Annotated in this window: 49 protein-coding genes and 1 riboswitch (2 of these 50 only partly in view); of the genes, 24 read left to right on the top strand and 25 right to left on the bottom strand. The window is 69.5% G+C overall.

Features of this window, described 5'->3' with window-relative positions; all coding sequences use genetic code 11:
* A protein-coding gene (locus AC3IRM_RS01315; protein ID WP_489204533.1) for a PepSY domain-containing protein crosses the window boundary here: on the top strand, positions 1–401 show its 3' portion. Its footprint begins 31 nt before the window's first position; the window shows 401 of its 432 coding nt (coding positions 32–432); the start codon falls outside the window, past its left edge; its stop codon occupies positions 399–401.
* A gap of 73 nt (positions 402–474) precedes the next feature.
* On the opposite strand, the gene AC3IRM_RS01320 is transcribed toward AC3IRM_RS01315, so the two are convergent.
* The 4 genes from AC3IRM_RS01320 to AC3IRM_RS01335 form a co-directional block, all read right to left on the bottom strand.
* The gene (locus AC3IRM_RS01320; RefSeq protein ID WP_489204534.1) at positions 475–978 is read right to left on the bottom strand and encodes a hypothetical protein; all 504 of its coding nucleotides are present in this window, start codon (positions 976–978) and stop codon (positions 475–477) included.
* Positions 979–1,064: 86 nt separating this feature from the next.
* Complete coding sequence (locus AC3IRM_RS01325) at positions 1,065–1,439, bottom strand: EF-hand domain-containing protein (RefSeq protein WP_489204535.1); 375 nt, start codon at positions 1,437–1,439, stop codon at positions 1,065–1,067.
* A gap of 77 nt (positions 1,440–1,516) precedes the next feature.
* On the bottom strand, positions 1,517–2,251 hold the full coding sequence (locus AC3IRM_RS01330; RefSeq protein WP_489204536.1) for a hypothetical protein: 735 nt from the start codon (positions 2,249–2,251) through the stop codon (positions 1,517–1,519).
* 312 nt (positions 2,252–2,563) lie between these two features.
* Positions 2,564–4,582, bottom strand: a complete 2,019-nt coding sequence (locus AC3IRM_RS01335) for a M3 family metallopeptidase (protein ID WP_489205794.1) — start codon at positions 4,580–4,582, stop codon at positions 2,564–2,566.
* Between the two features lie 127 nt (positions 4,583–4,709).
* Here AC3IRM_RS01335 and AC3IRM_RS01340 point away from each other — a divergent pair, with 127 nt between their 5' ends.
* A complete protein-coding gene (locus tag AC3IRM_RS01340) occupies positions 4,710–6,341 on the top strand; it encodes a Na+/H+ antiporter (protein ID WP_489204537.1) in 1,632 nt (543 codons plus the stop codon).
* Between the two features lie 158 nt (positions 6,342–6,499).
* Here the strand turns inward: AC3IRM_RS01340 and AC3IRM_RS01345 are convergent, their stop codons facing one another.
* A complete protein-coding gene (locus AC3IRM_RS01345; RefSeq protein WP_489204538.1) occupies positions 6,500–6,799 on the bottom strand; it encodes a DUF2218 domain-containing protein in 300 nt (99 codons plus the stop codon).
* Positions 6,800–6,937: 138 nt separating this feature from the next.
* Between AC3IRM_RS01345 and gph the strand changes: the two genes are divergently transcribed.
* Positions 6,938–7,612 carry a phosphoglycolate phosphatase gene (gph, locus tag AC3IRM_RS01350; protein ID WP_489204539.1) on the top strand — a complete coding sequence of 225 codons (675 nt, stop codon included), beginning with the start codon at positions 6,938–6,940 and terminating at the stop codon, positions 7,610–7,612.
* Positions 7,613–7,724: 112 nt separating this feature from the next.
* Here gph and AC3IRM_RS01355 read toward each other — a convergent pair whose 3' ends face one another.
* Positions 7,725–8,708, bottom strand: coding sequence for a mitochondrial fission ELM1 family protein (locus AC3IRM_RS01355; protein WP_489204540.1), 984 nt, complete (start codon positions 8,706–8,708; stop codon positions 7,725–7,727).
* A gap of 84 nt (positions 8,709–8,792) precedes the next feature.
* Here AC3IRM_RS01355 and AC3IRM_RS01360 point away from each other — a divergent pair, with 84 nt between their 5' ends.
* The 6 genes from AC3IRM_RS01360 (at position 8,793) to AC3IRM_RS01385 (ending at position 13,639) form a co-directional block, all read left to right on the top strand.
* Positions 8,793–9,380: a malonic semialdehyde reductase gene (locus AC3IRM_RS01360; protein WP_489204541.1), complete on the top strand. Its 588-nt coding sequence runs from the start codon at positions 8,793–8,795 to the stop codon at positions 9,378–9,380.
* Positions 9,381–9,444: 64 nt separating this feature from the next.
* The gene (locus AC3IRM_RS01365; RefSeq protein ID WP_489204542.1) at positions 9,445–10,161 is read left to right on the top strand and encodes a YceI family protein; all 717 of its coding nucleotides are present in this window, start codon (positions 9,445–9,447) and stop codon (positions 10,159–10,161) included.
* Between the two features lie 75 nt (positions 10,162–10,236).
* On the top strand, positions 10,237–10,917 hold the full coding sequence (locus AC3IRM_RS01370; RefSeq protein WP_489204543.1) for a pirin family protein: 681 nt from the start codon (positions 10,237–10,239) through the stop codon (positions 10,915–10,917).
* Between the two features lie 59 nt (positions 10,918–10,976).
* Complete coding sequence (locus AC3IRM_RS01375; protein WP_489204544.1) at positions 10,977–11,168, top strand: zinc-finger domain-containing protein; 192 nt, start codon at positions 10,977–10,979, stop codon at positions 11,166–11,168.
* A gap of 22 nt (positions 11,169–11,190) precedes the next feature.
* Complete coding sequence (locus AC3IRM_RS01380) at positions 11,191–12,309, top strand: glycosyltransferase (RefSeq protein WP_489205795.1); 1,119 nt, start codon at positions 11,191–11,193, stop codon at positions 12,307–12,309.
* Positions 12,287–13,639, top strand: coding sequence for an O-antigen ligase family protein (locus tag AC3IRM_RS01385; RefSeq protein ID WP_489204545.1), 1,353 nt, complete (start codon positions 12,287–12,289; stop codon positions 13,637–13,639). The genes AC3IRM_RS01380 and AC3IRM_RS01385 overlap by 23 nt, the downstream gene beginning before the upstream one ends.
* Positions 13,640–13,848: 209 nt before the next feature.
* Here the strand turns inward: AC3IRM_RS01385 and lpxL are convergent, their stop codons facing one another.
* Positions 13,849–14,757 (bottom strand): LpxL/LpxP family Kdo(2)-lipid IV(A) lauroyl/palmitoleoyl acyltransferase, encoded by a 909-nt coding sequence (gene lpxL, locus AC3IRM_RS01390; RefSeq protein ID WP_489204546.1) that lies wholly within the window; start codon positions 14,755–14,757, stop codon positions 13,849–13,851.
* A gap of 50 nt (positions 14,758–14,807) precedes the next feature.
* On the opposite strand from lpxL, the gene waaA reads away from it, so the two are divergent.
* Positions 14,808–16,148, top strand: coding sequence for a lipid IV(A) 3-deoxy-D-manno-octulosonic acid transferase (gene waaA, locus AC3IRM_RS01395; RefSeq protein WP_489204547.1), 1,341 nt, complete (start codon positions 14,808–14,810; stop codon positions 16,146–16,148).
* A gap of 13 nt (positions 16,149–16,161) precedes the next feature.
* On the opposite strand, the gene AC3IRM_RS01400 is transcribed toward waaA, so the two are convergent.
* From AC3IRM_RS01400 to AC3IRM_RS01410, 3 genes are all read right to left on the bottom strand, one after another.
* A complete protein-coding gene (locus AC3IRM_RS01400) occupies positions 16,162–17,523 on the bottom strand; it encodes a TolC family outer membrane protein (RefSeq protein ID WP_489204548.1) in 1,362 nt (453 codons plus the stop codon).
* 17 nt (positions 17,524–17,540) lie between these two features.
* Positions 17,541–18,203: a protein-L-isoaspartate O-methyltransferase family protein gene (locus tag AC3IRM_RS01405; protein WP_489204549.1), complete on the bottom strand. Its 663-nt coding sequence runs from the start codon at positions 18,201–18,203 to the stop codon at positions 17,541–17,543.
* Between the two features lie 136 nt (positions 18,204–18,339).
* A complete protein-coding gene (locus AC3IRM_RS01410) occupies positions 18,340–19,017 on the bottom strand; it encodes a TetR/AcrR family transcriptional regulator (RefSeq protein WP_489204550.1) in 678 nt (225 codons plus the stop codon).
* A gap of 74 nt (positions 19,018–19,091) precedes the next feature.
* Here AC3IRM_RS01410 and AC3IRM_RS01415 point away from each other — a divergent pair, with 74 nt between their 5' ends.
* From AC3IRM_RS01415 to AC3IRM_RS01455, 9 genes are all read left to right on the top strand, one after another.
* Positions 19,092–20,240, top strand: a complete 1,149-nt coding sequence (locus tag AC3IRM_RS01415; protein ID WP_489204551.1) for an efflux RND transporter periplasmic adaptor subunit — start codon at positions 19,092–19,094, stop codon at positions 20,238–20,240.
* 178 nt (positions 20,241–20,418) lie between these two features.
* Positions 20,419–23,589, top strand: coding sequence for an efflux RND transporter permease subunit (locus tag AC3IRM_RS01420; RefSeq protein ID WP_489204552.1), 3,171 nt, complete (start codon positions 20,419–20,421; stop codon positions 23,587–23,589).
* A 97-nt stretch (positions 23,590–23,686) separates the two neighbouring features.
* Positions 23,687–24,352: a thermostable hemolysin gene (locus tag AC3IRM_RS01425; RefSeq protein ID WP_489204553.1), complete on the top strand. Its 666-nt coding sequence runs from the start codon at positions 23,687–23,689 to the stop codon at positions 24,350–24,352.
* The gene (locus AC3IRM_RS01430) at positions 24,349–25,836 is read left to right on the top strand and encodes an AMP-binding protein (protein ID WP_489204554.1); all 1,488 of its coding nucleotides are present in this window, start codon (positions 24,349–24,351) and stop codon (positions 25,834–25,836) included. The genes AC3IRM_RS01425 and AC3IRM_RS01430 overlap by 4 nt, the downstream gene beginning before the upstream one ends.
* The gene (locus AC3IRM_RS01435; protein ID WP_489204555.1) at positions 25,833–26,513 is read left to right on the top strand and encodes an iron-containing redox enzyme family protein; all 681 of its coding nucleotides are present in this window, start codon (positions 25,833–25,835) and stop codon (positions 26,511–26,513) included. The genes AC3IRM_RS01430 and AC3IRM_RS01435 overlap by 4 nt, the downstream gene beginning before the upstream one ends.
* A complete protein-coding gene (locus AC3IRM_RS01440; protein ID WP_489204556.1) occupies positions 26,513–27,352 on the top strand; it encodes an SDR family oxidoreductase in 840 nt (279 codons plus the stop codon). Before AC3IRM_RS01435 ends, AC3IRM_RS01440 begins: the two co-directional genes overlap by 1 nt.
* Positions 27,333–27,998, top strand: a complete 666-nt coding sequence (locus AC3IRM_RS01445; RefSeq protein ID WP_489204557.1) for a tetratricopeptide repeat protein — start codon at positions 27,333–27,335, stop codon at positions 27,996–27,998. Before AC3IRM_RS01440 ends, AC3IRM_RS01445 begins: the two co-directional genes overlap by 20 nt.
* Positions 27,999–28,019: 21 nt before the next feature.
* Positions 28,020–28,694, top strand: coding sequence for a response regulator transcription factor (locus AC3IRM_RS01450; protein ID WP_394002100.1), 675 nt, complete (start codon positions 28,020–28,022; stop codon positions 28,692–28,694).
* A gap of 17 nt (positions 28,695–28,711) precedes the next feature.
* Entirely contained in the window at positions 28,712–30,082 is a 1,371-nt protein-coding gene (locus AC3IRM_RS01455; protein WP_489205796.1) for an ATP-binding protein, read from the top strand.
* Positions 30,083–30,093: 11 nt separating this feature from the next.
* Here the strand turns inward: AC3IRM_RS01455 and ilvD are convergent, their stop codons facing one another.
* The 12 genes from ilvD to AC3IRM_RS01515 all read right to left on the bottom strand — a co-directional run bounded on the left by ilvD (position 30,094) and on the right by AC3IRM_RS01515 (position 43,552).
* Entirely contained in the window at positions 30,094–31,932 is a 1,839-nt protein-coding gene (ilvD, locus tag AC3IRM_RS01460; RefSeq protein WP_489204558.1) for a dihydroxy-acid dehydratase, read from the bottom strand.
* A 103-nt stretch (positions 31,933–32,035) separates the two neighbouring features.
* The gene (gene leuB / locus AC3IRM_RS01465) at positions 32,036–33,115 is read right to left on the bottom strand and encodes a 3-isopropylmalate dehydrogenase (RefSeq protein WP_489204559.1); all 1,080 of its coding nucleotides are present in this window, start codon (positions 33,113–33,115) and stop codon (positions 32,036–32,038) included.
* Entirely contained in the window at positions 33,105–33,698 is a 594-nt protein-coding gene (gene leuD, locus AC3IRM_RS01470) for a 3-isopropylmalate dehydratase small subunit (protein ID WP_489204560.1), read from the bottom strand. Before leuD ends, leuB begins: the two co-directional genes overlap by 11 nt.
* On the bottom strand, positions 33,698–35,125 hold the full coding sequence (gene leuC / locus AC3IRM_RS01475) for a 3-isopropylmalate dehydratase large subunit (RefSeq protein ID WP_489204561.1): 1,428 nt from the start codon (positions 35,123–35,125) through the stop codon (positions 33,698–33,700). The genes leuD and leuC overlap by 1 nt, the downstream gene beginning before the upstream one ends.
* Before the next feature lie 71 nt (positions 35,126–35,196).
* A complete protein-coding gene (locus AC3IRM_RS01480; RefSeq protein ID WP_489204562.1) occupies positions 35,197–36,738 on the bottom strand; it encodes a 2-isopropylmalate synthase in 1,542 nt (513 codons plus the stop codon).
* Entirely contained in the window at positions 36,735–37,901 is a 1,167-nt protein-coding gene (locus tag AC3IRM_RS01485; protein WP_489204563.1) for a threonine dehydratase, read from the bottom strand. The genes AC3IRM_RS01480 and AC3IRM_RS01485 overlap by 4 nt, the downstream gene beginning before the upstream one ends.
* A 2-nt stretch (positions 37,902–37,903) precedes the next feature.
* Positions 37,904–38,806 carry an aminotransferase class IV gene (locus tag AC3IRM_RS01490; RefSeq protein WP_489204564.1) on the bottom strand — a complete coding sequence of 301 codons (903 nt, stop codon included), beginning with the start codon at positions 38,804–38,806 and terminating at the stop codon, positions 37,904–37,906.
* A gap of 135 nt (positions 38,807–38,941) precedes the next feature.
* Positions 38,942–39,178: an ACT domain-containing protein gene (locus AC3IRM_RS01495; protein ID WP_310236147.1), complete on the bottom strand. Its 237-nt coding sequence runs from the start codon at positions 39,176–39,178 to the stop codon at positions 38,942–38,944.
* The gene (ilvG, locus tag AC3IRM_RS01500; RefSeq protein WP_489204565.1) at positions 39,162–40,934 is read right to left on the bottom strand and encodes an acetolactate synthase 2 catalytic subunit; all 1,773 of its coding nucleotides are present in this window, start codon (positions 40,932–40,934) and stop codon (positions 39,162–39,164) included. The genes AC3IRM_RS01495 and ilvG overlap by 17 nt, the downstream gene beginning before the upstream one ends.
* Positions 40,934–41,929: a ketol-acid reductoisomerase gene (gene ilvC / locus AC3IRM_RS01505; RefSeq protein ID WP_489204566.1), complete on the bottom strand. Its 996-nt coding sequence runs from the start codon at positions 41,927–41,929 to the stop codon at positions 40,934–40,936. The genes ilvG and ilvC overlap by 1 nt, the downstream gene beginning before the upstream one ends.
* A 353-nt stretch (positions 41,930–42,282) precedes the next feature.
* Positions 42,283–42,435: a hypothetical protein gene (locus tag AC3IRM_RS01510; RefSeq protein WP_232116076.1), complete on the bottom strand. Its 153-nt coding sequence runs from the start codon at positions 42,433–42,435 to the stop codon at positions 42,283–42,285.
* A gap of 40 nt (positions 42,436–42,475) precedes the next feature.
* A complete protein-coding gene (locus AC3IRM_RS01515) occupies positions 42,476–43,552 on the bottom strand; it encodes a DNA topoisomerase IB (RefSeq protein ID WP_489204567.1) in 1,077 nt (358 codons plus the stop codon).
* 141 nt (positions 43,553–43,693) lie between these two features.
* On the opposite strand from AC3IRM_RS01515, the gene AC3IRM_RS01520 reads away from it, so the two are divergent.
* Positions 43,694–44,047, top strand: a complete 354-nt coding sequence (locus tag AC3IRM_RS01520) for a BON domain-containing protein (RefSeq protein ID WP_489204568.1) — start codon at positions 43,694–43,696, stop codon at positions 44,045–44,047.
* A gap of 75 nt (positions 44,048–44,122) precedes the next feature.
* Here the strand turns inward: AC3IRM_RS01520 and thrC are convergent, their stop codons facing one another.
* The 3 genes from thrC to thrA are packed head-to-tail and all read right to left on the bottom strand — an operon-like array spanning position 44,123 to position 48,893.
* Positions 44,123–45,418 carry a threonine synthase gene (thrC, locus tag AC3IRM_RS01525; protein ID WP_489204569.1) on the bottom strand — a complete coding sequence of 432 codons (1,296 nt, stop codon included), beginning with the start codon at positions 45,416–45,418 and terminating at the stop codon, positions 44,123–44,125.
* Positions 45,415–46,380 carry a homoserine kinase gene (locus AC3IRM_RS01530; RefSeq protein ID WP_489204570.1) on the bottom strand — a complete coding sequence of 322 codons (966 nt, stop codon included), beginning with the start codon at positions 46,378–46,380 and terminating at the stop codon, positions 45,415–45,417. Before AC3IRM_RS01530 ends, thrC begins: the two co-directional genes overlap by 4 nt.
* On the bottom strand, positions 46,377–48,893 hold the full coding sequence (thrA, locus tag AC3IRM_RS01535) for a bifunctional aspartate kinase/homoserine dehydrogenase I (protein WP_489204571.1): 2,517 nt from the start codon (positions 48,891–48,893) through the stop codon (positions 46,377–46,379). Before thrA ends, AC3IRM_RS01530 begins: the two co-directional genes overlap by 4 nt.
* A 404-nt stretch (positions 48,894–49,297) precedes the next feature.
* On the opposite strand from thrA, the gene AC3IRM_RS01540 reads away from it, so the two are divergent.
* The 4 genes from AC3IRM_RS01540 to AC3IRM_RS01555 form a co-directional block, all read left to right on the top strand.
* The gene (locus AC3IRM_RS01540; protein WP_489205797.1) at positions 49,298–51,100 is read left to right on the top strand and encodes a methyl-accepting chemotaxis protein; all 1,803 of its coding nucleotides are present in this window, start codon (positions 49,298–49,300) and stop codon (positions 51,098–51,100) included.
* 43 nt (positions 51,101–51,143) lie between these two features.
* Positions 51,144–51,239: riboswitch (TPP riboswitch) on the top strand.
* Positions 51,240–51,354: 115 nt separating this feature from the next.
* Positions 51,355–53,232, top strand: a complete 1,878-nt coding sequence (thiC, locus tag AC3IRM_RS01545; protein WP_489204572.1) for a phosphomethylpyrimidine synthase ThiC — start codon at positions 51,355–51,357, stop codon at positions 53,230–53,232.
* A 124-nt stretch (positions 53,233–53,356) separates the two neighbouring features.
* The gene (locus AC3IRM_RS01550; protein WP_489204573.1) at positions 53,357–53,953 is read left to right on the top strand and encodes a DUF4136 domain-containing protein; all 597 of its coding nucleotides are present in this window, start codon (positions 53,357–53,359) and stop codon (positions 53,951–53,953) included.
* A gap of 569 nt (positions 53,954–54,522) precedes the next feature.
* On the top strand, positions 54,523–56,660 hold the 5' portion of the coding sequence (locus AC3IRM_RS01555) for a winged helix-turn-helix domain-containing protein (protein ID WP_489204574.1). It continues 184 nt past the right edge of the window; 2,138 of the gene's 2,322 nt are visible here — the first part of the coding sequence; its start codon is at positions 54,523–54,525; its stop codon lies off the right edge, out of view.

Consider the following 56,660-nt stretch of genomic DNA (forward strand, 5'->3'; position numbering starts at 1 on the left):
TGCTGGCCCTGTCCCTGGCCGCCGGCGCCGCCGTTGCGCAGGACGCGATGACCAGCACCCAGGTGCGCGCCGCGCTGACCGAGGGCGGGTACACCGACATCACCGATGTCGAGTTCAAGGACGGCATCTGGAAGGCCGACGTCAAGGACGCCACCGGCAGCAAGATCGATGTGCGCCTGGATCCGGCGACCGGCCGCATCTATCCGGACAATGCAGGTGCGACAAGCCTCGGCGAAGCGGATATCCGCGCCAAGCTGACGGCGGCGGGCTATACCCGCATCGATGACGTCAAGTTCGATGACGGCATGTGGGAGGCCGAGGCCGACAACGCCCAGGGCGTGCGTATGGATCTCAAGCTCGATCCGGAGGACGGCCGCGTCGTCAGCGAATCGCGCGACTGATCTCTGCGCACTTCGTGATATCGGAACGCCCGGCTGCGGCCGGGCGTTCTGCTGTCTGGCCGCTGCAGACGCGTCAGTCGCGCGCGTGTTCCGGAATCGGCACGTCGTGCGGCATTTCGTCGCGCACGCAGTTCGCCGCGTCCTTGGGCGCGTCCGCATTCGTGTCCACGCAGCGCGCGGCGATCATCGCCCATCGCGAAACCGCATCTTCGCGCGCCGTCAGCGCATCGGTTTCGACCATCCAGCGCGCGATCCCGACCAGCTGTGCGCGTTCGTCGAGCGAGGACACCGCATCGATCGCCGCGGTGCTGACGATGAAGCTGTGCGCGAAGGCCGCAGTCGTGCGTTCGGTCGACGTGTCCGATGCCGCGATGCCACCGGGCGCCTCGAGCAGCGCATGCAGGCGGATCGCCTCGCGCGCCTTGAGATCGCCGGCCGAGCCGATGCTCATGCGCAGCAACACGGTCGCGCCGAGCGCGCCGATGAAGATGCCGATCATCAACACGAACACCGCGCCGACCAGCAGCGGGCCGCGCGGACGCGGCGTATCGGTGTCGTCATGGGGAATCTGGTTCACGCGAACACTCCGTCGCCGACCGCTTGCCGGCGGCGGCATAGGCTAGCGCAGCGCGGTCGCGCTGCGGCGCCCGCGGGTGCGACCGATCAGCGCAGCCAGCCGGCGAGCTCCTCACGGCTCAGGCGGCTGTCGCGGTTGCTGTCGATCGCGTTGAACTCCGCGTCGAGCGCCGGATGCGCCTTGGCTTCGGTGCGGCTGATGTAGCCGTCGCCGTCCGCGTCGAGCGCGGTGAAGTCGACGCGGTACTGGTCGCCGAGCGCCGAACGCGGCTCGTAGGAGCGGACGATGATCTGCGGGCCGTCGTCGCGATCCATCGTGACCACGCCGGTCTGGCGGCCGGACTGCGACGACAGTTCGGGTTGCGCGTCTATCTGCTGCAGCGGCGAGGTCGTAACCTGGGCGAAGGCGGGCAGCGCCGCGGCGAGCGCGAGCAGGCCGACGGCCGTGGATGTGCGGATCATGGAACCCCCTGTGATGTGTCTGAGGCGACAGGGTCGCAACGCGCGGCCGCATGACGCATGAACGCGCCGCGCCGGCCTCAGCGCTGACGCAGGCGCAGCAGGACTGTCTGGATCGTCAGCACCAGTCCGATGCCGAGCGCGACCCAGGCGGACGTCACCGCGCCGGTCAGCGGCCACTCGGTCTGCTTGAACCACACCGCGAACAGACCCCACAGCGCGATCGCCAGATAGGCGATGTTGCCGCGCATGCGCCAGTTGAGCACCAGCAGCACGACGGCCGAGATCGCCCACAGCGCGAGGCTCCAGCCGAGCATGCGGCTGGTCGACAGCAGCTCGTAGGCGACGATCGTCTGCGCCACGTTGAGGAACGCCGCCAGCGACAGCCAGCCGGCGTGGATCGACAGCGCCAGCCACGCCAGCCGGTAGCGCTTTGCGTTGCCAGGGCGCGACAGCTGCACCGCGCACCAGGCCAGGCTCATCAACGCGCCGAAGATCACCACCACGCACGCCCAGAACAACCCGGCCGAGAACAGCGGCATCCAGATCGCGGTGAGGAAGAAGCCGAGCGCGGCGCCGGGCGCGATGCGGGCGAGTAGCGGATCATCGCGGCGTGTGCCCGTCGTCTGCCAGATCGCGTAGAGCAGATCGAGCAGGAAGATCAGGCCCCACACCGAGAACGCGTAGCCGGCTGCGACCAGCAGCGTGGGATAGCGGTCTGAAATCGTGCCCTGGTCGGGCCCGAACAGACCGGTCTGCGACAGCCAGGCGATGACCGGCATCGCGAGGGCACACAACAGGACGAGCAGGCGCATGGTGGCGTTTTCCGGCGGGAACCGGCGCGGATGCTCGCACCGCAGGTGTGAGGGTGTCGTGGGAAGGTGCATTCGAGCCCCTCTCCGCTAGGGAGAGGAGTTGGGGTGAGGGTGCTGTTCGCGAGGGCCAACACGCGTGCGCGGAAGCGCATACGTCATTCGTGAGGTCGAAAACTAGGATGAAAAAGCGATCCTTCGCCCAAGCTTGCCGCGAGCGTCGTTCTGTCACCCCACCACCTGCGCTGCAGGTGGTCCCCCCCTCTCCCGGAGGGAGAGGGACGTCGGTGTTTTCCGCCGAAGGCGGAAAGGAATTTACATTCCGCTATGCCGCAACAGGGCCGCGATATCCGGATCGCGCCCGCGGAACGCGCGGAAGTTCTCGATCGCATCGCGGCTGCCGCCGCGCGACAGCACTTCGTCGCGGAAGCGTCCGCCGGTCACCGACAGCTGATCGGTGGACTCCTCGAACGCCGCATACGCATCCGCGCTCAGCACTTCGGCCCACTTGTAGCTGTAGTAGCCGGCCGCGTAGCCGCCGGCGAAGATGTGGCTGAACTGGTTGGGGAAGCGGTGCCAGTCGGGGATGCGGGTCACCGCGACCTCGTCGCGTACGCGCGTGAGCAGGGCCTGCACGTCGTCCCGGCTGGCGTCGAAGTCCGAATGCAGCAGCATGTCGAACAGCGAGAACTCGATCTGCCGCAGCGTTTGCAGGCCGCTCTGGAAATTGCGCGCGGCCAGCATGCGGTCGAAGAGCTCGCGCGGCAGCGGCTCGCCGGTGTCGACATGCGCGGTCATCGCCTGCACACGCTCCCACTCCCAGCAGAAGTTCTCCATGAACTGGCTGGGCAGTTCGACCGCGTCCCATTCCACGCCGTTGATGCCGGCGATCGGCAAGGTGTCCACCTGGGTCAGCAGCTGGTGCAGGCCGTGGCCCATCTCGTGGAACAGCGTGGTGACTTCGCCGTGGGTGAACGTCGCCGGGCGGCCGCCGGTGCCGCGGCCGAAGTTGCAGACCAGATAGACCAGCGGCGTCTGCAAGCCGTCGGCGGTCGCGCGCCGGTTGCGGCAATCGTCCATCCACGCGCCGCCGCGCTTGCCCTCGCGGGCATACAGATCGAGATAGAACTGTCCGACCAGCGTGCCGTCGGCATCGGTCAGGCGGTAGAAGCGCGCGTCCTCGTGCCAGACCGGCGCCTGGTCGCGCTCGACACGCAGTCCGTACAGCGACTGGATGACGTCGAACAGGCCGGCCAGCACGCGTTCCTCGGTGAAGTAGCGCTTCACCGTCTGCGCGGAGTAGTCGTAGCGCGCCTGGCCCAGGCGGTCGCTGGCGAAGGACATGTCCCAGGGCTCGAGCATGGGGATGCCGAGCTGCTCGCGCGCGAATGTCGCCAGCGCTTCGCGATCCGCTTCGGCATGCGGGCGCGCACGGGCGGCGAGATCGCGCAGGAAGGTCAGCACCGCGTCGGGGGCGGTGGCCATCTTGGTCGCGAGCGACAGCTCGGCGTAGTTCGCGTGGCCCAGCAGGCGCGCCTGCTCGTCGCGCAGCGCCAGGATGCGGCCGATCAGCGGTCCGTTGTCGAGCGCTTCAGGGCCGGACTCCGACGCGCGCAGACCGTAGGCACGATAGAAACGCTCGCGCAACGCGCGGTTGGTCGCGTAGGTCTGGATCGGCAGGTAGGACGGCATCTGCAGGGTGAGCTTCCAGCCCGGCCGCTCGTCGCGTTCGGCCGCCGCGCGCGCAGCCGCAAGAGTTTCTTCGGGCAGCCCGTCGAGTTCGGCCAGGTCCTCCACGTACACCGCGAACGCGTCCGTCGCATCCAGCACGTGCTCGGAGAACTCGGACGACAGCTTCGCCAGTGCCTGCTGGATCTCCGAAAACCGCGCGCGCTCGGCATCTGCCAGCGCGGCGCCGCCGAGCCGGAAATCGCGCAACGCATGCGCGAGCACGCGGCGCTGCAGCGCATCCAGCCCCAGTGCGTCGGCCTGGTCGGACAGCGCCTGGTAGGCGGTGAACAACGCCTGGTCCTGTCCCAGCGCGCTGAAGAAGCCCGTCACCTTCGGCAGTGCGGCGTTGTAGGCCTCACGCATGGCCGACGTGTTGACCACGGCATTGAGATGGCCCACCTGGTTCCAGGCGCGGCCCAGGCGCTGGGTCGCGTCTTCCAGTGGTGCGATCACGTTGTCCCAGGTAACCGGCTGCGCCCGACCGGCCAGTGCCAGTGCGGTTTCGGCTTCGACGACCAGCGCGTCGATCGCCGGCTGCACGTGGGCCGGCTCGATCTCGTCGAAGCGCGGCAGGCCGGATTGATCCAGCAGCGGGTTGTCCATCGAAGGTTCCATCAGCATGCGAAGGGGGCCGATTCTAGGCGTGGGGCTGCATGGCCGGCGTCGATGCGCCACGCCGACGCTTCGGCGCTATCGTGGCCGCCTCGCTCCCGCGCCGCGCCGTTCCGCAATGCATTCGATCGAAGTCGTCCTGGTGATGCTGCTGGCCGTGGTGGCGAGCGGTTACCTGACCCGCGTGATGCCGCGTTGGCTACCGCTGCCGTTGCCCCTGGTGCAGATCGCGCTGGGCGCGACGATCGCCGGCGTGTTCGGCCGCGGCGTGACCCTCGATCCGCACCTGTTCTTCGTGCTGTTCCTGCCGCCGCTGCTGTTCCTCGACGGCTGGCGCATTCCCAAGAGCGGCCTGTTCCGCGACCGCGGGTTGATCCTGCAGCTGGCGCTCGGCCTGGTGGTGTTCACGGTCATCGGCGCGGGCCTGCTGATCCACTGGATGATTCCGGTGATGCCGCTGGCGGTTGCATTCGCACTGGCGGCGATCCTGTCGCCGACCGATCCGGTGGCGGTGTCGTCGATCGCTGCGCGCGCGCCGATTCCCAAGCGCGTGATGCACATCCTGGAAGGCGAATCGCTGCTCAATGACGCGTCCGGTCTGGTGTGTTTCCGCTTCGCCGTCGCCGCGGCGCTGACCGGCACGTTCTCGTTGATGTCGGCGTCGCTGACCTTCCTGTGGCTGGCGCTGGCGGGCGTCGCGGTCGGCGCGCTGCTGACGATCGGCGTCAACCGCGGCCACGCGCTGGTCTCGCGCGTGTTCGGCGAGGAGGCCGGCACACCGATCCTGATCAGCCTGCTGACCCCGTTCGGCGCCTATCTGCTGGCCGAGCAGATCGGCGCCTCGGGCATCCTCGCCGCAGTCGCGGCCGGCGTGACGATGAGCTACGTCGAACTCAGCGGTCGCGCGCTGGCGACCACGCGTGTGCAGCGCGCCGCGGTCTGGGACACGGTGCAGTTCTCGCTCAACGGCATCATCTTCGTGCTGCTGGGCGAACAGTTGCCGTGGATCGTCGAGCGCGCGGTGCAATCGGTGCGCGAGGCCGGGCATGTCGATCCGTGGTGGCTGGCGGTGTTCGTGTTCGTGATCTACGGCGGCCTGTTCGCGCTGCGCTTCGCCTGGGTCTGGGTGTCGCTGCGGATCGGGCTGTATCGCAGTGGCCGCCACGACACCCGACCGCGCATCCGGCTGGTCGCGGCGATGTCGCTGGCCGGCGTGCGCGGCGCGATCACCCTGGCCGGCGTGCTGACCCTGCCGCTGGTGCTCGACGACGGCACGCCGTTCCCGACCCGCGATCTGGCGATCTTCCTCGCCGCCGCGGTGATCATCCTGTCGCTGCTGCTGGGCAGCTTCGTGCTGCCGCGCCTGCTGCGCGGACTGGAAGTGCCCGAAGCAGACGAGGATGACCGCGAGCTCGATCGGGCCCGCCACGAAGCGGCGGTCGCGGCGGTGGCCGCGGTCGAACGCGCCCAGCACGCCCTGCCGGCGGCACAGGCCAATCCGGATCTCTACGCCAGTGCCGCGGTCCGGGTGATGGCGCTATACGAGGAGCGGCTGCGCCGTGACGGCGCGCTGGGCGTCGACGCCGCCGAACTGCGCCGCGCCGACGAAGCCGAGCGCGCGCTGCGCCTGGCCGGCGTGCACGCCGAGCGCGAACGCATCTATGCGCTCGCACGGCACCGCGAAATCTCCGACGAGGTCGCCCGCAAGCTGGTGCGTGATCTGGATCTGATGGAAGCGCGGTATCGCTAGGTCGAGTCCACACGTGTACCGGGGCGGGTTGGGTGGTGGCGAACCGTCAGATAGGAGCGTGCGCGGGCGCTGTCCTGCTTGAATCAGATGGTCCGGCGGTCCTGTGGTGCGCCCCATCCAGGCGTCCCCCGCATGCGGGGGAGGGCTTCAAAGCACACTCACCCCGGCTGCCAGTCGAACGCCAGCGTCTCGTCGCGTGCGAAGCGCTGCAGGTGGTTCTCGATGACCTGCTGGTAGCGCTCGGTGTCCTCGGCAGTGGGCTGGGTCAGCACGATCCGCAGCGTGTCGTCCTCGACGAAGAAGTCGGCGCCGTGTTCTTCGCCCTGGAAGGGGATGAACGCGTGACCGCCTTCTTCGTCGCGGGTGATCTCGAACTTGTGCCGCCAGTGATTGCACAACGTGCGCAGCAGGCGCGGGGCGTCGTTGGACGTGGTGGTCGCGGTGGTGGTGATCGACATGGGGGACTCCTGCGGGCGGCGCGTCGCCGCGGTCGCGAGCATAGGCGCGCGGCCGCGCGTCGTGAACCCCGCTGCGCCGATGCAGCCTTGCAGGCGCAATGTCGCACACTGGGCGGCCCCTTTTCCCGCAGGTGTTCCATGGCCGATTCCGCCACGCCGCGCGCATTCCCCTGGCCGGTCGTGCTGTTCGATCTAGACGGCACCCTGGTCGACAGCGCGTCCGATATCGCCGAGGCAGTCAACCGCTTGCTGGCCGAGCTCGGCCATGCGCAGGTCGACGAAGCCACGGTGCGCAGCTGGATCGGCGACGGCGCCCGCCAGCTGATCACCTCGGCGCTGCAGCACGCCGGCGAGACGCAGACGGTCGATGCGGTGATGCCGCGTTTCCTGCGGCATTACGAAGACTGCCTGCTGCTCGATCCGCAGGTGTATCCCGGGGTGGAATCGACGCTGCAGGCGCTGCAGGCCGCCGGCGTACGCATGGCCGTGTGCACCAACAAGCCCGCGCAGTTCGTACCGCCGCTGCTCGAGGCGCTGGGCATCGACGGCTATTTCGACGCGGTGCTCGGCGCCGGCGACCTGCCCGAGCGCAAGCCGCATCCGCTGCCGCTGTTGCATCTGGCCGAAGGCTTCGGCGCCGACATCGCGCAGTGCCTGATGGTTGGCGATTCGGCCGCCGATGCCGGCGCGGCGATCGCGGCCGGCGCCCCGCTGGTGCTGGTGAGCTATGGCTACCGGCGCGATTTCGATCTGCATGGCTGCGGTGCGCGTGCGGTGATCGAGCGGTTCGACCAGCTGCTCGAATTACGCTGAAGGCGCCTGCGCTTTTGTAGGCGCGCGCTTGCGCGCGATGGGTGGTTGCCTGATCGTCGCATCGCACCTAGGCGCGCTCCTACGCGAGCACCTGCCGCGATGGCGGCGGGTGTCAAAGCCCAAGCCGTGCCCGCACCTCGGCTGCGATCCGCGCGGTTTCGCGCAACGGCATGACGTCGAACACAGACAACGCGTCCTCGAGCACGCGCGCACGTCCATCCGCCAGCAGGCCATCGACGAAACGTTGCGGCGCGCCGTCGAGTGGCCCGGGCGCGAACACGAACACCGGCGCGTGCGTCGCGCAGGCCTCGGAGAGCATGTTGACCGAGTCCGACGAGCACACGATGCGGTCGGCCCAGCCGAGTATCCCGGCATACGGATTCGCGCCGTCGCCCTCGTCCGTCCACACGCAGCCGGCATGTCCCGCATAGCGCGCACGCAACGCATCACGCACGCCTGGCGATGTTCGCCGCGAACCGGTCAGCAGCAGGCTGCCGCCCTCGCGCGCGACGATCGCGTCGAGCCGATCGGCGAGCGCGTTGAACGCGGCGACGTCGAAATGCCCGTGCCGCGAATCGCCGCCGAGCAGCACCGCGATGCGCGGGCCGGGCAGGAGGCCGAGTGCCGGATGCGCCGCGCGCGCGGCGGCCAGCCACACGTCGTCGACCGGATGCAGGCTGCCGCGTGCGACCAGCACGTTGTCACCGCGCAGGGCGTCGTGTTCGGGGACGACGACTAGATCCCAGTGCCGCGGATCGATGCGCGGATCGAGAATCTGCACCGTGCGTGCGCCGCGTCGACCGGCCAGCCGGGTCGCGAGCGCCGCCTGTCGGCCGCAGCCGATCGCGATGTCCGGGGCCGTGTCGAGCCGCGCGGCGTAGGCGTCGCCGAAGGCTTGGCCTGCGCCGGGCAGACGCCGCGGCGCGGCCCATCGCCACGGCGCGCGGGGATCCAGATGCAGGATTTTACTGTTCGATGACAACGCGGCCGCCAGCGCCTCGGCCTGGCGCGCGTTGCCGGCGCGCCCGTCGCTGAGCGCCCAGATCCGTCCGCAATCCCGCTCTTCGCCTGGTCGATGTTCCACGTATGTGATCATCCGTTCTGCGCCGCCGCACGCGTCGCGCCGCCGCAGGACTCTACACTGCGGCCCTGCCTGGCCCATCCGATCCGAGGTTGCCCGATGACCGATGTTCTGCCCGATGCCGCGCTCGACCAGCTGTTCCGCACCGCCCGCACCTACAACGGCTTCAGCGGCGAGATCAGCGACGACACGCTGCACCAGCTCTACGACCTGCTGAAGTTCGCGCCGACGTCGGCCAATTCCTCGCCTGCGCGTTTCGTGTTCGTGAAGTCGGCAGAGGGCAAGGCGAAGCTCGGTGCGGCGTTGAGCGAAGGCAACTATGAGAAGACGATGTCGGCGCCGGTGACGGTGATCGTGGCCCACGACGAGGACTTCCACGAAAAGCTGCCGTTCCTGTTCCCTCACACCGATGCCAAGAGCTGGTTCGACGGCCCGCGCGAGAACCGCGAAGTGCCGGCGTTCCGCAACGGCAGCCTGCAGGGCGCGTATCTGATCCTGGCCGCGCGCGCGCTGGGTCTCGACACCGGTGCGATGTCGGGCTTCGACAACGCCAAGGTCGACGAGGCGTTCTTCGCCGGCACCGCGATCAAGTCGAACTTCCTGGTCAATCTCGGCACCGGCGATGCGTCGACGATCTTCCCGCGTTCGCCGCGCCTGCCGTTTGACGAAGCCGCGCGCGTCGTCTGAAGGTTTTCCACTGCGCGGTCCTTCCGACTGCGCGGCCTCCACCCACCTGTTCGAGGATCCGCCCATGCGTACCGCCCACCTGCTGCTCCCGCTTGCCGCCGCCCTTGCCCTCGCCGCCTGCGCCCAGCAGGCACCCGCGCCTGCGGATACGACCGCGGCCGCTGCATCCACGCCCGCGCAGCCGGCGTCCGAAGCGATGGCCGAAACCGCGCCGACCGACGAGGCCATCACCGGCGTATCGGGCACCTACGTGCTCGATCCCAAGCACACCGACGTGATCGCCCAGTGGAGCCACTTCGGCTTCTCCAACCCGATCGCGCATTTCGGCGATGTCTCCGGCCAGATCGTCTACAACGCCGAGAACGTCGGCGCCTCGTCGGTCGAAGTCACCCTGCCGCTGTCGGGCCTGAACTCGCACGTCGGTGATTTCGACGAGCACCTGCGCAGCGCCGATTTCTTCGACGCCGCCAAGTTCCCGAATGCCACGTTCAAGAGCACCGCGGTCGAAAGCGCCGGCACCAACAAGCTCAAGGTCACCGGCGACCTGACCATCAAGGACATCACCCGGCCGGTGGTGCTCGACGTCACGATCAACAAGTTCGGCGAGCAGCCGATGGCCAAGCGCGCCGCCGCGGGCTTCGATGCCGTGGCCCAGCTCAAGCGCAGCGATTTCGGCCTCGGCATGGCCGCGCCCAACGTGAGCGACGAGGTCGAGCTGCGTATCACCACGGAAGCCATCGTCGCCGAGGGCGATGCGCCGGCGGCGCCTGCCGCGCAGTAAGATTCCGCGTCACGACGCCGGCGCCCGGGTCTCCCGGCGCCGGCGTTTTCGTTTCCGCGTTCCGGATCTGCCCTCATGAAAGTCCATCGTCCCGCCGACCAGCGCGGCCGCACCACGCATGGCGCCCGCACGCGCCTGTGCACGTTCTCCAGCGGTGATTTCCACGATCCCGACTGGCTGGGCTTCGGCGCGTTGCGCCAGCTCAACGAAGAACAGCTGCCGCCCGGCGCGACGGTGCCGACGCAGCGCGTGGCGAACATGGAACTGCTGACGCTGGTGCTCGACGGTTCGCTGGCCCGCGACGGCGTCACGCTCGATGCCGGGGCACTGACCTGGGCCGGTGCCGGCCATGGCAGCGACACGCCGGTCGAAACCGCGCGTGCCGAGGGTGCGCGCGTGCTGCGCATCGCGATCCAGCCGGATCGGGTCAATCTGCCGCCGGCCGCCGATGTCTCGCAAGTTCCAGCAGTGGACGGCTGGAACTTGCTGGCCGCGCCCGATGGCGTTGCAGACAGCCTGCCGATCCGCCAACAGGCCTGGCTGCGCCATGCGCGACTGGCGCCCGGTGCGGGTCTGGAACTGGTACTTGATGCCGTGCAGCGACATTGGCTGCAGATCCTGCGTGGCGGCGTGGCTGTCGATGGTCAGTTTCTGACCGCCGGCGATGCATTGGGCTGGCACGGCAAAGCCCTGGGCACCGATCTCGTCGCCACGTCCGATGGCGTCGAACTGTTGCTGATCACCCTGCCGGGCTGAGCCCGCCTGCACGGCCGCGCGGTAGAATGGCGGCCTCCACGCCGATGAAACCCGCCGTCATGACCGCAGCCCCGACGCAAGCCAACGCCGCCCAGCGCTACGAAGTGCGCCGCGCCGACCTGCCGCTGAGCTGCCCACTGCCGTCGATGGCGCTGTGGAACTCGCATCCGCGCGTCTATCTGCCGATCGAAGCCGAGAACGGCGAGTCCGGCTGCCCGTACTGCGGCGCGCATTTCGTCCTTGTCGACTGAGCGCGGCGCGCTGCGCGCCCGCATGCGCCGACCGCTGACCGTCGTCCAGTTGCTGCCCGCGTTGTCGTCGGGCGGCGTCGAGCGTTCCACGATCGAGATCGCGCAGGCGCTGGTCGATGCCGGCCATCGCGCGATCGTCGTCTCCGCTGGCGGGCGCCTCGTGCCCGCGCTGGAGGCGACCGGCGCCACCCACGTGACCCTCGACATCGGTGCGAAATCACTGCGGGTGCTGCGTCACGTGCGCACGCTGCGCCGCCTGTTCGCCGAGACCGGCGCCGACATCGTGCATGCCCGTTCGCGACTGCCGGCGTGGATCGGCTGGTGGGCGCTGCGCGGCATGCCCGGAGCGCGTCGTCCGCATTTCGTCACCACCATGCACGGGCTCAATTCGCCGTCGCGCTACAGCGCGATCATGGCGCGCGGTGAGCGGGTGATCTGCGTATCGGACACCGTGCGCGACTATCTGCTGCAGCACTATCCGGCCACACCCCGCGCGCGCCTGCGCGTGATCCCGCGCGGGATCGACCCGACGAAATTTCCGGCCACGCCGCAGCCGAATATCGCTGCGCGCGCCGAGATCGCCGCGCGCTGGCCCGCGCTCGGTGGCGACGGCCCGCTGCTGCTGCTGCCCGGCCGCGGCACGCGACTCAAAGGGCATCACGACGCGATCGCGCTGCTCGCGGATCTGCGCGCCGATGGCCTCGATGCGCGGCTGTGGATGCCTGGCGCGCGCGAGGCGGGACGCGAGGCCTATCTCGAGGAACTCACGCGCGCGGCCGACGCCGCAGGTTGCGGCGACGCGCTGGCGATGACGACGCCCACCGATGCGATCGCACAGGCCTACGCCGCGAGCGATCTGGTGCTGCAGCTCTCGCGCAAGCCCGAGGCCTTCGGTCGCACCGTGCTCGAAGCCTTGTCGTGCGCGCGTCCGGTCGTCGGCTGGGCACATGGCGGGGTCGGCGAACTGCTCGCACACCTGCAGCCCGAGGGCGCGGTGGCACCGTTCGACCGCGCCGCACTGGCGCGCGCCGCACGCGTGCTGGTCACGCGAGCGCCGGCCCGAGCCGGTACGATGCCCGACACGCTGCGTGCGATGCAGGAGGCGACCCTCGCGGTCTATGACGAGTTCGACGACAACTGAAACCGCGAGCGGCGCGCGTGTGCCGCGACCCGTCGGCTGGCGCTGGGCGCCGCACTGGGTCCTCGCATCCGTGATCCTGTGGCCGGCGCCGGGTTATGCCGAGGGCGTGATGGTGCTGGGCGCGCTGGCCGCGATCATCCATCTGGTCGGTGCGCGTTTCCGCGGCGGCGCCGCGCTGCTCAGCGCGCCGGCCTGGGCGCTGACCAGCGTGCTGTTCTTCGCCTACTGGCTGCCGCAGCTGATCTCGGCGGTGGACTCGGTCGATATCGGACGCGCGCTGCGCGAAGCGCTGGTCGATCTGCGCTATCTCCCGTTCCTGTGGCTGGTGGCGTCCGCCGTCGCGACACGTCGCGGCCGGCGTATCACCCTCGGTGGCCTGGCGGTGATCGTCGCGGTCTGGACGATCGACGGCCTGTGCGAGGTCGTGTTCGGCACCAGTCCGCTGTTCTTCGGTATCGACCAGCTCAAGCAGCTGATCAGCAGCCGGCCGATGTGCACGGTCGAAGAGATCGCGCTCGCAGATCGCATCGGCGGCGTGCTCGGCCCCTGCAACCTCAAGCTCGGCGTGGTGCTGGCGAGTCTGTCGCCCTTCGGCCTGTACTGGGCGGGTCGCCGCTTCGGCGCCAGCGGCTGGGTGATCGCGAGTGCGGCGATCGGTATCGTGCTGCTGTTCGCCGGGTCGCGCGCGTCGTGGCTGACCTACGCCCTGGTGCTGCTGTTCTCCGGCTGGCGCCTGCTCGGCTGGCGCCGCCTGCTGGCGGTGTTCGCGGCCGGCGTCGCGATTGCGGTGGTCGCAGCCGTGAGTTCGCCACAGGTCCGCGAGCGCATCGAGCGCACCGCGATGGGCATGTCGGCCGACGAGGCCGGCGTCGACAACGCCCTGTCGGGCCGCGCCCGGATCTGGGACGCGGCGCTGTGCATGGTCCGCGAGAACCCGATCAACGGCGTCGGCGCACGCGGCTTCCGCGAAGCCTTCCCGGGCTGCGATCCGCGCCCCGACGAAATGGCGGCCTGGGGCGATGGTCCCGCGTTCCACGCCCACCAGATCGTGCTCGAGATCGGCAGCGAAACCGGACTCATCGGCCTGCTGATGTGGCTGGCCGGCGTGGCGATGGCCTGGCGTGCGTGGCGCTTCGCTTCACCCGAAGCGCGAGAACAGGCGCGCCCGGCGATGCTCGCGCTCGCGGTCACCGTGTTCCCGCTCAACACGCATCTCGCGTTCTATTCGACGTTCTGGGGCGGCTTCACGCTGCTGCTGTCGGCGTTGTATGCCGGCAGCCTGCTGGCGCGCGTGGAGCCGGTGCAGCCGGAAGACGGCGTGCTGCGCTGACGTCGATGCGCGGCGAGTCGAGCCTCTTTCCTGCCGTAAGAGGTGGTGGGGTGAGGACGCGCTCTAGCGCTTGAACTGCGCAACGCGCCGCTCCAGGCGCGGAGCGGTGCCTGGAGACCGCTGACGCGGCATGCGGAGCGCAGCCCGGTCGAATCCCGAAGCGCTGCGAGGCACCGGCGGACCGACATCTGGATCCGCGAAATTCCCGCTCAGTACAGCGACTCACCATCGGGCTGGCGTTTGAAGCGCCGATGGATCCACAGGTACTGGTCGGGCGCCGCGCGGGCCATGTCCTCGATGCCGGCGATGACGGCCGCGGTGTCTGCGGTCGCATCGGTCGTCGGATAGGGTTCGGGCGCCGGAGACAGCGTCAGCGTGTAGCCGCCGTCGTCGCGCCGCACATGCCGGTAGAACACCACCGCCGCACCCGACAGGCGCGCGAGCGAGTGGGTCGAGGTGAGGCTGTGCGCGGGGCGGCCGAAGAACGGCACGTAGACCGCGTCGCCGCCACTGGGATCCTGGTCGGGCGCGTACCACAGCAGGCCGCCGCGCTTGAGGTGCCGCACCACGCCGCGCACGTCGCGCTTGGGAAACATCGCCGCGGCATAGCGGGCACGTCCGCGGCGCACGGCCCATTCCATCGCCGCCGCCGAATGCGGGCGATACATGCCCGCCAGCGGGATGTAGTCGCACATCAGGCGGCCGCAGACTTCGAGCGTGGTGAAGTGACCGGACACGACGATCACGCCGCGGCCAGCAGCGCGCGCGGCTTCGACATGCTCGACGCCCTCGACGATCAGCCCACGCCGCAACGGCTCGATCGAGCCCCACCAGGCGCGCGCGAATTCGAACAGGCCGATGCCCAGCGCATGGAAATTCCGGCGCAGCAACACAACGCGCGCAGGCGCGTCGAGTTCCGGAAAACACAGCTCGAGATTGCGCGCGGCCACGCGGCGACGGCTCGCCAGCGCAATGCGCAAGGTGTCGCCGAGTCCGCGGCCGAGCGCGCGCTGCAGCGGCCACGGAATCCGCGCCGCGAGCGCCATCAGGCCGATGCCGATCCATGCCGGCCAGTGGCGCGGTGCAAGCGGCGGGCGGGGCAGGGGCGTCGTCGACATCGGTCCATTGTAGAAGGTGGCGCCGTGCAGGCTTCCGCTATCCTGTGCGGATGCCGGCCGACACCACAGAACGACTGCTGCGCGGCCTCTACTCGGCCCTGCTCGTCGTGCTTGCGCCGATCACGGTCTATCACCTGATCTGGCGCGGGTTCCGGCAGTCGGCGTATCTGCTGCGCTGGGACGAGCGCTACGGCATCTACCGCACGCCGCCGCTGACGGCGCCGGTGTGGGTGCACGCGGTCTCGGTCGGCGAGGTCAACGCCGCGGCGCCGCTGGTCAACGCACTGCTCGCCCGCGATCCGGCGCGTCGGCTGCTGGTCACGACGATCACGCCGACCGGCTCGGAACGCGTGCGCGCGCTGTGGGGCGATCGCGTCGAGCACGTCTATCTGCCCTACGACCTGTCGGGTGCGGTCCGCCGGTTCCTGCGCCATTTCCGCCCGCAGATCGGCCTGATCGTCGAGACCGAGCTGTGGCCGAACCTGCTGTTCTGCTGCCGCGATGCCGGCGTGCCGACGGTGGTCGTCAACGCGCGCCTGTCGGCGCGCTCGCTGCGCGGGTACCGGGTGCTGCGGCCGCTGGTCGGGCGCGCGCTGCGCACCGTGCGCCGCGTCGCGACGCAATCAGCCGACGACGGCAAACGCTTCGTGAAGCTCGGTGCGCTGCGCGACGCGGTGATCGACACCGGCAACCTGAAATTCGACATCGCCCTCGACGAGGCGAAAATCGCGGCGCTGGTCGCCGACTTCCGCGGCCGCGCGGGCGCGCGCCCGGTGTGGATCGCGGCCAGCACGCATCCCGACGAGGAAGCTGCGGTGATCGACATCCACCGCCGCCTGCGTACGCGCTGGCCGGACCTACTGCTGATCTGGGCGCCGCGCCATCCCGAGCGCTTCCGCAGCGCGATGCAGCTGGGCGTCGACGCCGGCTGGCGCGTGGCGACGCGCGCGTTGACCACCTGGCCCGATGCCGGCGACGACGTCTTCGTGCTCGATACCCTCGGCGAACTCGGTCTGTTCTTCGCCTGCGCCGATGTCGCCTTCGTCGGCGGCAGCCTGCAGGACATCGGCGGCCACAACCTGCTCGAGCCGGCCGCGGTCGGCACGCCGGTGGTCACCGGCCCGCACCTGCAGAACTTCACCGACATCGCCAAGCAACTGGGGCGCGCGGACGCACTGCGGATCGGCGCGGACGCGGACGCGGTGCACGACCACATTGCCGCGTTGCTCGATGATGCGGACGCGCGACGCGCGATGGCTGAGGCCGGGCGTGCGCTCGTCGCCAATGGCCGCGGCGCGCTGGCGCGCACGCTGGCGCTGATCGAACCCGATCTGCCGCTGCCGGACACGAAAACGGCGCGGATCCTGCGATCCGCGCCGTCGGCGAACTGAAATCCCGGACCGCTTACTGCGGCGGCGGTGTCGCCGCGCCGGTACCGGTGGACGCACCGACGCTGTTGACGTCGACGGTGAGCTGGCGGTTCACGTCCTGCAGGTTGCCGATGTCCAGCGTGCCCGCGGCCTGTTCGAGAAGCAGGCGGCTCTGCAGGAAGTTGTACTTGGCGAAGGCATAGGCCTGGCGCGCCGAGAACAGGTTCTGCTGGTTGATCAACACGTCGATCACGGTACGCGTGCCGACTTCCAGGCCGACCTGCGAGGCCTCGTAGGCGCTGTTGGCCGAGACCAGTGCCAGACGGCGGGCCTCGACTTCGGTGATGCCGGCGACGAGGTTCTGGTAGGCGCTGCGGGTGTTGCGTTCGATCGCGCGGCGCTGCGCTTCGTACTGGTCGGCGGTGATGTCGCGCTGGGCGATCGACTGGCGCACACGCGACTGGGTGATACCGCCGCTGAAGATCGGCACGGTCAGCGTCAGGCCGATGCTGTTGGTCTCGCCATTACGGCCCAGCGTGCCCTGATTCGTCTCGCCCCAGCTGTCGCTCCTGCCGTAGCTGGCGCCGAGATCGAGCGTCGGCAGGTGCGCCGACTTCGCCGCGGTCACGCCGTACTCGGAGGCGGTCACCTGGTAACGCAGCGCCTGCAGCTGTGGATTCTGGTCGATCGCGGTGGCGACCCACGCCTCGGCATCCCGGCCTTCGGGCAGCTGCGGGGTGAAATCGTCGGGCAGGCCGCGCAGGTCACGGATTTCCGAGCCGGTGATCTCGGCCAGCGCCTGGTAGGAATCCTGCAGCGCGTTGCGCTGGACGATCGTATTCGCGCGGGCGCCGTCGTACTGGGCGCGCGCCTCGTGCACGTCGGTGATCGGCGCCAGGCCCACTTCGAGGCGCTTGTCGGCGAAATCGAACTGGCGCTTGAACGCGGCCTCGGCGGCTTCGGCGGCGGCCAGGGTCTCGGTCGCCACCAGTACGTCGAAATACGCCGCGGCGGTGCGCGTGATCAGCGAGTCGTTGTCGGCGTCGAGCTGGAAGTCGGCCGCCGTGCTCAACGCGCGCTGCGAGCGCAGCGTCGAGATCTGGCCCCAGTCGAACAGCACCTGGCCGGCATTGACGCCGACGCTGCGCGTGCGCCCTCGGCCCGAGACACCTGCAGCACGGCTGTCGGTCAGCGAGGCACTGCCGTTGATCTGCGGCAGCAGCGCGCCGCGGGCCTGGACCGCGCCTTCCTTGGTCGACAGGCGCTGCGATTCGGCGATCGACAGCGTCGGATCATTGGTGCGGGCCAGCTCGTAGGTCTGGACGAGATCGGCGGCCAGCAACGGACTGGACGTCAGCGCGAGTGCGAGCGACAGGAACAGGGGGCGGCGGAACATGGAGGATCCTTGGGCGATCAGAGAGTGAACTGCGGCACCGGCGCGGCGCCTGCGAGGTAGGCGAGCCCGGTCTCGAACAACGATTCGATGCGCGGCGCGTTGACAGCGTCGCCTTCGCGATGCACCAGGACGGCTTCCATTGCGGGCGCGCGGCCGCGGACGATGAACATGCGGCCGCCGGGACGCAGCCACTGCACGAAACGCTCGGGAATCACATCCACGGCGCCGCAGACGCAGATCGCGTCGAAGCGGCGGTCGGTATTCCACGCGAACGCATCGGCGGTGATCACGTCGACATTGGCGATGCCCTGCGCCTGCAGGCGGCCGCGGGCGGCGTCGGCGAGGTCGTCGTGGCGTTCCAGGCTGACGACATCACGGGCCAGATAGCCCATGCACGCGGCGAGATAGCCGCTGCCGGTGCCGATCTGCAGCACTTCGTCGCCCTGCTCGAGCGCCAGCGCCTGCAGCGCACGGCCTTCGACCACGGGCTTGAGCATCAGCTCGCCGTGGCCGAGCGGGAGTTCGAGGTCGGCATAGGCCAGCGCGCGGCGCGGCTCGGCGACGAACGCCTCGCGCGGCACGCGCGAGATCGTCTCGAGCACGCGCGCATCGAGCACGTCCCAGGGCCGGACCTGTTGTTCCACCATCGCCGCACGGGCCTTGGCGTAGTCGATCATCATGTTGCGGGTTCCTTCGTTCGCCAGCCCGCAATTCTAGCGGTGCGGGAGCGGGTTCATCATCGCGGGGGTGTGGCAGTCGACGCAGTGCCGGAAGTCACCGGCCCAGACGGCACGCGGGCGGCCCATGTGACAGCGTTCAGCGACGCCCGTAGGCGCGCAGGAACATGTCGACCGAAGCGTCCAGGTGCGCGCGCCGTTGCGCGGCGCACTGGCCGGCGTCGTCGCAGTCGAACACCATCCGCTGGTGCAGGTCGCCCTTGAGCAGCACGAAGAACTGCGCGGCGGCGGTCGGCACCAGGGCCTCGTCGATGTCGAGATCGCCGGTTTCGATCCGGCGTCGCAGCAGCGTCGCGAACGACGACTGCACGCGCTCGGGGCCGCCCTTCCAGAACCGCTGGGGCAGGCGCTTCTCCACCATCTGCGGCGTGCACAGCAGGCGGTGGCCGGCAACGGCCTCGGGCGAGGACACCATCGCGAAGAACGCGTCGGCCACTTCCAGCAGGCGCTGGCGCAGGGGCGTCGCCGGCGCGGGCTCGAACACCGAATCGGGCATCTGCTGCTCGCAGTAGCGCGCCGCGGCTTCGGTGAACAGCGTGTCCTTGTCGCCGAAATGGCTGTAGACGGTCAGCTTGGACACACCGGCCTCGGCCGCGATCTGGTCCATGCTCACGCCCTCGAAGCCCTGCTGCAGGAACATGCGCTCCGCGGCTTCGAGGATCGCCGCGCGCTTGGCCAGATCCTTCGGACGGCCAGGACCGGCCGCCGCCTTTTCGGGCGTCGGGACAGGGGTCAGCGTGGACGGACGCGTCGACATGGCCGGCAATACTATACCAATGAGTTCTGAAAATATAGGATACGCCTCCGTATCCCTTTTGCTGGACGGTCGCCATGCGCCGCCTGACCCTGCTTCGCCCCGCGCACCGCGGCCTGCCGTTGATCATCGTCTGCGCGCTCGCCCTGGCTGCCTGCGGCGACCGCAGCGCGCCCGAACCGGCCGCGCGACCGGTGCTCGTGGTGACGCCTGCGGCGTCCGGGGACAGCGGTGCCTCCGCATTCCCGGGCGAGATCCGTGCCCGTGAGGAAGCCACGCTGGCGTTCCAGGTCGGCGGCCAGCTGATCCGGCGCGATGTCGACGCCGGCGCACACGTGCGTGCCGGCCAGGTCCTGGCCGAGATCGATCCCGGCGATCTGCGGCTGCAGCAGCAGTCGGCGCAGGCGCAGGTCGCATCGGCCGAAGCGGAATACGCCCGCACCCGGACCGATCGCGCGCGTTACGCCGCGCTCGTCGACCAGCAGCTGATCAGCCGCTCGCAGATGGACGCGCAGGACGCGGCCTATACCGCGGCGCAGGCGCAACTGCGCGCCGCGCGCGCGCAGGCGGACGTCGCCGGCAACCAGGCCGGCTACACGCAGTTGCGCGCACCGCGCGACGGGGTGATCGCCAGTCGCGAGGCCGAAGCCGGGCAGGTGGTCGCCGCGGGCCAGGCGATCTTCATGCTCGCCGGCGACGACGGCCGCGAAGTCGCGATCGCATTGCCGGAATCGCGCATCGCGGACTTCATGATCGGCCAGCCGGCGCAGATCGAACTGTGGAACCGACCGGGCGTCCGCGTGCCGGGCACGATCCGCGAAATCGCCGCGGGCGCCGACCCGCAGACACGGACCTACGCCGCGCGCGTGGCGATCGCCGACGACGCGCTGGAAGGCCTCGAACTCGGACAGAGCGCCCGCGTCTATCTCGTCGGCGCCACATCGGACTCGGCGCTGCAGGTGCCGTTGACCGCGATCCAGCCGGGCGCGGATGGCGGCAAGGCGGTCTGGGTGGTTGATCCGGCGGACGGCACCCTGCGTTCGGTGCCGGTGGAGACCGGAGCGTACGGCGCGCGCAGCGTGCCGGTGCTGTCGGGTCTCGCGCCCGATGCGCTGGTGGTGGCGGCCGGCGGGCATCTGCTGCGCGCAGGCCAGCGGGTGACGCCGGTGGATCGCGAGAACCGGCCCATACATCTGGAAGCGCCGAAGCCGGTAGCCGCCGAATGATCAGGCTGTCGATCGCAAGCCGGTCCCGCTCGGGGCAACCACACCGCCCCCGCTTGCGGGGGAGGATGGGTGGGGGCATGTATCCGTTGCCGCGTTTCTGCAGGCGCGCGCTCGCGCGCAACGACGCGTTGCCGGTCAGGCTCTCGCGCGCGAGTGCGCGCCTACGGGCAGCCTGCCCATGAGCCGCTTCAACCTTTCCGAATGGGCGCTCGGCAACCGCACGCTGGTGCTCTACATGATGCTGGTCGTCGCGGTGGCCGGCATCTTCTCCTACGGCCGGCTCGGCCAGTCCGAGGATCCGCCCTTCACCTTCAAGGCGATGGTCATCCAGACCCAGTGGCCGGGCGCCACCGCCGAGCAGGTCTCGCGCCAGGTCACCGAGCGCATCGAACGCAAGCTGATGGAGACCGGTGACTACGAGTTCGTGAGTTCGTATTCGCGCCCGGGCGAATCGCAGATCGTGTTCCACGCGCGCGACGACATGCGCTCGGCGCAGATTCCCGATCTCTGGTACCAGGTGCGCAAGAAGGTCGACGACCTGCGTCCGCAGTTGCCGCAGGACATCGTGGGTCCGTTCTTCAACGACGAGTTCGGCGATACCTTCGGCAACATCTACGCGCTGACCGGCACGGGTTTCGACTACGCGATCAAGAAGGATTACGCCGACCGGATCCAGCGCGAACTGCAGCTGGTCGACGACGTCGGCAAGGTCGAGCTGGTCGGGCTGCAGGACGAGAAGGTCTGGATCGAGGTCAGCAATACGCGACTGGCCACGCTGGGCATTCCGATGGCCGCGGTGCAGCAGGCGCTGGCGGAGCAGAACGCATTGGCATCCGCGGGCTTCTTCGAAACCGACAGCGCACGCGTGCAGCTGCGCGTCGACGGACCTTTCGATTCGATCGACGCGATCCGCGACTTCCCGATCCGCGCCGGCGACCGCACGGTGCGTCTGGGCGACATCGCGACCGTCGAGCGCGGCTTCGCCGATCCCGCCGCGCCGCGCATGCGGTTCATGGGCGAAGACGCGATCGGCATCGCGGTGGCGATGCACGACGGCGGCGACATCCTCGAACTCGGCAAGCGGCTGGAAACCGAGTTCGCGCAGCTGCAGGAGACGCTGCCGGCCGGCATGGAATTGCGCAAGGTGTCCGACCAGCCGCGCGCGGTGCGCGATTCGGTCGGCGAGTTCGTCAAGGTGCTGGCCGAGGCGGTGATCATCGTGCTGCTGGTGAGCTTCGTGTCGCTGGGCCTGCGCACCGGACTCGTCGTCGCGGTGTCGATTCCGCTGGTGCTGGCGATGACCTTCATCGCGATGGACCAGTTCGACATCGGCCTGCACAAGATCTCGCTCGGCGCGCTGGTGCTCGCGCTGGGGCTGATGGTCGACGACGCGATCATCGCCGTGGAAATGATGGCCATCCGCATGGAGCAGGGCGACAGCCGGCTCGCGGCGGCGAGCTACGCCTGGACGCACACCGCGTTCCCGATGCTGACCGGCACCCTGATCACCGCGGCCGGCTTCCTGCCGATCGCGACCGCCGCATCGAGCACCGGCGAGTACACACGCTCGCTGTTCGAGGTGGTGACGATCGCGCTGGTCGTGTCGTGGATCGCCGCGGTGCTGTTCATCCCACTGCTCGGCGAGAAGATGCTGCCGGATCTGGCGAACCCGCAGCCGCCGCGCCCGGGCTCCTTGCCGGCACGCTGGCGCGATGCGCGGGCGCGCGCCGCGGACCGCTGGCCGGCCTTCGCCTTCGCGCTGGCGCCGAGCGCGCCGCGCGCGCACGACCACGATCCCTACCAGCGCCCGTTCTACCGGCGCTTCCGCACGTGGCTGCACTGGTCGCTGACCCATCGTTGGCTGGTGATCGGCGCGACCGCGGCGATGCTGGTCGCGTCGCTGCTGCTGTTCCGGTTCGTGCCGCAGCAGTTCTTCCCCGATTCGACGCGGCTGGAACTGATGGTCGACGTCGAGTTGGCCGAAGGCAGTTCGCTGCGCGCCACCGAAGCCGCGGCCGCGCGTCTGGACGCGCTGCTCGACGGGCACGCGGGCATCGATTCGCGTGTGTCCTATGTCGGCAGCGGCTCGCCGCGCTTCTATCTGCCGCTGGACCAGAAACTGCCGCAGGCGAACTTCGCCCAGTTCGTCGTGACCACGACCGATGTCGAGGCGCGCGAGCGCATCCGCATGTGGCTGATCGACGAGGTCGGGCCGACATTCCCCGAACTGCAGTTGCGCGTGACGCGGCTCGAGACCGGGCCGCCGGTCGGCTATCCGGTGCAGCTGCGTGTGTCGGGCGAACACGTCGAACGCGTGCGCGTCATCGCCGATGCGATCGCCGAACAGGTGCGCGCCAATCCCGGCGTCGCCAACGTCAATCTCGACTGGGACGAACCCAGCCGCGTCGTGCGCCTGCTGGTCGACCAGGAACGCGCCCGCGTGCTCGGCGTCAGTTCGCAGACCCTCGCGCAGTTCCTGTCGAGTTCGCTGTCGGGCCTGCAGGTCAGCACGTATCGCGAGGGCAATGAACTGATCGGCATCGTCATGCGCGGTGCCGACGACGAACGCGGCCAGCTCGACATGCTCGAGAGCCTCGCCATTCCGACCTCCAGCGGCGCATCGGTGCCGCTGGGCCAGATCGCGCGGCTCGACCCGACGTTCGAGGACGGCATCATCTGGCATCGCGACCGGCTGCCGACGATCACCGTGCGCGCCGACATCCGCGGCGAGGCGACGCCGCCGACGGTGGTCGCGCAGATCCTGCCGACGCTCGAAGGCATCCGCGCGTCGATGCCCGACGGCTACCGGCTCGAGACCGGCGGCACGGTCGAGGACTCCGGCAAAGGCCAGGATTCGATCAAGGCCGGCCTGCCGCTGTTCCTGTTCGTCGTGGTGTCGCTGCTGATGCTGCAGCTGCGCAGCTTCTCGCGGACCGCGCTGGTGCTGCTGACCGCGCCGCTGGGCATGATCGGCGTGACCCTGTTCCTGCTGGTGTTCCGCGTGCCGTTCGGCTTCGTCGCGATGCTCGGCACGATCGCGCTGGCCGGCATGATCATGCGCAACTCGATCATCCTCGTCGACCAGATCGAGCAGGACATCGCCGCCGGCCACGCGCGCTGGGACGCGGTGATCGATGCGACGGTGCGGCGCTTCCGCCCGATCGTACTGACCGCGGCGGCGGCGATCCTGGCGATGATCCCGCTCTCGCGCAGCGTGTTCTTCGGCCCGATGGCGGTGGCGATCATGGGCGGGCTGACGGTCGCCACGCTGCTGACCCTGATCTTCCTGCCGGCGCTGTATGCCGCCTGGTTCAAGGTGCGCGAGGACGAAGCGCCGCGCGCGGGCTGAACGCCAGGATGCACTGCGTGCACCGCGGGCCGCGCGGAACGAAGTCCTAACAACGGGCTAATCGAGGCTTAATCGTGCGGCCACAGCATGCCGCGCCATGGACACCGCTTCCGCCCGCATCTCCGCCCGCCTGCCACGGCCCTGGGCACACTGCCGCGTCGTCGCACACGACGCGGTCGACCGCGCCGAGGTCGAGGCCTTCATCGCCCACGTCTATCTCGCACGGTACGGCGCGCGGCTGCGCAGCTTCCTGCCGCATCTGCTCGCGTTCCGCGATGGCGACGGCCGTCTGCTGGCGGCGGTGGGCCTGCGCACCGGCAGCGACGGCGCGCTGTTCGTCGAGCAGTATCTCGATGCCCCCGCAGAGACGATCGTCGCCGCGTCGGTCGGGCGCACGGTGTCGCGCGGCGAGCTGGTCGAGGTCGGCAATCTCGCCGCGCTGTCGGCCGGCGATGCCCGCGCGCTGATCGTCCACCTCACCGGCGCCTTGCATGCAGCCGGCCTGCGCTGGGTGCTGTTCACCGCGACGCGCCAGTTGCGCAACGCCTTCGACCGCCTGCATCTGGCGACCGTGGTGCTGGCCGACGCCGACCGCTCGCGCGTGCACGACGACGGCACCGACTGGGGCCGCTACTACGAGGTGCAGCCGCAGGTGCTGTTCGGCGATCTCGCCGCCGGCCACGCCTTCCTGCAGGCGCGTGCGACGCCCGAGGTCGCGCCCTGGCATGGCGCCGTGGCGACCTGCGCGAACCTGCCCGCATGAGCGGCTTCGGCGATCTGCTCGAGGGCCTGGCGCATGCGCCCACGCGCGTGCTGACGGCCGACGGCGCGCTCGATGCGCCCGCGCTGCGCGCCCGCGCGCTGGCGATCGCCGATGCGCTGCAGGCGCGAGGCGCGCGAGTCGTCGCCAGTCGGCTCGACAACGGGCCCGACTGGCTGGCGCTGGATCTCGCACTGCGCGCGCGTGGTCTGGTGCATGTGCCGCTGCCCACGTTCTTCAGCGCCGCGCAGACCGCGCATGCGCTCGCGCGCAGTGGCGCCGATCTGCTGGTGCTGGCCGAGCGCGCCGCATCGCACGCAGACACGCAGCCGCTGCTGCCGGGCCTGCGCGTCCGCATGCTGGATGCCGCGGGTGCGGCGATGCCTGCGGGCATCGCGTGCATCACATTCACGTCCGGCACCACCGGCCAGCCCAAGGGCGTGTGCATCGGCGACGACGCGCTGCTCACTGTCGCCGGCGCGCTCGTGGACGCGTCGCGTCCGCTCGCACCGGCGCGGCATCTGTGCCTGATGCCGCTGTCGACGTTGCTGGAGAACATCTCCGGTCTCTACGGCGCGCTGCTGTCGGGCGCCGACATCGCGGTGCCACCGCTGGCCGAGATCGGCTACAGCGGCGCCGCCGGGCTCGATGTCCCGCGGCTGCTCGCCTGCCTGCACCGCTACGCGCCGCACAGCCTCATCGTGTTCCCGCAACTGCTGCTGGCGCTGGTGACCGCGGCCGAGCAGGGCGTCGCGCTGCCGGCCTCGCTGCGCTTCGTCGCCGTGGGTGGCGGCCGGGTCGGGACTGCGCTGCTGGCGCGTGCCGCCGCGCTCGGACTGCCGGTGTTCGAAGGCTATGGCCTCAGCGAATGCGTCTCGGTGGTCGCCCTCAACCGGCCCGGCGCGGTGCGCGCCGGCAGCGTCGGGCGGCCGTTGCCGCATGCGCGGGTATCAGTGGTCGACGGCGAGCTCCATGTCGCCGGCGTGCGCTGCCTGTCGTATCTGGGCGAGGACGCGCCGCCGCCGGGCGCCATCGCCACCGGCGATCTGGGCCATGTGGATGCCGACGGTTTCGTCCACGTCACCGGCCGCCGCAAGCACATGTTCATCACCGCGTTCGGTCGCAACGTCTCGCCCGAATGGGTGGAGAGCGAGCTGCTGCAGCATCCGTTGTTCGCACAGGCGATCGTGCTCGGCGAGGCACGCCCATTCAACGTCGCGGTCGCCTGGCTGCGCCGCACCGATGCAGATGACGCCACCGTGCAGCGCGCCCTTGCCGCGATCAATGCCGGCCTGCCCGACTACGCGCACATCTCCCGCGTGATCCGTGCCGACCGCCCGTTCACCGCCGCCGACGGCCTGCTCACCGACAACGGCCGGCCGCGTCGCGACGCGATCGCGCACGCCTACGCCGGTGCCATCGCAGGCGTCTACGACGAGGCCTGCGTCTCCCCTGATTCCGCCCCCACACAGGAACTGCCCGCATGACCTTCCACGACCGCCTGCTGGCGGAGACCGCCGATGCACGCGCCACCCTCGTCACCCTGCCGATCATCCAGCACGCCCTCACCGGCGATATCGCGCGCGAGACCTACGTCGATTTCCTGACCCAGGCCTATCACCACGTCCGCCATACCGTGCCGCTGCTGATGGCCTGCGGCGCACGCCTGCCGGCGCGGCTGGAATGGCTGCGCACTGCGATCGGCGAATACATCGAAGAGGAGATGGGGCACCAGGAGTGGATCCTCGACGACATCGCCGCCTGTGATGCGGACCGCGCGGCCGCGGCGGCGTCGGAGCCGTCGCTGGCGACCGAGCTGATGGTCGCCTACGCCTACGACACCATCGCGCGCGGCAATCCGGTCGGCTTCTTCGGCATGGTGCTGGTGCTCGAAGGCACCAGCGTCGCCCTGGCGACGCGCGCGGCGACGAGCATCGAGACCTCGCTGGGCCTGCCGCGCACCGCCTTCAGCTATCTGCTGTCGCACGGCGATCTGGACATCGAACACGCCGGCTTCTTCGAATGCCTGATGAACCGCCTCGACGACCCGGACGACCAGGCCGCGGTGATCCGCGCCGCGCGACGCTTCTATCGCCTCTACGGCGACGTCTTTCGCGGCCTGCACGTGCCCGCGCACGCGCTGCGCCAGGCGGAGGCGGCGTGATGGACCTCGACGGCAGGACCGTATTGCTGACCGGCGCGACCGGCGGCATCGGCGCGGCACTCGTGGCGACGCTGGTGGCGCGCGGCGCGCGCGTGCTCGCGGTCGCGCGGCACGCGGACCGGCTGACGATGCTGGCGCGCAGCCATCCGGCAGGTGCGGTCACGCCGTTCGCCGCCGACCTGACCGACGCGGTGGATCGCGCGGCATTGCTGGCGCATGCCCGCACGCTGCTGCCTGCGCCGTCGGTCCTGGTACTCGCACATGCACGTCCATCGTTCGGTCTGTTCGCCGCGCAGGCCGATGCCGAGTTCGAGGCATTGGTGCGCACCAATCTCGTCGCGCCGATGCAGCTGATCCGCTGCCTGCTGCCGGTGTTGCAGGCCCACGGCCAGGCCGCCGTGGTCGCGGTCGGTTCGACCTTCGGCAGCCTCGCCTTTCCCGGGTTCTCGGCCTACAGCGCGAGCAAGTTCGGCCTGCGCGGTCTGATCGAAGGTCTCGGCCGTGAACACGCAGACGGCACCGTGCGCTTCCAGTACATCGCCCCGCGCGCGACGCAGACGCCGTTCAACGCGCCGGCCGTCGATGCGCTGAACCAGGCGCTCGGCACGCATGTCGACGCGCCCGATCACGTCGCCGAGACCTTGGTGCGCGCGATCGAACGTGGCACCCGACGGCGCCAGCTCGGCTGGCCCGAAGCCCTGTTCGCCCGCCTCAACGGGCTGCTGCCCGCCTTGATCGACCGCAGCCTCGCGAAACAACTGCCGCTGATCCGCCACCACGCCGGTGGCGCCACCTCCAACGCACCCCAGGAGCACCGCCATGATCCGCTTCCGCTCTGACCGCCTCGCCGCCGCCCTGCTCGCCGCCTGCCTGGCGCTGCCGGCACTCGCATCCGCCGCCGAACCCGCCGCGCCCGTCATCGCCGTGCGCGACCAGTGGGCGCAGGCCGCCTACGTCACGCCCAAGGCCCAGCGCGAAGCCGCACTGGCGGCGCTCGCCGATCGCGCGCAGGCGCTGGTGACCGCGCAGCCACGCGACCCGGGCGCATTGATCTGGGACGGCATCGTCCGCTCGAGCCTCGCCGGCGAGCGTGGCGGTCTCGGCGCGTTGTCGCTGGTCAAACAGGCGCGCAAGGATTTCGAGGCGGCGATTGCCGTTGACGACACCGCGCTCGGCGGCGCGGCGCATACCAGTCTCGGCGCGCTGTACTACCAGGTGCCGGGCTGGCCGGTCGGCTTCGGAGACGACGCCAAGGCGCGCGAACATCTCCAGCGCGCCCTCGCGATCAACCCCGGCGACATCGACGCCAACTACTTTTACGGCGACTTTCTCCGCGACCAGGGCGACTGGGCCGGCGCCGCGGCGGCGTTCGAGAAGGCCGTCGCCGCGCCGGCACGCCCGGGGCGTGATGTCGCAGACCGCGGCCGCCGCGCCGAGGCGACACGCAAACTCGCGGAGGTGCGCCAGCACCTTGCCAGCCGCTGAGCGCCGCCACAGACTGCGGCGATGCGCATCCTGCTGGTCGAAGACGATCCATCGCTGGGCGAGGGGCTGCGCACCGCGCTGCGTCGCGCCGCCTATGCCGTCGACTGGCTGCAGGACGGGGCGAGCGCGCTCGCGGCGATCCGCGCCGGCGGCATCGATCTGGTCGTGCTCGATCTCGGCCTGCCGCGCAAGGATGGCCTCGAGGTGATCCGCGAGGCCCGCCGCGCCGGCGCCACCGTGCCGATCCTGGTGCTGAGTGCGCGCGAGCGAGCGGCCGACCGGATGCTGGGGCTGGACCTCGGCGCCGACGACTACGTCGGCAAGCCCTTCGACAACGGCGAACTGCTCGCCCGCGTGCGCGCGCTGCTTCGCCGCAGCAGCGGCCAGGCCAGTCCGACGCTGGCCTTCGCCGGGCTCGCGCTCGACCCGGCGTCGCTGACGGTCACCTGGCAGGGCCGGGTGGTCGACCTGCCGCGGCGCGAGGTCGCGTTGCTGCGCCTGCTGATGGAACACCCCGGCCGCATCGTCTCGCGCGAGACCGCGCAGCAGCGGCTCTACGGCTGGGACGAGGACGTCGCCAGCAATGCGGTCGACGTGCACGTGCACCATCTGCGCAAGCGACTGCATCCGGCGCTGATCCGCACCGTGCGCGGCGTGGGCTACGCGCTCGACGATCCCGCGGGCGACGCTGCATGAGATCGATCCGTCGCCTGCTGCTGGTCGGACTGATCGGCGTGATGTCGCTGGTGATGATCGTCGCCGCGGGGTTCAGCTACCACGCCGGCCTGCAGGAAGCCGGCGAGATGTTCGATGCCAAGCTCGCGCATTCCTCGCGCGTGCTGATGAGCCTGGTCGACGAACCGCTGGGCGAACTCGCCGATCACGGCGATGGCGCCCCGATCGTCGTCGCGGTGTGGCAGGGCACGGCCGACGGCGTCGGCGACGCGCTCGCGTTTCCTGCCGGCCACGCCTACGAGACCAAGCTCGCGTTCCAGGCGCGCGATGCCGACGGCCGCCTGCTGCTGCGCTCCGACAGCGGCCCCGACATCCCGTTGGCGCCGCTGGTGGCCGGCTTCGCCGATGTCGTCATCGACGGCGCGCACTGGCGCACGTTCACCCTGCGCTCGCCGCGCGGGCGCTGGTACCAGTCCGGCGAGCTGTCGGACATCCGCATGGAGCTGGCCGGGGACATCGCCGAGGGCACGCTGCTGCCGCTGCTGCTCGCGATTCCGCTGATGGCGGTGTTCGTCTGGTTGCTGGTCGGCTGGAGCCTGCGCGGGCTCGCGCGCGTGTCGGGCGAGGTCGAGGCGCGCACCGCCGACCGTCTCGCGCCTTTGCAGCCCGGCCGCGTGCCGCTCGAAGTGCAGGGCCTGGTCGTGGCGATCAACGATCTGCTCGCGCGACTCGATGCCGCCTTCCAGCGCGAGCGCCGCTTCACCGCCGATGCCGCGCACGAACTGCGCACGCCGATCGCCGCGCTGAAAGTGCATGCCGACAACCAGCGCACTGCCGGCGACGCCGACGAGCGCGCCGCCGCGCAAGGGCTGCTCGACGCGGCCGTGCAGCGCATCGAGCGCCTGGTCGAACAGCTGCTGGTGCTCAGCCGCGTGGAGCCGGGCGCCGCCGTCGCCACGCCCCGGCGCGTGGATCTGCATGCACTCGCCGACACGCATGTCGCCGAGCGGCGCACGCTGGATGCGGGCCGTGGTCTCGCGATCACGCTGCACGGCGACGCGCAGCAGGTCACCGGCGACGAAGCCGCGCTCGATGCACTGGTCGGCAACCTCGTCGACAACGCCTGCCGCTATGCGCCCGACGGTGGACGCGTGCGGGTGTCGGTCACGCGCATCGACGCACACGTGCAGTTGATCGTCGAGGACGACGGTCCGGGCATTCCCGAAGCGGCCCGCGAGCGGGTCTTCGACCGCTTCCATCGCGAGCTGGGAACGGGCGTCGTCGGCAGCGGCCTGGGCCTGTCGATCGTGCGACAGGTGCTGGATCTGCATGCCGGCGTGATCGTGCTCGACGCCTCGCCGATGCTCGGCGGACTGCGCGCGACAGTGACACTGCCTGCAGCGGACTGACGCGCGGCGCGTCAGTCGCCGAGCATCGCCAGATTCCGCACCGCGCCCTTGTCCGCGCTGGTCGCGAGCAGGGCATAGGCCTTCAGCGCTGCGGTGACCTTGCGCGGACGCGCCTGCGCAGGCTTCCATCCGAGCGCGTCCTGCGCGTTGCGACGTGCGGCCAGTTCGGCGTCGTCGACCAGTAGTTCGATGCGTCGTTGCGGAATGTCGATCCGGATGCGGTCGCCATCGCGCACCAGGCCGATCGTGCCGCCGGCCGCCGCTTCCGGTGATGCGTGTCCAATCGAGAGACCCGAGGTGCCGCCGGAGAAGCGCCCGTCGGTCAGCAGCGCGCATTGTTTGCCGAGGCCTTTCGACTTCAGGTAGCTGGTCGGATACAGCATTTCCTGCATGCCCGGCCCGCCCTTCGGGCCTTCGTAGCGGATCACCACCACGTCGCCGGCCTGCACCTCGTCGGCGAGGATGCCCTTCACCGCGGCGTCCTGGCTTTCGAAGACTTTCGCGCTGCCTTCGAACACGTGGATCGACGTGTCGACGCCCGCGGTCTTGACCACGCAGCCGTCGGGCGCGAGGTTGCCGCGCAGCACGGCGAGGCCGCCTTCCTGCGAATACGCGTGCGCGACATCGCGGATGCAACCGCCGGCGCGATCGTCGTCGAGCGTCTCCCAGCGCGTGGCCTGGCTGAAGGCGGTCTGCGTGGGAATGCCGGCGGGTCCGGCCTTGAAGAATGTGCGCACCGCATCGTCACTGGTCACGGTGATGTCCCAGCGCGCGATGGCATCGGCCAGCGTGCGGCTGTGCACGGTGGGCTGGTCGACATGCAGCAGGCCGCCGCGCGCGAGTTCGCCGAGGATCGAGACGATGCCGCCGGCGCGATGCACGTCTTCCATGTGATAGGTCTGGATGTTCGGCGCGACCTTGCACAGCTGCGGCACGCGCCGTGACAGGCGGTCGATATCGTGCAGATCGAAGGCGACCTCGGCCTCCTGCGCGGCGGCGAGCAGATGCAGGATGGTGTTGGTCGAACCGCCCATCGCGATGTCTAGCGTCATCGCATTCTCGAACGCCTCGAAGGTCGTGATGCCGCGCGGCAGGGCGGTCGGATCTTCGGCGCCGTACCAGCGATGGCAGAGCTCGACGACGGTGCGCGCGGCCTGCAGGAACAGCTGTTCGCGATCGGCGTGCGTCGCCAGCATCGAGCCGTTGCCGGGCAGCGCGAGGCCCAGTGCTTCGGTCAGGCAGTTCATCGAGTTGGCGGTGAACATGCCGCTGCAGGAGCCGCAGGTCGGACACGCGCTGCGCTCGTAGGCGGCGACTTTCTCGTCGGAGGCGTCCGGATCGGCGGCGACGACCATCGCATCGACGAGATCGAGCCCGTGTTCCGACAGCTTCGTCTTGCCCGCCTCCATCGGTCCGCCGGACACGAACACCACCGGAATGTTCAGGCGCAGCGCGGCCATCAGCATGCCGGGCGTGATCTTGTCGCAGTTGGAGATGCACACCAGCGCATCGGCGCAGTGTGCGTTGACCATGTACTCGACCGAGTCGGCGATGATCTCGCGGCTCGGCAGCGAATACAGCATGCCGTCGTGGCCCATCGCGATGCCGTCGTCGACGGCGATGGTGTTGAACTCCTTCGCCACGCCGCCGACGCGCTCGATCTCGCGCGCGACGAGCTGGCCGATGTCCTTGAGATGCACGTGACCCGGCACGAACTGCGTAAATGAATTCGCGACCGCGACGATCGGCTTGTGGAAGTCGTCGTCCTGCATGCCGGTGGCGCGCCACAAGGCGCGGGCGCCGGCCATGTTGCGGCCGTGGGTGGAGGTTCTGGAGCGGTACTCGGGCATCGATGACTCGCAGGTGCGGCGGGCGTGGGGCTGGCGGCGTGGCTGTTCTCGTACGCGATCGAACGCGGCAAGGTCGTGCCGTGTCCGTATGGATTCCTGTTTGCTAGTGGTGGATCTGTGCGGGCGCCGCGATACGCGTGAGCACCGCAGCGGCGGCCTCGCGCGTCGAGACCGCAGTGCCGTCGGCTGCCAGGTCGGCCGTGAACACGCCGGCCTCCAGCGCGTCGTCGACGGCCTGTTCGATGCATGCCGCTTCCTGCGACAACCCAAGCGAGTAACGCAGCAGCAGCGCGGCGCTGAGGATCGTGCCGTAGGGATTGGCGATGCCGCGGCCTGCGATGTCCGGCGCCGAACCGTGGATCGGCTCGTACATCCCGACGCAGCCTTCGCCCAGCGACGCCGACGGCAGCAGGCCGAGCGAGCCGGCCAGCATCGAGGCTTCGTCGGTGAGGATGTCGCCGAACATGTTCTCGGTCACGATCACGTCGTAGGCGCGCGGCTTCGACAGCAGATGCATCGCCATCGAATCGACCAGCTGGTGCTCGATGGTGATGTCGGGAAATTCATCGCGCGCGATGCGGCTGGCGACATCGCGCCACAGTCGCGAGGTCTCGAGCACGTTGGCCTTGTCGACGGACGTCACGTGGCCGCGGCGGCCGCGCGCGAGCAGACAGGCGCGGCGCACCACGCGTTCGATCTCCGGCACCGTGTAGGTGCACAGGTCGCTGGCGGACTCGGCAGTGCGGGTGCGCGCGCCGAAGTAGATACCGCCGGTCAGCTCGCGCACCACCAGCAGATCCACGCCGGCCAGCAGATGCGGCTTGATCGGCGAGGCGCCCATCGCGGCCGGATGGGGCCTGGTCGGGCGCAGGTTCGCGTACAAGCCCAGCGCTTTGCGGATCGCCAGCAGGCCCTGTTCGGGGCGCACGCTCGCGTTCGGATCGGACCACTTCGGACCGCCCACCGCGCCCAGGAGTACTCCATCCGCATCGCGCGCGGCGGCCAGGGTCTCGTCGGGCAGCGGCTTGCCGGTGGCGTCGATCGCGGCGCCACCGATCAGGTGTTCGTGCAGCGAGAAACGATGACCGAAACGCTGCGCGACGGCCTGCAGCACGTCGACCGCGGCCGCGGTCACTTCGGGACCGATGCCGTCTCCGGGCAGAACGACGATGTCAGCGTGCATGGTGGGTGTCCTCGTAGTGGCGGATGTCGGCGTCACGCGCCAGCAGAAAGCCCATTTCGTCGACGCCCTCGAGCAGGCAGGTGCGTGCGAACGCGTCGAGCGGGAAGGCGTGGACGGTGCCGTCCGGCGTGCGCAGCTCACGGGCGACGATGTCGAACGTCAGTATGTCGTCGGGCCGCGTCATCAGGTCCTGCACCACGGCTTCGGGCAGCACGACCGGCAACACGCCGTTCTTCAATGCATTGTTGCGGAAGATGTCGGCGATCTCGCTGCTGACCACGACCTGCAGGCCCAGATCGCGCAGCGCCCACGGCGCATGTTCGCGCGAGGACCCGCAGCCGAAGTTGCGGCCCGCCAGCAGCACCGCGCGCCCGGCGTTGTGCGCCTGGTTGAAGGCGAAGTCCGGATTCGCGCTGCCGTCCTCGCGCCAGCGCCAGTCGTTGAATGCGTAGCGGCCGAGACCCTTGCGTTCGGTCGTCGACAGAAAGCGCGCGGGAATGATCTGGTCGGTATCGATATTGGTCTGCGCCAGCACCACGCTGGCCGAGCGCACGGGAAACTCGGGAATGTGCGCGGCGGACATCAGGCCACCTCCCGGCGGTCGTCGAACAGTTCGCGTGGATCGGCCACGACACCGCGCACCGCAGCCCAGGCCGCGGTCGTCGGCGAGGCCAGCAGCGTGCGCGCGCCGGGGCCCTGGCGACCCTCGAAGTTGCGGTTGCTGGTGCTCACGGCCAGCTGGCCGGGCGCCACCAGATCGCCGTTCATCGCGATGCACATCGAGCAGCCGGGCTCGCGCCATTCGGCGCCGGCGTCGCGGACGATGCGGTCGATGCCTTCGGCCTCGGCCTCGCGTTTGACGATCTCCGAACCCGGCACCACCAGCATGCGCACGCCCGCCGATACGCGGCGCCCGCGCAGCACGTCGGCGACTTCGCGCATGTCACGCAGGCGGCCGTTGGTGCACGAACCGACGAACACCACATCGACCGGCATGCCGGTCAGCGACTGTCCGGCGACGACGCGCATGTAGTCCTGTCCCTTCTGCTCGGCCGCATCGGTCGCGGCCGGTACCGGCATGTCGACGCCGATCGCGGTGCCCGGATGCGTGCCCCAGGTCAGCGTCGGGCGGATGTCGGCGGCATCGATGTGCACTTCGGCATCGAAGCGCGCGCCGGCATCACTGCGCAGCTCACGCCAGCGAGCGACTGCATTGTCGAAGTCGGCGCCCTTGGGGCCGCGCGGCGTGCGCGCGATCCACTCGAACGTGGTGTCGTCGGGGGCCACCATGCCCGCGCGCGCGCCCGCTTCGATCGACATGTTGCACAGGGTCATGCGCTGCTCCATGTCCATCGCCTCGATGGTGGAACCGCGGTATTCGATGACGTGGCCGGTGCCGCCGTTGACGCCGATGACGCCGATCGCGTGCAGGGTCACGTCTTTGGCGCCGACGCCGGGCGCGAGGGTGCCGTCGACGGTGATCGACATCGTTTTCGGCCGTCGCTGCAGCAGGCACTGCGTTGCCAGCACATTGCCGACCTCGCTGGTGCCGATCCCGAACGCCAGCGCGCCGAACGCGCCGTGCGTGGACGTGTGGCTGTCGCCGCAGACGATGGTCATGCCGGGCAGGGTGAAGCCCTGCTCGGGCGCGATGACGTGGACGATGCCGCGCTGGTCGGAGGCCATGTCGAACAGTTCGATGCCGAACTGCGCGCAGTTCGCCGCCAGCATCTCGACCTGCGCGCGCGCGGCGTCGTTGGTGTAGGGCAGACGGCCATCGGCATCGGCCGGCAGGGTCGGCGTGGAGTGGTCCATCGTCGCCTTGGTGCGATCGGGGCGGCGCGGGACGAGTCCGCGCGTGCGCAACTCGGTGAAGGCCTGCGGCGAGGTGACTTCGTGGATCAGGTGCAGGTCGATGTACAGCACCGCGGGCGCGGCCTCGGACTCGGGCGCCACGATGTGCGCGTCCCACAGCTTGTCGAACAGGGTGCGTGGCTTGGTGGCGGTCATTGCTGGCTCTTGATTTCGTGTAGGAGCGCGCTTGCGCGCGACTACCGGGAAAGCGTCTTCGGAAAGAATGCTCAGGCGTGCGCGGCCTGCGCATCCTGCGCGGCATGTGCGCCACGCAGGATACGGTTGGCGACATCCAGCCACGCGAGCGCGCTGGCCTCAATGATGTCGCGGCTGGTGCCGGTGCCTTCGTGGATGTCCTCGCCATGGCGCACGCTGACGCTGGCTTCGCCGCGCGCATCGCGCCCCATGCCGACGCTGTGGACCTGGTAGCTCTCCAGTGCCAACTCGACGCCGGTCGCGGCGGCCAGTGCGGCGAACAGCGCATCGACCGGGCCGTCGCCCAGCGCGCTCTCACTGACCTTGCCGCCTTCGGGATCGGACAGTTCGACCTGCGCACTGGCGCGCTGGCCGCGGTCGCTGACGGTCATCGACGCCAGCCGCCAGCCCTGGCCGTGCACGTCGCCGTGCATCAGCGCTTCGAGATCGTCGTCCTCGACCACGCGCTGGCGCTCGCACAGATCCTTGAACGCAGCGAAGACCTGTTCCAGCTGCCCGTCCTCCAGTGTGTAGCCCAGTGCACGCAGACGATGGCCGACCGCGGCGCGGCCACTGTGGCGGCCCAGCACCAGCTTCGAATCGGGCCAGCCGACGTCCGACGGGTTCATGATTTCGTAGGTGCCGCGGTGGCGCAGCATGCCGTGCTGGTGGATGCCGGACTCGTGCGCGAACGCGTTCTCGCCGACGATGGCCTTGTTGCGCTGCACCGCCATGCCGGTCAGGCGGCGCAGCAGCTGCGAGGTCGGCACCAGGCGGCGCGTGTCGATCTGCGTGTCCAAGTTGTAGAACGCGTTGCGCACCTTCAGTGCCATCGCCAGTTCTTCGACCGCACAGTTGCCGGCGCGCTCGCCGATGCCGTTGATCGTGCACTCGACCTGGCGCGCGCCACCTTCGATCGCGGCCAGCGAATTGGCGACGGCCAGGCCCAGGTCGTTGTGGCAGTGCGCGCTGAAGATCACGTCGCGGGCGCCGGGGACGGTGTCGATCAGGCGCTGGAACAGCGCGCGGGTTTCCTCGGGCGTCGCATAGCCCAGCGTGTCGGGCACGTTGATCGTGGTCGCGCCGTTGGCGATCGCGACGGCGATCACCTCGGCCAGGAAGTCGTCTTCGGTACGGGTCGCATCTTCGGCCGAGAACTCGATATCGCCGATCAGCCGGCGCGCATGCGCGACGCTGGTCGCGGTCATGTCCAGCACCTGCTGCCGGCTCATGCGCAGCTTGTGCTCGCGGTGCAGCGGGCTGGTCGAGATGAAGACGTGCAGGCGCGGATTCGCAGTGCCGTCGAGCGCACGCGCCGAAGCCTCGATATCGGCGGGCAGGCAACGCGACAGCACCGCCAGCGTGGGACGCCGGACTTCGCGCGCGATCAGGCGCGCCGCCTCGCGGTCGGATTCGGAACTGGCCGGAAAGCCGGTCTCGATGATGTCGACGCCCAGCGCATCGAGCGCGCGCGCCATCACCACCTTCTGCTGCGGGCTCATGCTGCAGCCGGGCGACTGCTCGCCGTCGCGCAGGGTGGTGTCGAAAATTCGGATGGTGTCGGAGGTGGTCATGCGGGAAGTTCCTCGGCAATGGCGTGTGGCGTGCGTTCGGTGCGGGCGATCAGCGCGCGTCGAAGTCGCGGTTCGCCGCCACCCAGCGGCGCGTGTGCGGACAGGTCGTTGCGGCGACGGGGCGTCGCCATGTACGCGGCGGGTGCGAAAGCCGCAATGGCCGGCACCTCGGGCGCGGTCTCGCGTAACCGACGGCGCGGCTTGCGCGGCGGGCGCGGACGCACGTCCGACAGCAGCTGCGCCAGCACGCCGGCATCGACGTTGCCGCCCGACACCACGGCGACCTTGCGCTTGCCGGCGACGCGGCGGCCGGCAGCCAGTGCCAGCGCGCCGGCGCCTTCGGCGATCACATGTTCCTCCAGCGCCAGACGCACCAGCGTTTCGCGCAGTTCGGCCTCGCGCACGATGACCACGTCGTCGAGCAGATCGGCCAGCAGCGCGCGCGTCAGCAGGCCCGGGTCCTTGACCCGCACGCCGTCGGCCAGCGTCGCCACGGGCGAGAACGGCGAATGATCGCCGCGCAGCACGCGCGCCATTGCATCCACGCCTTCGACCTGCGCGCCGACGATGCGCACGCCCTGCGATTTCAGCGCCAGCGCGACACCCGATGCCAGGCCACCACCGCCGATCGGCACGATGACCACGTCCGGCATCAGCACCGATGCGATCTCCAGCCCGACCGTGCCCTGGCCGGCGATCACGTCGACATCGTCGAACGCCGACAGCAGGCGGAAGCCGTTCTGCGCAGCCAGTTGGGCGGCGAAGGTCTTGGCTTCGTCGTAGGTCTCGCCATGCAGGCGCACGGTCGCACCCCAGTGGGCAACGCCGGCGATCTTGGTTTCGGGCGCGTTCTTCGGCATCACCGTGATCGCCGGAACGCCGAGACGGTACGCCGCCCAGGCCAGCCCCTGCGCGTGATTGCCGGCCGAGGCGGTGATCACCGTGCGGTCGTCGCCGCGTTCGCGCGCGGCCATCAATGCGTTCAAGGCGCCGCGCACCTTGTAGGAGCCGGTGCGCTGCAGGTTCTCGAGCTTCAGCCAGCAGCCGAAGCGTTCGGCGTAATGCATCGGGGTCACGTCGAGATGCCGACGCAGCCGCGCCTGCGCCGCCAGCACATCGCTGGCGGTCGCGCGCGGGACGTGGCCTACGTCGGGCTCGGACATGCTCAGACCGCCGTCAGCCAGCCGCGCTGGCGTTCGGCATCGCCGCGCACGACGCGCGCATACAGCGCGGCCAGTTCTCGGGTGACCGGGTTGTCGCCATAGCTGCGGTCTTCGACGCCGTGCACCGGCGCCACTTCGGCGGCGGTGCCGCAGGCGAAGACTTCGTCGGCGTCGTACAGCTCCTCGACGGTGACCGCGCGCGATTCGGCGCCGCTCAGCGTGACCAGCGTGTCGCGGGTGATACCCGGCAGCGCGTCGCGATGCTGGACCGCCGTGACGCGACCGGCCTTGACGATGAAGACGTTGGCACCGGTGCATTCGACGACGTAGCCGTCGGCATCGGTGAACAGCGCTTCGTCGAAGCCGCGCGACTTGCTCTCGCGCTTGGCCAGGATGGAGTTGACGTAGGCGCCGCACAGCTTCAGTGGCGGCAGCGAATCGGCGGGGTTGCGCCGCCACTTGCTGATGCCCAGTCGCGCGCGGGTGCCGTTGAGGTGCACCTGGGTCGCCGTCGTGGCGACCATGAGGTGTTCGGTGTGGCCTTCGACGTCCAGGCCGAAACCGCCTTCGCCGAACCACGCCAGCGGGCGGATGTAGGCATCGCGGTGGCCATTCGCACGCAGCGTCGCCAGCACCGCCTTGGTGGCCTGCGCGGGATCGAACTGCATGCCCAGCAGCGCCGCGCCTTCGCGCATGCGCGCCATGTGCTCGGGCAGGCGGAACACCGCGGCGCCGTCGGCGGTGGCGTAGCTGCGGATGCCTTCGAACACGCCGCTGCCGTAGTGCATGGCATGCGTGGTCAGGCCGGCCTGCAGCGCGTCGATGTCGCACAGCGCGCCGTCGAACCAGGCCTGCGCTTTCGGGGCGGACGCGGCGTCCGAGATCGGAGTCACTATGGCGGTCATGGTGTCAGCCTGCGGTCGGAGCAATTTCGTCATTCCCGCGCATGCGGGAATCCATGGACCTTGGCGTTCTCTGGAACGTCCTTGGATTCCCGCCTGCGCGGGAATGACGGGCAAGAAATCGGGCGGGACCGGCATTCACCTGCACGGCGAGACCTCCACCGACAGGCAGTCGTAGAGCTTGGCCAGCTGCCCCTGCAATGCGATCGCGGCGCGGTCGCCCTCCACGGTCATGCGCAGGTTCCAGTGGTCGCTGCCCTCGTGCGCGTCGCCCTCGAAGGAGACCGGGCGGAAGCCGCGGCGTTCCGTCGTGCCCAGCACGCGCACCAGCGCACCTTCGGCGCGGCGCAGGGTCATCTCAAACTGGTAACGCATGGCTCGATTCCTTGGCGGACGTGGAGGCGACGGGGTCGGTGGCAGGCGCGAAGGAGGCACCGATGTCGAGCGAGGTGGCCTCGTCGGCATCCATCATCTGCGCGTTGTTGTGGTTGGGCGGCACCAGCGGCCAGACATTGGCGGCGGTGTCGATCGCGACGTGCAGCAGCGCCGGGCCGTCGGCGGCCAGCAGCGCGACCAGTGCGGCTTCGACATCCGCGGCCTTGTCGACCGACAGCGCCTGGATACCGAACGCGCGTGCGACCTGCGCGAAGTCCGGGTTGTCGGACAGGTCGATCTCGGAGTAACGGCGCTCGAAGAACAGTTCCTGCCACTGGCGCACCATGCCCAGCGCCTGGTTGTCGAGCAGGATGATCTTCACCGGCACGCGGTAGCGCTTCAGCGTCGCCAGCTCCTGCACGTTCATCAGGAACGAGCCGTCGCCGCTGACGCAGACCACACGTCGCGTCGGGTCTTCCATCTGCGCGCCGATCGCAGCCGGTAGGCCGAAGCCCATCGCACCCAGCGCACCACTGGTCAGGTGCTTGCGCGGATGGTCGAAGCGCCAGTGCTGCGCGACCCACATCTGGTGCTGGCCGACATCGCAGGCGACGGTGGCGTCGGGTGCCAGCTCGCTCATGCGCTTGAGCAGAGCGGGGGCGAAGACCTTGTCACCAGGCGCGTCGTAGCGGGCGGCGAACCGCTCGCGGCGCTGCGCACACAGCTCACCCCACGTCGTGCGCGCCGCCGCGTGTCGGCCCTGCATCTGCGCCGCGCAGGGCGCCGCCAGGCGCGACAGGCTGGTGGCCATATCGCCGCAGACCGACACGTCGGCCGCGCGCAGCTTGCCGATCTCGCAGCTGTCGCCGTCCAGGTGCACGATGCGCGCCAGCGGCGCGAACTCGGCCAGCTTGCCGGTCGCGCGATCGTCGAAGCGCGCACCGACGACGATCAGCAGATCCGATTCCTGCACCGCCAGATTCGCCGCGCGGCTGCCGTGCATACCGATCATGCCGAGGTTGGCCGGATGCGTCGGCGGCAGGGCGCCCAGCGCACGCAGGGTCAGCACCGTCGGGATCTGGGTCAGATCGGCGAACTCGCGGAACGCGTCCAGCGCATCGCCCAGGATGATGCCGCCGCCGCCGTAGACCACCGGGCGCTCGGCCTGCGAGATCAGCGCGGCCGCTTCGTGCAACGCGTGGTCGGCGCAGGCTGGCATGGTGTCGGCGAATGATGGAATGTGTGCGCCCAGATGCGCGGCATCGCCGATCTGCACGTCCTTCGGCAGATCGATTAGCACCGGGCCGGGACGGCCGGAACGCGCGATGCGGAATGCTTCGGTGACGACGTTGGGCAGGTCGTCGACGCTGCGCACAAGGAAGCTGTGCTTGACGATCGGCAGGGTCATGCCGAACACGTCCAGTTCCTGAAATGCATCGGTGCCCATCAGCGGCGTTGCCACCTGGCCGGTGATGACGACCATCGGCACCGAGTCCAGCATCGCATCGGCGATGCCGGTGACCAGGTTCGAGGCGCCCGGGCCGGACGTCGCCACGCAGACACCGACGCGCCCGCTGGCACGCGCGAACCCGTTCGCGGCGAACGCCGCGCCCTGTTCGTGACGGACCAGCACGTGCTTCAACGCGGCGCCGTGCAGCGCGTCGTAGAACGGCATGATCGCGCCGCCCGGATAGCCGAAGATCGTGTCGACTCCCTCGGCTTCCAGCGCCTGCACCAGCCAGCGGGCGCCGTTCATCAGGCGGCCTCGCTCTGCGGTTGTGCCGGCGCGCCGGTCTGCTCGCCCAGCCAGGTCATCTTGGCGCGCAGTTCGCGGCCGACCTTCTCGATCGGATGGTCCTTGTCGGCTTGCTGGAACTTCCTGTAGTTCGGCAGGCCGGCGTCGTATTCGGCCTGCCAGTTGCGGGTGAAGGTGCCGTTCTGGATGTCGGTCAGCACGTCCTTCATGCGTGCTTTCACTGACGCATCGATGACGCGCGGGCCACTGACGAAGTCGCCGTACTGCGCGGTCTCGGAGATGAACTCCAGCATCCGGGTGATGCCGCCTTCGTAGAACAGGTCGACGATCAGCTTCAGTTCGTGCAGCACTTCGTAGTACGCGATCTCCGGCTGGTAGCCGGCCTCGACCAGCGTCTCGAAGCCGGCCTGCACCAGCGCCGACGCGCCGCCGCACAGCACGGCCTGCTCGCCGAACAGATCGGTCTCGGTCTCTTCCTTGAACGTGGTCTTGATGATGTTCGCGCGCGCACCGCCCAGACCGGCGGCATACGCCAGCGCCAGCTGCTCGCCCTTGCCGGTGGGATCCTGGTGCACGGCGTAGATGCAGGGCACGCCGCGGCCGATCTCGTACTCGCGGCGCACCAGCGCGCCCGGCCCCTTGGGTGCGACCAGCACGACATCCAGATCCGCGCGCGGCGCGATCATGTCGAAGTGCACGTTGAGGCCATGCGCGAACAGCAGGCAGGCGCCGTGCTTCATGTGCGGCGCCAGCACGTCGGCATACAGCTGCTTCTGCACCATGTCCGGCGTCAGCACCGCGACCAGGTCGGCATCGGCGACCGCGTCGGCAGGCGTCTTGACGGTGAAGCCGTCGGCGTTCGCCTTCTGTTCGGTCGGGCCGCCGGGACGCAGGCCGACGACGACGTCGAAGCCGGAATCGCGCAGGTTCAGCGCGTGGGCGCGGCCCTGGCTGCCGTAGCCGACGATCGCGATGGAGGGATTGGCATTGCTCATGGGTGGTGGTGTCCGATCTGCGGGTGGAAAGGGGAGGGCAGGCAGTTCACGCAGCGATGCGTGGCGCCCGGATGTGGAAACGGCCGGCGGTCGAGGGCGTCGCCCCGTCCCGACCGGCCGTCCGATGCACCGCGTCGGCAGTGGCGGAGGCGGTGTCGCGGCATGCCTCCGGACACGCGGCCGACGCATGCACTGCGCCTCGCGGTGTCGCGTGCAGGAACGTGTGGGCGCTGGCGGGGTGGCTGTGCATGGCGGGCTGGCTCTGGTGCGGGGATTTGCGAGGGGCCAAACAAAAACCCCGCGCCTTTCGGCACGGGGTTCAGGTTCTTTCGACCTTGTGGAGTGTCGTCTTGCTACACGAACCCCATCCCCGCGCCATTCCGGACGGTAATAAGGAGTACGAGTACGAGAAGGATGGCCGAGGTGAGCGCGACCGGCAGCCGCACGTCGCGCACGCGGAGGCGTGCGGCGATGGCGGTCTGGCGATGGTTGTTGCGCTGCGTCATGGGTCCGAGAAAACCACGCCCGCGAAGGGCGTGTCAACAGTTACTTCGACAACGAGTTCGTTGCCGGGCGCTTGCGATGCCGTTGCCGCAACAGCTTCAAGGCTGCCGCTTCCCACTGCCGTTCACCACGCGCGTTGCCTGCGGCGCGCTGCAATCCGCCATCTCGCCAGGCCGCGTAGAGCACCGGATCGATATACGCCTTGCGGCAGACCGCGACCGTGTTGCCGAGCGCATCGGCGACGTCGGCGATGACGATTTTTTCCTGCGTCGCCAATGCACGCTCGCTGGGCTCGCCGCCTTTCCTGCCCTCCGGCAGGGGCATCGCCGCGAATCGCCGGAACGCCATCAGCGTGCCGCCCCAGGTGCGGAAATCCTTGGCGGTGAAGGGGCCGCCCATCGCCTCGCGCAGGTAGTCGTTGACCATCCCGGAGTCGACGCCGTGACGCGTGCCGTCATCGTCGACGTACTGGAACAGCGCCTGGCCCGGCAGTTGCTGCACCTTGCGCACCAGTGCGGTCAGCTTCGCATCGTCGAGTTCGATCTCCTGCTCCTGTCCGCTTTTGCCGCGGAATTTCAGCCGCGCGCGTCCGCCGCGCACCAGCTCGAAGTGCCGGTTCCGCAGCGTCGTCAGTCCGAACGAGCCGTTGCTGCGCGTGTAGCTGTCGTTGCCTACGCGCACGAAGGTCTGCGCCATCAACGAGACGACGATCGCCAGCACCTTGTCGCGTGGCATGCCCGGCAGCTTGAGGTCCCGACCCAGCGCACGGCGCAGGCGCGGCAACGCGGTCGCGAACGCGACGATGCGATCGAACTTGCCGTGGCCGCGCACTTCGCTCCAGTCCGGGTGATAGCGGTACTGCTTGCGCCCGCGCGCGTCGCGGCCGGTGGCCTGCAGATGGCCGTTCTCGAGCGCGCAGATCCAGACATCGCGGTAGGCGGGCGGGATCGCGAGCATGCGCACGCGATCGAGCGTCGCGCGATCGCGCACCGCCTTGCCGTCGGGATCGCGATAGCTGAAGCCCTTGCCCGCGCGGCGCCGGCTCAGGCCCGGCAGCGCGTCGCTGACCCAGCGCAGGCCGGCCAGGCGCGCAGCGCGCACGTTGTCGTCGTCGTTCACGGATATGCCCTGCAATTCCAAGAGCGGCTGATAACAAGCGTGGGATCAGCGGATCGTGAACGGAACGCGCTTCACCCGTCACCCGCCAGGCACGCGAGGGCTCGCACACTCGCGCCACATCCCTGCACAAGGAACACCGCCATGACGATGCACAAGACCCTGATGGGCGCCGCGATTGCCGGCACGTTGCTGATCTCGGGCACGGCTGTCGCGCAACAGATGCAGGAACGCGGCGATCGCACCGTCGCTGCGCAGTCCGAGTCGAATCAGCCGGTGTCCGATACGTGGATCACGACCAAGGTCAAGGCCGATCTGCTCGCATCGAGTGATGTCGCCGGCCTGGATATCGGCGTCGAAACCACCAATGGCACCGTGAGCCTGTCGGGCGACGTCGAATCGCAGTCGCAGATCGAGCGCGCCAAGGCGATCGCCGGCGAGATCGAAGGCGTCACCAGCGTCGATGCCAAACAGTTGAAGGTCGGCCCGGCAAACTGATGCCGGATCTGCCGGCGTGATCTTCAGGCCTCCCACGCGGGAGGCCTTCTTGTTTGCGCGTGCCGTGACTGCGCCTCAGCGCTGATCCGCGAGCAGTACGCGCTCCAGGGCCTCACGAGTATTCGCCAGCGGAGCGCCGGCCGCGGCACGTGACAGGCAGTTCTCCAGTGCCTCGGGCAGAACCACCGTATGGCCCACCAGGGGTTCAACGATGGTGTCGAACTTCGCCGGATGGGCGGTCGCCACCACGGCCCAGTCGCGGATGTCACCGTCCGCGCGCAGGGTTTCGAGCAGGTGCAGTCCGGTCGCGGTGTGCGGACAGGGCACGATGCCGTGACGCGCGGGGGCGCTGCGGATCGTCGCGCGGATGGTCGCGTCGTCCACCGAGCGCGCGACGAACGCGGCGCGCAAGGCGTCGTCGTCTGCATGCCAGTGGCGCAGCCGTTCGAAGTTGCTCGGTGCGCCGACATCCATCGCGTTCGCGAGCGTGGCGCGCGTGGGCTGTGCATCGTAGTCCGCGCCGTCGAAGAAGCGCGGCAACGTGTCGTTCGCATTGCAGGCCAGCCGGATCTCGCCCAGCGGAGCACCCATCGCGCGCGCCACGAATGCCGCGGACGCATTGCCCAGATTGCCGGTCGGTACGATGAAGTTCAGCACATGCCCGGTCGCGGCATGATGGCGCGCAGCGGCATGTGCGTAGTACGCGGCCTGCGGCAACAGGCGGCCGAGACTGATGCTGTTTGCGGTGCCCAGCGTGATGCGGGCGCGTAGGTCCGGATCCGACAGCGCCTGCTTCGCGAGTCGCTGGCAGTCGTCGAAACTGCCGTCGACGCGGTAGGCGTGCACGTTGTCGCCCCAGCACTCCAGACCGTGGGCCTGCCGCGGCGACACGCGGCCGTCCGGATACAGGATCACGACCGAGAAGCCGGGCCGGCGGTGGAACGCGGAGGCAACGGCCGCGCCGGTATCGCCCGAGGTCGCCACGAGGATCGTCGTGTCCCGCGCTGCGGGATCGCGCAACGCACCGAGTGCGCCGGCGAGGAAGCGGGCGGCGTAATCCTTGAACGCCGCGGTCGGGCCGTGGAACAGCTCGAGCAGATGATCGCCCGGATCTGCGAGCGCACGCAGTGGTGCATCGAATGCAAAGGCCGTTGCGCAGAGATCGACGAGTTGCGATTCGATACGCGAACCGGTGAACCACGGCGCGAGCGTGGCGACTGCGGTATCGACGAGCGTCGAATGCGCACTGACGAGATCGATCGTCGGAATCGATTCGGGCACGTAGAGGCCGCCATCCGGCGCCAGACCGGCGACGAGCGCATCGTCGATGCCGACTGCGTGGGCGTCGCCGCGCGTGCTGACGAACTTCATGCGGCGTCTCCAGCGAGCAGATCGGCGCGCGGACCTGCGACCGGCGAGACATGGGCCTGTGCGTCGATGCCGCCGTCGGTGAAGCCTGCGCGCATCGCAGGTGCGGCCCGTTCGGCGGCTTCGCGCGAATCGAACCAGGCGAACACGCTCGGTCCGCCGCCGGAGATGCTCGCGCCGAGGGCGCCGTGCGCCAGCGCCGCGGCCTTGACCGCAGCGAAGCCGGGAATCAGCGGCGCGCGTCGCGGCTCCACCAGCACGTCGTGCAGGCCGGCCCGGATCAGCTCGCGATCGCCGCGCTGCAGGCCGGTCAGGAACAGGGCGAGATGGGTGCTGTGGGTCACCACGTCGTGCAACGCGTACGGATCCGCCAGCACGGCGCGCGAGCGGCGCGTTTCCAGTACCTGGTCCGGATGCACGACGACCGCATGCAGCCAGTCGGGCACGTTGAGCGCGATGAGCCGGTCGGCGGTCGACAGCGTCACGCCGCCGAGCAGCATCGGCGCGACGTTGTCGCCGTGGCGCGCGCCGGACGCGACCGATTCCCCATCGAGTGCGAACGGATACAGCGCCTCGCGCGACAGCGGGTCATCGAGCAGTGCATTGGCCGCGACCAGCGCCGCGACGCAGGACGCCGCAGAACCACCGAGCCCCGAACCGAGCGGAATGCCCTTCTCCAGCGTCAGCGCGAAGCCGAACGGCAGCGACAACGCCGCGCGCAGCGACTGCAATGCGCGACCAGCAGTGTTGTCGGCCGCGTGCAGCGGCAGGCGGTCGGCGCCTTCGACCGTCCCGCCGATCGCTTCGATGCGCACGTCGGGTGTGTCGATCCGACGGACCTGGGCGATGTCGCGCGGGCCGTCGATGACGTGACCGAGCACGTCGAACCCCACGCCGATGTTGCCGACGCTCGCGGGCGCGAACGCGCGCGCGGTCACGCCTCTGGAATCGGGCCTGTCGCTCATGCGTGTCGCCAGCCGGTGCGCGCGCCGAGCGCGTGGGCGATCGCGAGCACGTCGCCGAACACGCCGGCGGCGGTCACCTGCGGGCCGGCCCCGGGGCCCTGCACGACCAGCGGATTCTCGGCGTAACGGGCGGTGGTGAACTGGACGAGGTTGTCGGTGAGGCGTGTATGCATGCACGCATGATCGGCGGGAAGAGCGCGCACGCCAACACTCGCGTCGCTGCCGGCACCGAGCCGGGCGATGTGGCGCAGCCCGCGACCGTCGGCGCGGGCGGCGTCCAGGCGTGCCTGCATCGGCGCATCGAGTTCGGACAGGCGTTCGAGGAATGCGTCGAGCGGCACGTCGCGCAGCGCTTCGGGCACCAGGCTTTCGACGTCGACATCCGCCAGCGACAACGGTCGGCCGGCTTCGCGCGCGAGGATCACCAGCTTGCGGGCGACATCCAGACCCGACAGATCGTCGCGCGGATCGGGCTCGGTGTAGCCGAGTGCGCGCGCCTCGCGCACGAGTTCCGAGAACGGCCGGCTGCCGTCGAAGCTGTTGAACAGCCATGCCAGCGTGCCGGACAGCATGCCGTCGATCGCATGCAGCGTGTCGCCGGTATCGAGCAGGTTGCGCAAGGTCACGATGACCGGCAGGCCGGCGCCCACGGTCGCTTCGTACATGAAACGGCTGTGGCCGCTGGCGCGCGCTTCGGCGATCCGTGCATAGCGCAGCCAGTCGCCGCTGCCGGCGTGCTTGTTCGGGGTGACGACATGGATGCCGGCGGCGAGCCAGTCCGCGTACTTCGCCGCAACTGCATCGCTGGCACTGCAGTCGACGATCATCGCGTGCGGCAGGTGGTCGGCGCGGATGTGCGCCGCGAGAGCGTCGAGATCGCAGGCGTCGGCGTGGTCATCGAGCAGGGCCGATGCAGCATCCGGATCGAGCGCGGCATCGCTGAGATGCATGCGCCGGCTGCTTGCGATCGCGCGCAGGCGCAGATCGACGCCGGCGCGTGCGCGCAGTGACGGGATCACGGTCGCCAGCTGCGACAGCAGCGCGCGCCCGACGTTGCCCGGTCCGATGACGCCGACCGAGACCGTCTGCGGCGACAGCCAGAACGCCGCGTGTGCGGCGCGCAATGCGCGGGTGGCGTCGTCCTGCGCGATCGCGACCGAGATGTTGCGTTCGCTCGCCCCCTGGGCGATCGCGCGGATGTTGACGCGGGCCTGCGCCAACCCGTCGAACAGGCGTGCGGCAACGCCCTGGCTGCCCACCATGCCGTCGCCGACCGCCGCGAGCACGCACAGATCGGTCGTCACTGCGACGCCCTGGGCCTGGCCTTCGGCGATCGCATCGGCGAATGCTCCGACAATCGCGTCACGGCCGTGTGTCGCCTGGTCGGCGCGCACCACGCAGCAGATCGAGTGTTCGGACGAGCCCTGCGAGATCATCGTCACCGACACGCCGGCGCCATGCAGCGCGGCGAACATGCGCTCGGCCATGCCGGGCACGCCGACCAGACCGTTGCCGACGAGTTCGAGCACCGCGACATCGCGCACCAGGCTCAGGCCTTTCACGGGCGACGCCGCAGGCGCTGCGTCCAGCGCGATCAGGGTGCCGGGTGCGGCCGGATTGCGGCTGTTGCGGATGCGGACCGGCGTGCCGCGCGATTGCACCGGCGCCAGCGTCTGCGGGTGCAGCACCTTGGCGCCGAAGTAGGCGAGTTCGCAGGCTTCTGCGTACGACATCGACTCGAGGCAGACAGCGTCGGGCACGAGCCGCGGATCGGCGGAGAGCACACCGTCGACATCAGTCCAGATCGTCAGCGCATCGGCGTCGAACAGGTTGGCGAAGATCGCTGCGGAATAGTCGCTGCCGTTGCGACCCAGCGTGGTGTCGCGCCCGTGGGCATCGCGCGCGACAAACCCGGTGATCACGACATCGCGTGCGCCGTGGTCGAGGCGCCAGCTGGCGAGCCGGGCGCGACTCGTGTCCCAATCGACGACCGCGCCCATCTCGGCAGCGTGGACCACGAGCACCTCGCGCGCATCGAGCCGGTGCCAGTCCGGGCCGAGCGCGGCCTGCGCGAGGCGCGATGACAGCTGTTCTCCGCAGCCGTGGATCCGTGCGACGCGCATTGGCGCATCGTCGTCGCCATGGGCGAGCGCCTGCAGGTCTCCGGCGAGCTGCGCGAACTCCATTTCCAGCGCTGCATGCAGCGGGCCGCTTTCGCCGGCCTCGAACGCACCGGCGGTATCGAGATGGCGCTGGCGCAGTGCATCCCAGCCTGATTTCCAGTCGTCACCTGCGACTGCGGCATCGGCAAGCGCGACCAGCGCATTGGTCGCGCCGTACATCGCCGACACAATGACCGGCCGCAACCGCGCATCGGCTGCGATCAGGCTTGCCAGCGCGCCGATGCAGGCGGCATCGGCGAGGCTGCTGCCGCCGAACTTGTGGACATGGCAGGCCAGCGCTTTGGACGGCGCGGCAACGGGTGCAACTTCTGACAGGACGGCGGACGACATCGTGGAGCTCCGGTTGGGCTCCGCGTCTTCGTTCGGGCGGGATCCGCGGATCCGCATCCCGGACGGGGATGCGGAGGGGGCGAGATCAGATCAACTGACGGCGCACGTCCACATCCCGGGGCCGGTGGTACCGGTGCCGGTGCGGGTGGTCGTGGTAATGGTCATCGTCATGGGACGCCCAGCGAGTTCGCGCGCCAGCGCACCGGAATGGCCGGTGTTGGGGCTACGAAGCGCGAGCGTTGTGCGATGCATCATGAATGCAGAACAGCATGGCACTTCGCATGGTGTCAACAGTTCGATCTGAAACCGACGCCCGAATATGGCGGGCGGACGTCCCCCTAGCGCTCAATTCGGCGGGCTTGCCGCCGCTAAGGAGATGGGGCGGACGCACAGGGAAAGTCATCATGTCGGAGTGCGGGGGCGGCGCGACTGCTTGCGCGATCGACGGTTTGCCGGATGCCCCCGTGGGCCTGCTGCGGCTGGACCGCGATGGACGCATCACAGGGGCGAATGCGATGGCGCGCGATCTGCTCGGGCTGGGCGACCGGCCGGATGCCGGATGGGCGGCACCGTGGGGAATCCCGCTCGAAGCCCTTTGCCAACGCGAAGGCGTCTGGATGGCGCCCGGCGACGATCCCGCTCGGAGGCTGCGCTATCGGCGTGAAGGCGACGGCTGGCTGGCGTCGCTGCCGCATCCTGAAACCGCTGCGCTGCTGCGCGATCACGCGGGACTGGCCGTGGGCGCCTCGGAGGTTTCGCCGGCGGCCTTCAATCTGCCAGCGCACGCACCAGCCGACGCGCGCGGATTGCTCGCCCGGGTCGGCGCCGGACTGGCCGCCTGCGATCTTGATCTGGACTTGGGCGACAGCGCTCTGGCGACCGAGTGCCGCCTCTCCGCAGGCTTCGGCAATCTCACCGAGGCGATCCGGCAGGCGGTGGCGCTGTCGGTGGAGATCGCCGGCGCAGTTCCGCAGGTGGTCGAGGACAACGACCGTTTGGTGCAGCAGTCACAGGCCCAGGTCGATGCGCTGGTCGAGGTGATGGCCGCCACCCGTCGCCTGCTGGAGGGCGTGCAGGCCGCGGCCAGCGAACTGTCGGTTGTCCGCGCCGAAGCCGCGCGCGCCGATACCAGCGTGCGCGCCGGGCGCGAGGCAGCGGCGGTCCTGGCGGCGGCGATCGGGGAAGTGGAGCGTCGTGTCTCGCGGGCGACCGAGGTGATCGAGGTGATCGACGCGGTATCGATGCAGACCAACCTGCTGTCGGTGAACGCCGGCATCCAGGCGGCGCACGCTGGTCCGGCGGGGCGTGGCTTCGCCGTCGTCGCGGCCGAGATCCGGCTGCTCGCCGAGCGCGCCGCCAAGGCGTCGCGGGAAGTGCGCGGCATCGTCGAGGACACGGTCGCTGCGCTCGGCGACGGCACCGCGTCCGCGCAGCAAACCGGCCACGTGCTGGGGGAGGTCGGCGACCTGCTGGCGCGCGCCGGCGGGGCGATGGCGTCGGTCGCGACCCGGATCAGCGCGCAGGATGCCGAGATCCTTGCGATCGACCAGGCCGTCGAACACGCCACGGGTCTCGGCCGGAGCAACTTGCAGCGCGCCGCACGCGTGGCCGAGCGCAGCGAAGCTCTCGGCCGCAGCGTCGCTGAACTCCAGGACTGCGTGGGCCTGTTCCAGCTGCCGGCCGATCCGATGTGCGTGGCGCGGCATGCGCAGGTGCGGGACCTGGCGCGCGTCACGGCGGCGGAGATCGGTCGCGCCCTGGACGCGGCAATCGCGCGTCGCGACATCGACGTCGACGCATTGTTCGACCGCACCTACACGCCTGTGCCGGACATCGAGCCGCCACGTTTCCGCACTGCCTTCGATACCGTGTGCGACCGGCTGCTGCCGGCGCTGCAGGAACCCGTGCTCGACGCGCATCCATGGATCGCGTTCGCGATCTGCGCCAATCCCGATGGCTACGTGCCGACCCACAACCTGCGCTTCTCCAAGCCGCTGACCGGCCGCCGCGAACTCGACCTCGTCGGCAACCGTACCAAGCGCATCTTCGGCGACCGCGTCGGCCGCAGCGTCGGCGCACACACCGACCCCTGGCGACTGCAGGTCTACCGACGCGATACCGGGGAGATCATGTTCGACCTGTCGGTACCGATCTTCGTGCAGGGCCGGCACTGGGGCGGTTTCCGTCTGGGCTACGCGTTGGACTGACATCGCGCGCGCTGGTGCGATCTCCGCTTTCGCGGTCTAATGCAGGCAGAAGCGGGGGTACCGGCATCAGCCGGTTGAGACAGTCCCTTCGAACCTGATCCGGCTGATACCGGCGTAGGGAAGCTTCGCAGGCCCCGCCGCAGAACCGTCTACCGCATGTGCATGCGGCGTGGTCGTGTCGGGTCCGCGCCGCCGCTTCGTCCGCGAGAAGGAAACCCGCTTCGGGTTCCCGTCGCCACCACAGGACGAATGCCATGAATGCCCTGCCTTCTACGCTGCTGCAGCAGACCGACCAGCTCTCCGAATCGGTGACGCGCCCGATTCCGGGTTCGCGCAAGATCCACGTCGAAGGCTCGCGCCCGGACCTGCGTGTCGCGATGCGCGAGATCGTGCAGACGCGCACGCCGACGCTGTTCGGCGGCGAGGAGAACCCGCCGGTCACGGTCTACGATCCGTCGGGTCCTTACACCGACCCGGACGTCACCATCGATCTCGCCGCGGGCCTCGCGCCCTTGCGCGCGCGCTGGATTGAGGAACGCGGCGACACCGAGGCACTGCCGGCCCTGAGTTCGATATTCGGCCGCGGCCGCGAGCACGACCCCAAGCTCGATCATGTGCGTTTCCCTGCGCGTGCGTTGCCGCGCGTGGCCAAGGCCGGCGCCAACATTACCCAGATGCACTACGCGCGCCGCGGCATCGTGACGCCGGAGATGGAATACGTCGCGATCCGCGAGAACCAGCGCCTCGACCTGGTGCGCGACGCACTGCTGCGCCAGCAGCATCCGGGCGAAGCCTTCGGCGCGAACATCCAGCAGGTGATCACGCCGGAATTCGTGCGCGACGAGATCGCCCGCGGCCGCGCGATCCTGCCCAACAACATCAACCATCCCGAGAGCGAGCCGATGATCATCGGCCGCAACTTCCTGACCAAGATCAACGCGAACATCGGCAACAGCGCGGTGTCGTCGGGCATCGCCGAGGAAGTGGAAAAGCTGGTGTGGTCGATCCGCTGGGGCGGCGACACGGTCATGGATCTGTCGACCGGCAAGCACATCCACGAGACGCGCGAGTGGATCATCCGCAATTCACCGGTGCCGATCGGGACGGTGCCGATCTACCAGGCGCTGGAAAAGGTCGACGGTCGCGCCGAGGAACTCACCTGGGAGATCTTCCGCGACACGCTGATCGAGCAGGCCGAGCAGGGCGTCGACTACTTCACGATCCACGCCGGCGTACTGCTGCGTTACGTGCCGCTGACCGCGAAGCGCGTGACCGGCATCGTCTCGCGCGGTGGTTCGATCATGGCCAAGTGGTGCCTGGCGCATCACCGCGAGAGCTTCCTCTACACGCACTTTGAGGACATCTGCGAGATCATGAAGGCCTATGACGTGTCCTTCTCGCTCGGCGACGGGCTGCGTCCGGGCTGCATCGCCGATGCCAACGACGCCGCGCAGTTCGGTGAGCTGGAGACCCTGGGCGAGCTGACCAAGATCGCGTGGAAGCACGACATCCAGACCATGATCGAGGGCCCCGGCCACGTGCCGATGCAGCTGATCAAGGAGAACATGGACAAGCAGCTGGTCGAGTGCGGCGAGGCGCCGTTCTACACGCTCGGGCCGCTGACGACCGATATCGCCCCGGGCTACGACCACATCACCAGCGCGATCGGCGCGGCGATGATCGGCTGGTACGGCTGCGCGATGCTCTGCTACGTGACGCCGAAGGAGCACCTCGGCCTGCCCAACCGCGAGGACGTGCGCGACGGGATCATGGCCTACAAGATCGCCGCGCACGCGGCCGATCTCGCCAAGGGCCATCCGGGCGCGCAGGTGCGCGACAACGCGCTGAGCAAGGCGCGCTTCGAGTTCCGCTGGCAGGACCAGTTCCATCTCGGTCTCGATCCGGAGAAGGCGCAGGGCTTCCACGACGAGACCCTGCCCAAGGACGCGCACAAGGCCGCGCACTTCTGCTCGATGTGCGGCCCGCATTTCTGTTCGATGAAGATCACCCAGGACGTGCGCGACTATGCCGCCGAGCATGGCGTCGGGACCGAGGACGCACTGGCGGCGGGCATGGCGGAGAAATCGGCAGAATTCCGTGCGCAGGGCGCGGAGGTCTATCGGCCGGGCTGAATGCTCCGGCGGCTGGATGAACCGTTGCGCGGGCCGTCGCATCCGCGCGACGCCGCGCCGCGTATGTTCAGTATCGGTATCGGGACAGCGCGTCACGATCCGCCAGACATCAGGGAGATCCGACATGAAGACTTCGACGTCCCGCGTCGCTGTGTGGCTTGTGGCGCTGTGCGGCATCGCGCTGCTCGCCGGCTGTGCCACGGGCCCGCGCATCACCACCGAGGCCGATCCGCGCGCGGACTTCTCGGCTTACCGCACCTGGTCCTTCTACACCCCGCTGGCGATCGAGAAGGAAGGCTACGAGACCCAGGCCAGCGAGATCGCCAAGGCGGCCGTGCGCGCCGAGATGGAGCGCCGCGGCTACCGCTACAGCGAAGCCAACCCCGACCTGTGGGTGAACATCAACGCCTACATGGAACGTCGCACCGACGTCAGCAGCTACCCGACCGTCGACTACGCGTACTACTACAGCTATCGCGCCCGCGGGTACTTCGCGGTGCCGTACTGGAATGAGCGCACCAGCGTGTACCGCTACACCGAGGGCACGATGAACGTCGATCTGGTCGATGCGCGTGCGAAGCGTCTGGTGTGGGAAGGCATCGCAGTCGGTCGCGTGTCCAACAACCGGCCGGACCAGCGGGCCCAGCGGATCAATTCGACGATTGCCGAAATCTTCGCGAACTATCCGCACCAGGCTGGCGCGCGCGCGCAGGCGATGTAAACCGGGCGCGTCACCGCAGCACCGAGAAAGCGGGCCATGCGGCCCGCTTTTTTGTGTGTGCGCTGAGGCCTGGTCGGCAAAGCGACTGCTTCGGCAAGGCGGACAGCGCATGCCGGATGTCGCAAAACGAGGACGCGGGTTTTTCGGCGAGCCCGGCTGCAGCGAGCACCGACCTGCGTTCTGCCAGGCATATGCCACCGTCGGTTCGGGGGAAACACCCTGGGATGTCGCCTGCATCGAGGCGCCCGGCGATGCGCCGGTCGATCGATGCCCACGTGGGCGGATGCTGCCCGGTTGACCCATGCCTCCGATTAGGGCCGTGGTGCTCGGCAGTCATGGGCCCGGCGCGGCAGAGGCGCGCAGTGCGATCGCATCCACGAGGCGCGGGCCTTCTGTCATGCGCATGCACCAGACTGGAGCCGGACGGCCAGATGAACAGTCACGGACTGATCCGAGGCTCCAAGCGTCTCCATGACCTGTGTCACGCGCGTTGTGCGGAGTCCGGCGTCAGGCTGCGCTTCATTCAGCCTGTCTTGGCTAACCTCCCCGACCTGCCTGTTGGTGCCTTGATGCCAGATCCGATCCCTCCCGACGTGCCGGCGCCCCTGCGTCTCCGCGTGGGTGAAGGAACGGTGGATCTTGCGACGCGCGAGATCCTGATGCCCGACGCGCGTGGTCCCCGCCGTGTGACGCCAAAGGCGATCGGCGTGCTCAGGATGCTGGCGCGCGTCCCCGGCGCCGTGGTCGGGCGCAACGAACTGCTGGCTGAAGTCTGGCGGGACACGTTGCCGACCGATGACGTGCTGACCCAGGCGATCACCCAGTTGCGCAAGGCGTTCGGTGCGGGACGGGTCGGTACAGAAGCGGGCAAGCGCTACATCGAGACGATCGCCAAGGGCGGCTATCGGCTGAATGTACCGGTCGAGGTCCTGGCGACCGATCCGGTCCAGGCGCTGCAGCCCGCGGGGGGGTTGACCACCGATCCCGCATTCGCTGCGACGCCGTCGCTGTCGCCCGTGCCGGAACGCATGGCGCGACCGCGCAGCCTCGTCCTGCGGCGTGGCCTCTGGTTGCTCGCCACCGCGGCGCTGGCTCTCGTCTCGCTGGTGGTGGGTGGGCTCTGGGCGACGTTCGAGTCGGCGGGTGTGGCGGCGCCCGACAGCGCAAACGCGCCGGGCCCGGCACCGGTCAGCAGGCCGTATCGTCTCATCACCAGTGCGACCGGGTTCGCGATGTCGCCTTCACTGTCGCCCGATGCGTCCATGGTGGCCTATTCCGCGTCGGGCACCGGCGGCGCTGCGCAGCAGTCGGCGATTCTCGTGCAGACCACATCGAGCGCTGCGCCGCGTGCATTGTCGCGGCCCCCGCATGGCGCGCTGGACGATCTGCCTGCGTGGTCCCCCGATGGTCGCGAAATCGCGTTCGCGCGCTGGGAGATCGACGGCGCCTGCCGTGTGCTGCTGGTGTCTGCCAACGGGGTCGGGGACGAGCGTGAAATCGCACGGTGTGACGGCAGTGATCTGCTGAGCTTCGACTGGTTGCCCGACGGCAGTGGTCTGCTGTTCGGCACGATGACGGGCGAGGGAAACAGGACACGGCTGCGGATCCTCGATCCGGTGGGCGGACGCTGGCGGAACATCGATTACCCGGGCGCGACGGGCGACGTCGACTACGCCCCGCAGGTCTCCCCGGACGGGCAGTGGATCGGCTTCATCCGCAATCCGCAGATGGGCGACCTGTGGCGGGTGCCCATTGCGGGCGGCACGCCGCAGCAGGTGACCCACCTCAATGCCGAGATGCGCGGCTGGTCCTGGACGCCGGATGGCCAGGCGATGGTGTTCGGCCTGCGCGTCGACAGCGAGGCGCGCTTGTATCGCGCCGATGTCGACAGCGGCGCCGTTGTCGATCTGGGCATCGAGGACGCACAGATGCCGTCGATCTCCCCGCGCGCCGGGATGATGGCCTTCGTGCACCGGCGACCGCAGTTCGGGATCTATCGCGTGAACTGGACGAATGGCGACTGGGAGCGTCTGTTCACGTCCTCCGGACGCGATTCGCAGCCCACGCTCGCGCCGGATGGCGAGCAGATGGTGTTCACGTCCGATCGGGCCGGTCGGTTCGAACTGTGGTGGGGGCGACTCGGCGCACCTGACTCGTTACGGCCGATCGAAGGTGTCCGGCCGGACACCCGGCAGGCGCCGTCCTGGGCTCCGGACGGGCGTCGCTTCCTGGTGACCGCGCTGGATGCGGCCAATGCGCCGATGATTCTGGAGGTCGAGCCTGCGAGCGGTCGAATCGTAAGGCTCGAGGTGCCCGGTCACCGGCCGGCGCAGGCCGTGTACGGCCCGGCCGGCACGCTGTTCGTGCTGGAGGAGGACCGCAGCGGTGGCACCTCGCTCGTCGCCTACGACCGCGCCACCTGGCAGTCCCGCGGTCGGATCGAGGATGTCTCGCAGGTCCGGTTCGACCACGTGCGCGAGCGGGTCCTGTACAGCCGGCTGGACGCCAATGGCCTGTGGGAAGTACCGCCGTCGCTGGATGCAGGCCGCATCACGCGTCTGAGCGACAAGCTGCCCTCGAGATGGCGCTATCGGAGCTGGTCCTTGGCCGCCGACGGGCGCATCGCCTATCTCGATGCCACGGCCGCATGCTGGACGCGATTGTCCCGTCACCGGATCGAAGGCGCATCGCTGGAAGAAGACGGGGT

Source organism: Luteimonas sp. KH_071, from assembly GCF_057838005.1.

What these genes read in the sequence shown, in the direction of transcription:
- AC3IRM_RS01325 (WP_489204535.1), bottom strand. Translation starts at nt 1,439, where the DNA reads ATGATCCGCACATCCACGGCCGTCGGCCTGCTCGCGCTCGCCGCGGCG.
- AC3IRM_RS01330 (WP_489204536.1), bottom strand. Translation starts at nt 2,251, where the DNA reads ATGCGCCTGCTCGTCCTGTTGTGTGCCCTCGCGATGCCGGTCATCGCC.
- AC3IRM_RS01335 (WP_489205794.1), bottom strand. Translation starts at nt 4,582, where the DNA reads ATGGACAACCCGCTGCTGGATCAATCCGGCCTGCCGCGCTTCGACGAG.
- AC3IRM_RS01340 (WP_489204537.1), top strand. Translation starts at nt 4,710, where the DNA reads ATGCATTCGATCGAAGTCGTCCTGGTGATGCTGCTGGCCGTGGTGGCG.
- AC3IRM_RS01345 (WP_489204538.1), bottom strand. Translation starts at nt 6,799, where the DNA reads ATGTCGATCACCACCACCGCGACCACCACGTCCAACGACGCCCCGCGC.
- gph (WP_489204539.1), top strand. Translation starts at nt 6,938, where the DNA reads ATGGCCGATTCCGCCACGCCGCGCGCATTCCCCTGGCCGGTCGTGCTG.
- AC3IRM_RS01355 (WP_489204540.1), bottom strand. Translation starts at nt 8,708, where the DNA reads ATGATCACATACGTGGAACATCGACCAGGCGAAGAGCGGGATTGCGGA.
- AC3IRM_RS01360 (WP_489204541.1), top strand. Translation starts at nt 8,793, where the DNA reads ATGACCGATGTTCTGCCCGATGCCGCGCTCGACCAGCTGTTCCGCACC.
- AC3IRM_RS01365 (WP_489204542.1), top strand. Translation starts at nt 9,445, where the DNA reads ATGCGTACCGCCCACCTGCTGCTCCCGCTTGCCGCCGCCCTTGCCCTC.
- AC3IRM_RS01370 (WP_489204543.1), top strand. Translation starts at nt 10,237, where the DNA reads ATGAAAGTCCATCGTCCCGCCGACCAGCGCGGCCGCACCACGCATGGC.
- AC3IRM_RS01375 (WP_489204544.1), top strand. Translation starts at nt 10,977, where the DNA reads ATGACCGCAGCCCCGACGCAAGCCAACGCCGCCCAGCGCTACGAAGTG.
- AC3IRM_RS01380 (WP_489205795.1), top strand. Translation starts at nt 11,191, where the DNA reads ATGCGCCGACCGCTGACCGTCGTCCAGTTGCTGCCCGCGTTGTCGTCG.
- AC3IRM_RS01385 (WP_489204545.1), top strand. Translation starts at nt 12,287, where the DNA reads ATGACGAGTTCGACGACAACTGAAACCGCGAGCGGCGCGCGTGTGCCG.
- lpxL (WP_489204546.1), bottom strand. Translation starts at nt 14,757, where the DNA reads ATGTCGACGACGCCCCTGCCCCGCCCGCCGCTTGCACCGCGCCACTGG.
- waaA (WP_489204547.1), top strand. Translation starts at nt 14,808, where the DNA reads ATGCCGGCCGACACCACAGAACGACTGCTGCGCGGCCTCTACTCGGCC.
- AC3IRM_RS01400 (WP_489204548.1), bottom strand. Translation starts at nt 17,523, where the DNA reads ATGTTCCGCCGCCCCCTGTTCCTGTCGCTCGCACTCGCGCTGACGTCC.
- AC3IRM_RS01405 (WP_489204549.1), bottom strand. Translation starts at nt 18,203, where the DNA reads ATGATGATCGACTACGCCAAGGCCCGTGCGGCGATGGTGGAACAACAG.
- AC3IRM_RS01410 (WP_489204550.1), bottom strand. Translation starts at nt 19,017, where the DNA reads ATGTCGACGCGTCCGTCCACGCTGACCCCTGTCCCGACGCCCGAAAAG.
- AC3IRM_RS01415 (WP_489204551.1), top strand. Translation starts at nt 19,092, where the DNA reads ATGCGCCGCCTGACCCTGCTTCGCCCCGCGCACCGCGGCCTGCCGTTG.
- AC3IRM_RS01420 (WP_489204552.1), top strand. Translation starts at nt 20,419, where the DNA reads ATGAGCCGCTTCAACCTTTCCGAATGGGCGCTCGGCAACCGCACGCTG.
- AC3IRM_RS01425 (WP_489204553.1), top strand. Translation starts at nt 23,687, where the DNA reads ATGGACACCGCTTCCGCCCGCATCTCCGCCCGCCTGCCACGGCCCTGG.
- AC3IRM_RS01430 (WP_489204554.1), top strand. Translation starts at nt 24,349, where the DNA reads ATGAGCGGCTTCGGCGATCTGCTCGAGGGCCTGGCGCATGCGCCCACG.
- AC3IRM_RS01435 (WP_489204555.1), top strand. Translation starts at nt 25,833, where the DNA reads ATGACCTTCCACGACCGCCTGCTGGCGGAGACCGCCGATGCACGCGCC.
- AC3IRM_RS01440 (WP_489204556.1), top strand. Translation starts at nt 26,513, where the DNA reads ATGGACCTCGACGGCAGGACCGTATTGCTGACCGGCGCGACCGGCGGC.
- AC3IRM_RS01445 (WP_489204557.1), top strand. Translation starts at nt 27,333, where the DNA reads ATGATCCGCTTCCGCTCTGACCGCCTCGCCGCCGCCCTGCTCGCCGCC.
- AC3IRM_RS01450 (WP_394002100.1), top strand. Translation starts at nt 28,020, where the DNA reads ATGCGCATCCTGCTGGTCGAAGACGATCCATCGCTGGGCGAGGGGCTG.
- ilvD (WP_489204558.1), bottom strand. Translation starts at nt 31,932, where the DNA reads ATGCCCGAGTACCGCTCCAGAACCTCCACCCACGGCCGCAACATGGCC.
- leuB (WP_489204559.1), bottom strand. Translation starts at nt 33,115, where the DNA reads ATGCACGCTGACATCGTCGTTCTGCCCGGAGACGGCATCGGTCCCGAA.
- leuD (WP_489204560.1), bottom strand. Translation starts at nt 33,698, where the DNA reads ATGTCCGCCGCGCACATTCCCGAGTTTCCCGTGCGCTCGGCCAGCGTG.
- leuC (WP_489204561.1), bottom strand. Translation starts at nt 35,125, where the DNA reads ATGACCGCCACCAAGCCACGCACCCTGTTCGACAAGCTGTGGGACGCG.
- AC3IRM_RS01480 (WP_489204562.1), bottom strand. Translation starts at nt 36,738, where the DNA reads ATGACCACCTCCGACACCATCCGAATTTTCGACACCACCCTGCGCGAC.
- AC3IRM_RS01485 (WP_489204563.1), bottom strand. Translation starts at nt 37,901, where the DNA reads ATGTCCGAGCCCGACGTAGGCCACGTCCCGCGCGCGACCGCCAGCGAT.
- AC3IRM_RS01490 (WP_489204564.1), bottom strand. Translation starts at nt 38,806, where the DNA reads ATGACCGCCATAGTGACTCCGATCTCGGACGCCGCGTCCGCCCCGAAA.
- AC3IRM_RS01495 (WP_310236147.1), bottom strand. Translation starts at nt 39,178, where the DNA reads ATGCGTTACCAGTTTGAGATGACCCTGCGCCGCGCCGAAGGTGCGCTG.
- ilvG (WP_489204565.1), bottom strand. Translation starts at nt 40,934, where the DNA reads ATGAACGGCGCCCGCTGGCTGGTGCAGGCGCTGGAAGCCGAGGGAGTC.
- ilvC (WP_489204566.1), bottom strand. Translation starts at nt 41,929, where the DNA reads ATGAGCAATGCCAATCCCTCCATCGCGATCGTCGGCTACGGCAGCCAG.
- AC3IRM_RS01510 (WP_232116076.1), bottom strand. Translation starts at nt 42,435, where the DNA reads ATGACGCAGCGCAACAACCATCGCCAGACCGCCATCGCCGCACGCCTC.
- AC3IRM_RS01520 (WP_489204568.1), top strand. Translation starts at nt 43,694, where the DNA reads ATGACGATGCACAAGACCCTGATGGGCGCCGCGATTGCCGGCACGTTG.
- thrC (WP_489204569.1), bottom strand. Translation starts at nt 45,418, where the DNA reads ATGAAGTTCGTCAGCACGCGCGGCGACGCCCACGCAGTCGGCATCGAC.
- AC3IRM_RS01530 (WP_489204570.1), bottom strand. Translation starts at nt 46,380, where the DNA reads ATGAGCGACAGGCCCGATTCCAGAGGCGTGACCGCGCGCGCGTTCGCG.
- thrA (WP_489204571.1), bottom strand. Translation starts at nt 48,893, where the DNA reads ATGTCGTCCGCCGTCCTGTCAGAAGTTGCACCCGTTGCCGCGCCGTCC.
- AC3IRM_RS01540 (WP_489205797.1), top strand. Translation starts at nt 49,298, where the DNA reads ATGTCGGAGTGCGGGGGCGGCGCGACTGCTTGCGCGATCGACGGTTTG.
- thiC (WP_489204572.1), top strand. Translation starts at nt 51,355, where the DNA reads ATGAATGCCCTGCCTTCTACGCTGCTGCAGCAGACCGACCAGCTCTCC.
- AC3IRM_RS01550 (WP_489204573.1), top strand. Translation starts at nt 53,357, where the DNA reads ATGAAGACTTCGACGTCCCGCGTCGCTGTGTGGCTTGTGGCGCTGTGC.